49 protein-coding genes and 3 tRNA genes (2 of these 52 cut by a window edge) are annotated in these 57671 nt (G+C 57.8%); 16 read left to right on the forward strand and 36 right to left on the reverse strand.

The window, feature by feature from the left end; genetic code table 11:
* The 4 genes from H3V04_RS05915 to leuC form a co-directional block, all read right to left on the reverse strand.
* Positions 1 to 1071, reverse strand: the beginning of a protein-coding gene (locus H3V04_RS05915; RefSeq protein ID WP_198187555.1) for a CPBP family intramembrane glutamic endopeptidase. It extends 1593 nt beyond the left edge of the window; the window shows 1071 of its 2664 coding nt (coding positions 1-1071); the start codon lies at positions 1069 to 1071; its stop codon lies beyond the left edge, outside the window.
* A gap of 167 nt (positions 1072 to 1238) precedes the next feature.
* Positions 1239 to 2198, reverse strand: coding sequence for a CPBP family intramembrane glutamic endopeptidase (locus tag H3V04_RS05920; RefSeq protein WP_198178682.1), 960 nt, complete (start codon positions 2196 to 2198; stop codon positions 1239 to 1241).
* 114 nt (positions 2199 to 2312) lie between these two features.
* Positions 2313 to 2999 carry a 3-isopropylmalate dehydratase small subunit gene (leuD, locus tag H3V04_RS05925; protein ID WP_198178680.1) on the reverse strand — a complete coding sequence of 229 codons (687 nt, stop codon included), beginning with the start codon at positions 2997 to 2999 and terminating at the stop codon, positions 2313 to 2315.
* A 52-nt stretch (positions 3000 to 3051) separates the two neighbouring features.
* On the reverse strand, positions 3052 to 4455 hold the full coding sequence (gene leuC / locus H3V04_RS05930) for a 3-isopropylmalate dehydratase large subunit (RefSeq protein ID WP_154313208.1): 1404 nt from the start codon (positions 4453 to 4455) through the stop codon (positions 3052 to 3054).
* 151 nt (positions 4456 to 4606) lie between these two features.
* Here leuC and H3V04_RS05935 point away from each other — a divergent pair, with 151 nt between their 5' ends.
* Positions 4607 to 5395, forward strand: a complete 789-nt coding sequence (locus H3V04_RS05935) for an IclR family transcriptional regulator (RefSeq protein WP_269748688.1) — start codon at positions 4607 to 4609, stop codon at positions 5393 to 5395.
* Positions 5396 to 5405: 10 nt separating this feature from the next.
* Here H3V04_RS05935 and H3V04_RS05940 read toward each other — a convergent pair whose 3' ends face one another.
* Entirely contained in the window at positions 5406 to 6875 is a 1470-nt protein-coding gene (locus tag H3V04_RS05940) for a serine/threonine protein phosphatase (protein WP_198178675.1), read from the reverse strand.
* Between the two features lie 229 nt (positions 6876 to 7104).
* Between H3V04_RS05940 and H3V04_RS05945 the strand changes: the two genes are divergently transcribed.
* On the forward strand, positions 7105 to 8064 hold the full coding sequence (locus tag H3V04_RS05945) for a polyprenyl synthetase family protein (RefSeq protein WP_198187556.1): 960 nt from the start codon (positions 7105 to 7107) through the stop codon (positions 8062 to 8064).
* Positions 8065 to 8311: 247 nt separating this feature from the next.
* Here the strand turns inward: H3V04_RS05945 and H3V04_RS05950 are convergent, their stop codons facing one another.
* The 12 genes from H3V04_RS05950 to H3V04_RS06005 all read right to left on the reverse strand — a co-directional run bounded on the left by H3V04_RS05950 (position 8312) and on the right by H3V04_RS06005 (position 23182).
* Positions 8312 to 9805: a cytochrome ubiquinol oxidase subunit I gene (locus H3V04_RS05950; protein WP_198183659.1), complete on the reverse strand. Its 1494-nt coding sequence runs from the start codon at positions 9803 to 9805 to the stop codon at positions 8312 to 8314.
* A 261-nt stretch (positions 9806 to 10066) separates the two neighbouring features.
* Positions 10067 to 11878: a thiol reductant ABC exporter subunit CydC gene (gene cydC, locus H3V04_RS05955; RefSeq protein WP_198187557.1), complete on the reverse strand. Its 1812-nt coding sequence runs from the start codon at positions 11876 to 11878 to the stop codon at positions 10067 to 10069.
* A gap of 67 nt (positions 11879 to 11945) precedes the next feature.
* Positions 11946 to 13916, reverse strand: a complete 1971-nt coding sequence (locus tag H3V04_RS05960) for an ABC transporter ATP-binding protein/permease (protein ID WP_232342597.1) — start codon at positions 13914 to 13916, stop codon at positions 11946 to 11948.
* Positions 13917 to 13977: 61 nt separating this feature from the next.
* Positions 13978 to 15030, reverse strand: a complete 1053-nt coding sequence (cydB, locus tag H3V04_RS05965; protein ID WP_198187558.1) for a cytochrome d ubiquinol oxidase subunit II — start codon at positions 15028 to 15030, stop codon at positions 13978 to 13980.
* Positions 15027 to 15257: a hypothetical protein gene (locus tag H3V04_RS05970; protein ID WP_198178667.1), complete on the reverse strand. Its 231-nt coding sequence runs from the start codon at positions 15255 to 15257 to the stop codon at positions 15027 to 15029. The genes cydB and H3V04_RS05970 overlap by 4 nt, the downstream gene beginning before the upstream one ends.
* A gap of 54 nt (positions 15258 to 15311) precedes the next feature.
* Positions 15312 to 16487 (reverse strand): NAD(P)/FAD-dependent oxidoreductase, encoded by a 1176-nt coding sequence (locus H3V04_RS05975; protein ID WP_198187559.1) that lies wholly within the window; start codon positions 16485 to 16487, stop codon positions 15312 to 15314.
* A gap of 315 nt (positions 16488 to 16802) precedes the next feature.
* A tRNA-Gln gene (locus H3V04_RS05980) sits at positions 16803 to 16874 on the reverse strand.
* 41 nt (positions 16875 to 16915) lie between these two features.
* Positions 16916 to 16988 (reverse strand) — tRNA-Glu (locus H3V04_RS05985).
* A 68-nt stretch (positions 16989 to 17056) separates the two neighbouring features.
* Positions 17057 to 18583 (reverse strand): glutamate--tRNA ligase, encoded by a 1527-nt coding sequence (gltX, locus tag H3V04_RS05990; protein WP_198187560.1) that lies wholly within the window; start codon positions 18581 to 18583, stop codon positions 17057 to 17059.
* A 56-nt stretch (positions 18584 to 18639) separates the two neighbouring features.
* Positions 18640 to 19362: an anaerobic ribonucleoside-triphosphate reductase activating protein gene (gene nrdG, locus H3V04_RS05995; RefSeq protein WP_198187561.1), complete on the reverse strand. Its 723-nt coding sequence runs from the start codon at positions 19360 to 19362 to the stop codon at positions 18640 to 18642.
* Between the two features lie 69 nt (positions 19363 to 19431).
* On the reverse strand, positions 19432 to 21828 hold the full coding sequence (gene nrdD / locus H3V04_RS06000; protein WP_232342598.1) for an anaerobic ribonucleoside-triphosphate reductase: 2397 nt from the start codon (positions 21826 to 21828) through the stop codon (positions 19432 to 19434).
* Positions 21829 to 22177: 349 nt separating this feature from the next.
* The gene (locus H3V04_RS06005) at positions 22178 to 23182 is read right to left on the reverse strand and encodes a LacI family DNA-binding transcriptional regulator (protein WP_198178661.1); all 1005 of its coding nucleotides are present in this window, start codon (positions 23180 to 23182) and stop codon (positions 22178 to 22180) included.
* A gap of 314 nt (positions 23183 to 23496) precedes the next feature.
* Here H3V04_RS06005 and H3V04_RS06010 point away from each other — a divergent pair, with 314 nt between their 5' ends.
* The 3 genes from H3V04_RS06010 (at position 23497) to H3V04_RS06020 (ending at position 26617) form a co-directional block, all read left to right on the forward strand.
* The gene (locus H3V04_RS06010) at positions 23497 to 24600 is read left to right on the forward strand and encodes an ABC transporter substrate-binding protein (protein WP_232342600.1); all 1104 of its coding nucleotides are present in this window, start codon (positions 23497 to 23499) and stop codon (positions 24598 to 24600) included.
* Entirely contained in the window at positions 24597 to 25385 is a 789-nt protein-coding gene (locus H3V04_RS06015) for an ABC transporter permease (protein ID WP_198178657.1), read from the forward strand. The genes H3V04_RS06010 and H3V04_RS06015 overlap by 4 nt, the downstream gene beginning before the upstream one ends.
* A 179-nt stretch (positions 25386 to 25564) precedes the next feature.
* Positions 25565 to 26617: a DUF805 domain-containing protein gene (locus H3V04_RS06020; protein WP_198178655.1), complete on the forward strand. Its 1053-nt coding sequence runs from the start codon at positions 25565 to 25567 to the stop codon at positions 26615 to 26617.
* A gap of 50 nt (positions 26618 to 26667) precedes the next feature.
* Here H3V04_RS06020 and H3V04_RS06025 read toward each other — a convergent pair whose 3' ends face one another.
* Together H3V04_RS06025 and H3V04_RS06030 are read right to left on the reverse strand one after the other, a co-directional pair.
* Positions 26668 to 27528 (reverse strand): hypothetical protein, encoded by an 861-nt coding sequence (locus H3V04_RS06025; protein ID WP_198178653.1) that lies wholly within the window; start codon positions 27526 to 27528, stop codon positions 26668 to 26670.
* A gap of 81 nt (positions 27529 to 27609) precedes the next feature.
* Positions 27610 to 28266 carry a histidine phosphatase family protein gene (locus H3V04_RS06030; RefSeq protein WP_198178651.1) on the reverse strand — a complete coding sequence of 219 codons (657 nt, stop codon included), beginning with the start codon at positions 28264 to 28266 and terminating at the stop codon, positions 27610 to 27612.
* 214 nt (positions 28267 to 28480) lie between these two features.
* Between H3V04_RS06030 and H3V04_RS06035 the strand changes: the two genes are divergently transcribed.
* From H3V04_RS06035 to H3V04_RS06045, 3 genes are all read left to right on the forward strand, one after another.
* A complete protein-coding gene (locus tag H3V04_RS06035) occupies positions 28481 to 29818 on the forward strand; it encodes an MFS transporter (RefSeq protein WP_198178649.1) in 1338 nt (445 codons plus the stop codon).
* Positions 29819 to 29896: 78 nt separating this feature from the next.
* Positions 29897 to 30403, forward strand: a complete 507-nt coding sequence (locus tag H3V04_RS06040) for a GtrA family protein (RefSeq protein WP_198179455.1) — start codon at positions 29897 to 29899, stop codon at positions 30401 to 30403.
* Positions 30404 to 30511: 108 nt separating this feature from the next.
* Entirely contained in the window at positions 30512 to 30859 is a 348-nt protein-coding gene (locus H3V04_RS06045; RefSeq protein WP_045934997.1) for a phenylpyruvate tautomerase MIF-related protein, read from the forward strand.
* A gap of 118 nt (positions 30860 to 30977) precedes the next feature.
* Here H3V04_RS06045 and rplI read toward each other — a convergent pair whose 3' ends face one another.
* The 10 genes from rplI to H3V04_RS06095 form a co-directional block, all read right to left on the reverse strand.
* Positions 30978 to 31427, reverse strand: a complete 450-nt coding sequence (gene rplI, locus H3V04_RS06050; protein ID WP_029677659.1) for a 50S ribosomal protein L9 — start codon at positions 31425 to 31427, stop codon at positions 30978 to 30980.
* 14 nt (positions 31428 to 31441) lie between these two features.
* On the reverse strand, positions 31442 to 31690 hold the full coding sequence (rpsR, locus tag H3V04_RS06055; RefSeq protein WP_015021310.1) for a 30S ribosomal protein S18: 249 nt from the start codon (positions 31688 to 31690) through the stop codon (positions 31442 to 31444).
* A gap of 36 nt (positions 31691 to 31726) precedes the next feature.
* Complete coding sequence (locus H3V04_RS06060; protein WP_029677658.1) at positions 31727 to 32344, reverse strand: single-stranded DNA-binding protein; 618 nt, start codon at positions 32342 to 32344, stop codon at positions 31727 to 31729.
* Between the two features lie 88 nt (positions 32345 to 32432).
* Complete coding sequence (rpsF, locus tag H3V04_RS06065) at positions 32433 to 32729, reverse strand: 30S ribosomal protein S6 (protein ID WP_015021308.1); 297 nt, start codon at positions 32727 to 32729, stop codon at positions 32433 to 32435.
* A 139-nt stretch (positions 32730 to 32868) separates the two neighbouring features.
* Positions 32869 to 33900 (reverse strand): dTDP-glucose 4,6-dehydratase, encoded by a 1032-nt coding sequence (gene rfbB / locus H3V04_RS06070; protein ID WP_198183872.1) that lies wholly within the window; start codon positions 33898 to 33900, stop codon positions 32869 to 32871.
* 25 nt (positions 33901 to 33925) lie between these two features.
* The gene (locus H3V04_RS06075; protein WP_373564693.1) at positions 33926 to 34966 is read right to left on the reverse strand and encodes a phosphorylcholine transferase LicD; all 1041 of its coding nucleotides are present in this window, start codon (positions 34964 to 34966) and stop codon (positions 33926 to 33928) included.
* A 100-nt stretch (positions 34967 to 35066) separates the two neighbouring features.
* Complete coding sequence (locus H3V04_RS06080) at positions 35067 to 36197, reverse strand: NAD(P)-dependent oxidoreductase (RefSeq protein WP_198187564.1); 1131 nt, start codon at positions 36195 to 36197, stop codon at positions 35067 to 35069.
* Positions 36197 to 36955: a 2-C-methyl-D-erythritol 4-phosphate cytidylyltransferase gene (locus H3V04_RS06085; RefSeq protein ID WP_198187565.1), complete on the reverse strand. Its 759-nt coding sequence runs from the start codon at positions 36953 to 36955 to the stop codon at positions 36197 to 36199. Before H3V04_RS06085 ends, H3V04_RS06080 begins: the two co-directional genes overlap by 1 nt.
* A gap of 38 nt (positions 36956 to 36993) precedes the next feature.
* Positions 36994 to 38271, reverse strand: a complete 1278-nt coding sequence (locus H3V04_RS06090) for an ABC transporter ATP-binding protein (RefSeq protein ID WP_198183632.1) — start codon at positions 38269 to 38271, stop codon at positions 36994 to 36996.
* Complete coding sequence (locus H3V04_RS06095; protein ID WP_045934991.1) at positions 38271 to 39110, reverse strand: ABC transporter permease; 840 nt, start codon at positions 39108 to 39110, stop codon at positions 38271 to 38273. The genes H3V04_RS06090 and H3V04_RS06095 overlap by 1 nt, the downstream gene beginning before the upstream one ends.
* A 157-nt stretch (positions 39111 to 39267) precedes the next feature.
* Here H3V04_RS06095 and H3V04_RS06100 point away from each other — a divergent pair, with 157 nt between their 5' ends.
* Positions 39268 to 39861, forward strand: coding sequence for an acyltransferase family protein (locus H3V04_RS06100; protein ID WP_198183630.1), 594 nt, complete (start codon positions 39268 to 39270; stop codon positions 39859 to 39861).
* A 537-nt stretch (positions 39862 to 40398) separates the two neighbouring features.
* Here the strand turns inward: H3V04_RS06100 and H3V04_RS06105 are convergent.
* Genes H3V04_RS06105 through H3V04_RS06115 form a run of 3 tightly spaced genes read right to left on the reverse strand, consistent with a single transcriptional unit; the run spans position 40399 to position 45089 of the window.
* Positions 40399 to 42441, reverse strand: a complete 2043-nt coding sequence (locus tag H3V04_RS06105; RefSeq protein ID WP_198183627.1) for a DUF6020 family protein — start codon at positions 42439 to 42441, stop codon at positions 40399 to 40401.
* Positions 42442 to 42459: 18 nt separating this feature from the next.
* Positions 42460 to 43392: a glycosyltransferase family 2 protein gene (locus H3V04_RS06110; RefSeq protein ID WP_232342603.1), complete on the reverse strand. Its 933-nt coding sequence runs from the start codon at positions 43390 to 43392 to the stop codon at positions 42460 to 42462.
* Positions 43392 to 45089, reverse strand: a complete 1698-nt coding sequence (locus H3V04_RS06115) for a glycosyltransferase (RefSeq protein WP_198183623.1) — start codon at positions 45087 to 45089, stop codon at positions 43392 to 43394. The genes H3V04_RS06110 and H3V04_RS06115 overlap by 1 nt, the downstream gene beginning before the upstream one ends.
* Positions 45090 to 45207: 118 nt before the next feature.
* On the opposite strand from H3V04_RS06115, the gene H3V04_RS06120 reads away from it, so the two are divergent.
* Positions 45208 to 46185, forward strand: coding sequence for a glycosyltransferase family 2 protein (locus H3V04_RS06120; RefSeq protein WP_198183621.1), 978 nt, complete (start codon positions 45208 to 45210; stop codon positions 46183 to 46185).
* A gap of 38 nt (positions 46186 to 46223) precedes the next feature.
* Here H3V04_RS06120 and H3V04_RS06125 read toward each other — a convergent pair whose 3' ends face one another.
* Entirely contained in the window at positions 46224 to 46925 is a 702-nt protein-coding gene (locus tag H3V04_RS06125) for a metal-dependent transcriptional regulator (RefSeq protein ID WP_198183619.1), read from the reverse strand.
* A 176-nt stretch (positions 46926 to 47101) separates the two neighbouring features.
* Here H3V04_RS06125 and H3V04_RS06130 point away from each other — a divergent pair, with 176 nt between their 5' ends.
* The 3 genes from H3V04_RS06130 (at position 47102) to H3V04_RS06140 (ending at position 50522) form a co-directional block, all read left to right on the forward strand.
* A complete protein-coding gene (locus H3V04_RS06130; protein ID WP_232342605.1) occupies positions 47102 to 48544 on the forward strand; it encodes an Nramp family divalent metal transporter in 1443 nt (480 codons plus the stop codon).
* 321 nt (positions 48545 to 48865) lie between these two features.
* Positions 48866 to 50308, forward strand: coding sequence for a catalase (locus tag H3V04_RS06135; protein WP_198183617.1), 1443 nt, complete (start codon positions 48866 to 48868; stop codon positions 50306 to 50308).
* Positions 50309 to 50434: 126 nt separating this feature from the next.
* Positions 50435 to 50522 (forward strand) — tRNA-Ser (locus tag H3V04_RS06140).
* Positions 50523 to 51128: 606 nt separating this feature from the next.
* On the opposite strand, the gene H3V04_RS06145 is transcribed toward H3V04_RS06140, so the two are convergent.
* Positions 51129 to 52562, reverse strand: a complete 1434-nt coding sequence (locus H3V04_RS06145) for an MDR family MFS transporter (protein WP_198176891.1) — start codon at positions 52560 to 52562, stop codon at positions 51129 to 51131.
* Between the two features lie 63 nt (positions 52563 to 52625).
* Positions 52626 to 53075 (reverse strand): MarR family winged helix-turn-helix transcriptional regulator, encoded by a 450-nt coding sequence (locus tag H3V04_RS06150; protein WP_198183615.1) that lies wholly within the window; start codon positions 53073 to 53075, stop codon positions 52626 to 52628.
* 531 nt (positions 53076 to 53606) lie between these two features.
* On the opposite strand from H3V04_RS06150, the gene H3V04_RS06155 reads away from it, so the two are divergent.
* Positions 53607 to 54044, forward strand: coding sequence for a MarR family winged helix-turn-helix transcriptional regulator (locus H3V04_RS06155; RefSeq protein WP_198178630.1), 438 nt, complete (start codon positions 53607 to 53609; stop codon positions 54042 to 54044).
* The gene (locus H3V04_RS06160; RefSeq protein WP_198183613.1) at positions 54041 to 56314 is read left to right on the forward strand and encodes an ATP-binding cassette domain-containing protein; all 2274 of its coding nucleotides are present in this window, start codon (positions 54041 to 54043) and stop codon (positions 56312 to 56314) included. The genes H3V04_RS06155 and H3V04_RS06160 overlap by 4 nt, the downstream gene beginning before the upstream one ends.
* 26 nt (positions 56315 to 56340) lie before the next feature.
* Here the strand turns inward: H3V04_RS06160 and H3V04_RS06165 are convergent, their stop codons facing one another.
* A complete protein-coding gene (locus tag H3V04_RS06165; RefSeq protein WP_232342607.1) occupies positions 56341 to 57111 on the reverse strand; it encodes a GNAT family N-acetyltransferase in 771 nt (256 codons plus the stop codon).
* A gap of 353 nt (positions 57112 to 57464) precedes the next feature.
* Here H3V04_RS06165 and H3V04_RS06170 point away from each other — a divergent pair, with 353 nt between their 5' ends.
* Positions 57465 to 57671, forward strand: the 5' end (the start) of a protein-coding gene (locus H3V04_RS06170; RefSeq protein ID WP_198183609.1) for an isochorismatase family protein. The gene runs 414 nt beyond the window's last position; the window shows 207 of its 621 coding nt (coding positions 1-207); it begins with the start codon at positions 57465 to 57467; its stop codon lies off the right edge, out of view.

Consider the following 57671-nt stretch of genomic DNA (forward strand, 5'->3'; position numbering starts at 1 on the left):
ACCGGCGACTGCGGCAGGCTGAGCGACTACCCGTGGAGTCGAACAGACCCGACGCCCCTGATGATCGGCTCCGCTGGCCACGGATCGTGCAGCAGCACCGTTCTCCGCCGGAGCCGGGGAACCAGTGACCAGGGAATCCCAGTCCGCAACCGAACGACGGACAACGACCGGTCGGTCGGCGAATACCACGGGTGTCGCAGGCGCACCAGCAGAAGCTGCGGGCGCAGAGACCTCCGGATTCGGTTTCGCGGACATCGGATCCTCAGATCCGGAAGCCGAGGGCGCCCCGGCCGTAGTCATCGACTTGGGTTCGGCTGTTTCGACTGCGGAAGGAACGGGAGCGGAAGCTTTTGACGACTCCTGCTCGACCTTGGAAGGTATCGGGACAGCGGAGTCGACAGCATTGGCAGACGGTGCGGAAGCTGCAGGTTTGCCTGCACGGGTGCTTGTGGACGGCTTACGACGCTTGGGCATATTCCAGGAGAAGACCGGGCCTTTGTTCGTCTCGGGCTTGGTCCAGGACCAGACGACCTTGACTGCAGGCTTCTCAGGCTGTGCCGAAATCTCTGTGGCCGTCCCGGTGGCCTTGGAAGCCTCCAGCTCTCGGCGCACCACCACACGCCGCGGGGATGACTCTTGGCCGGAATCCTTTCCGCTTTGCCCGTCAACTGGCAGGTCTTCCGGGGGAAATGTGGGAACCTCCGGTTGACTGGCCATGGTGACCGAGTTCAAAAAATCATAGGACCCGGGAAGCACCGAGGGTCGTTCACCGACTGGCATGGCACCCTTGTGCCCTTTGCCACCAGCTCCGTCATCACCCAGAAGAGCAGTCTTCCTATGGGCTATCCGCCCCGGGTAGGCCAAGCCATCATCCACGGCCTCCCCCGGCAGGCTCAAGGGTGGCAGGCTGATGGACCCTTCCTCATAGTCCCAGTGGCGTGCGTAGTCCTTGCTGGCACTGTGGCTTGCAGTCATGAGGGCAATAGAGGAGCGAGACACCTTCAAGCGCCCCTGATCGCTTTGGGCATCGGCAGATTCACTGCCGCTGTCGCGATCCTCATCATCCCTCATCCGTCGATGATCCTTCCCCTTCATGCACTACCGTACGACCGTCAAGGGCGTCCAGCGACACGAACCTTTCCCCATGTTCATATCAACACTACATACCCGAGTCTAGCCCGACCCCGCCCTTCCCTCGACGGAATCCCGACAATGGGCCAGCGCCATCGACCGTCTGCTCAGGCCAGCCCCGGCACGAATTCGCTCAGGGCCATCAGCAGGCATGCCAGGCAGAAGAGCAGGAACCAAGGCGCCCTCCAGGAAGCGTATATCCCCTTGGGAGCGCGATTGCTCCGGCAGTAATCACGGAGAGTCCTTAGTTTGAACAGCAGTCCGACGACTCCGGTCAGCAGCACCAGGATCATCAGCAGACCCAGGCCGATGCGAACCACCTCGGGTGCCAGGGGCATGTACTTGGCCAGCAGACCCGAAGAGAAGGCATTGTTGAGCATGTGCACCAACAGGGACCAGACCAACCCGTACTCCATGGCCAGATAGCCCAGAACCAGGCCGGAAATGAAACCGAACAGACCCTGGACCAAGGAACCATGCATGAAGCCGAAAAGCAGAGAAGAGGTAATGATGGCGAACACTCGGCCAAAGCGGCGCAAGCCATTCATGATGACCCCTCGGAAGACCAGCTCCTCGGCAAAGGGCCCCAGAAGAATGCCATAGAAGAGCATGATCGGCGTTTCCATGCCGCCGTCGTCGGATGCGGTCGGCGGATGCAGACCAGTACCGGACAGAATGGCGCTCAGTCCAGAGTTGGCCGCACCGGCCACCAGCTGACTGAGGAAGAAGCAGGCCAGGGCGATGATCAACGCCAGCAGGCTGAATCGGCGCGCAGTGACCCAACGCACCTGGTCCTGGCCATGCCGTTCATGGCCTACGATGACCGGCCATTGACTGATCAAGGCAAACAGCAGGGCCAGCACCACGGAGATAACCACTGTCCAGTCACCTAAAGGACCGTTGTATTGCTCCTTGGAAGCATGCGGGAAAAGAGCAGGCAGCACCACCTTGCCTCCCAAAAGACCTGCCAATGTCTCAATGGCCACATAGATGAAAGCAAAAGCACTTAGGGCATTCACTGCCTGTCGAACGCCCCAGTTGTGCACATCGCCGCTGCTGTGCCTCATGATAATCGCCCCTCTTTGCTTGCCAACCGGTCACAGTCGACCAATGACTGTCACATTCCATGGTAGGCGAAGAAGGGGCGAATGACTTTCATATAAGGGCACACGGCCCGTCGGTCAGATGATGCCGCGGTCAGCCAGGGGCCCAGGCCAGTCGATTTGACCCTCCCTGGCTGAAGTGACCGGCTCTTCCGGCATGTGCCGGGCCGGCAGGGTGCGAGGCTTGAAGGGGAAACGCTCGGCCCGAATGCGCTCATAAGCACGAATGTCATCCTCATGCTGCAAGGTCAGATCAATATCGTCGTAGCCGTTCATGAGCCGCCATCGCACGTAATCGTCCACTTGGAAGGGCAGGGTCACATCCGCGCAGGTGACCGTGCGAGCGCCCAGGTCCACGGTCATCTCGGTGCCGGGGTCCTCCTCCAGGATCTTCCAGAGCAACTCCACTGATTCCTGGGGCATGATGGCGGCCAGGACCCCATTCTTGGCGGTATTCCCATAGAAGATGTCGGCGAAGCGGGGGGCGATGACCACGCGGAAGCCATAGTCCCGCAGAGCCCAGACCGCATGCTCGCGCGAGGAGCCGATGCCGAAGTCCGGTCCGGCCACCAGGATGCGGGCACCCGAATATTCGGGCCGGTTGAGTACGAAATTCGGATCCCTTCGCCAGGCGTAGAAGAGCGCATCCTCGAAGCCTGTCTTCTTCACCCGCTTCAGGAATACGGCGGGGATGATTTGGTCAGTGTCTACGTTGGAGCGGTGCAAGGGCACCCCGACCCCGGTTACAACGGAAAGTGGCTCCATGATGACCTCCTGCCTGCTGGATGGCGATGATGATGACGAATGATTGATGGGCTTACAGATCGGCAGGGGAGCAGATGGTTCCCTTGATGGCCGTCGCAGCAGCCACCTCTGGCGAGGCCAGATGCGTCCTGCCGCCCTTGCCCTGACGACCCTGGAAGTTGCGGTTGGATGTGGAGATGGAACGCTCTCCCGGCACCAGCTGGTCGGGGTTCATTCCCAGGCACATGGAGCAGCCGGCGTTGCGCCATTCGGCTCCGAAGTCCTCGAAGATGCGGTCCAGCCCCTCCTTTTCGGCCTGAATGCGAACGCGCGAAGAAGCCGGAACCACCAGGACGCGATGCAGGTTCTTGGCCTTGTGATGCCCCTTCATGATGGCCGCTGCCGCGCGCAGATCCTCGATGCGCCCATTGGTGCAGGAGCCGATGAACACAGTGTCCACGGCGATGTCGCGGATGGGCATCCCCGGCTTCAGACCCATATAGTCGATGGCCTCCTGGGCTGCCTGGCGCTTGGCCGGATCGGCGATCTTTTCGGGCACAGGCACATCAGCAGCTATGGGCAGGCCCTGTCCGGGATTGGTGCCCCAGGTCACGTAGGGGGTCAGCTGGTCGGCATCCAGGATGACCTCCTTGTCGAAGACTGCATCCGGATCGGTGGGGAGGGTCCGCCAGTAGTCCAGGGCCTGATCCCACATGGCCCCCTTGGGGGCATGCGGCCGGCCCTCCAGGTAGGCGAAGGTGGTCTCGTCCGGCGCAATCATCCCGGCCCTGGCCCCTGCCTCGATGGACATGTTGCAGATGGTCATGCGTGCGTCCATGGACATCCGCCGAATGGCCTCGCCCCGGTACTCCAGAACGTGCCCTTGGCCGCCGCCCGTGCCGATTTTGGCGATGACAGCCAGGATGACGTCCTTGGCGCCTACGCCCGGCTTGAGCTGCCCGCGGACGGTGATGGCCATGGTCTTGAAAGGCTTCAGGCTCAGAGTCTGGGTGGCCAGGACATGCTCCACCTCGGAGGTGCCGATGCCGAAAGCCAGGGCCCCGAAGGCCCCGTGGGTCGAGGTATGCGAATCGCCGCAGACGATGGTCATGCCGGGCTGGGTCAGCCCCAAGACGGGTGCAAAAGCATGCACGATGCCCTGGTCGGCATTCCCCAATGGAAGCAGACGGACGCCGAACTCACGGCAGTTGCGCTCCAGGGTGGAGATCTGCAGGGCCGAAACCTTGTCGGCGATGGGCCGATCGATGTCGATGGTGGGGGTGTTGTGATCCTCGGTGGCGATGACCTGGTCCACGTGACGAATCTTCCGGCCTGCCAGGCGCAGACCCTCGAAAGCCTGTGGACTGGTCACCTCGTGCATGAGCTGCAGATCGATGTAGATCAGATCGGGCTCGCCGCCTTGGCCCTTTCTGACCAAATGATCGGTCCAGACCTTTTCCGCCATTGTGCGTCCCATATCGCCTCCTGAAAGCCTACGACCGGCCAGGGCGCCAACCTCATCGGCACCCCGCCGGCCTCTTACCACCGAGTATGGAACTGCCCAACCGTTATGAACTTTTGCATTTCATATACTGAGATGGCATAATTCAACCATGGACACACCTTCTATGAACGACGACGACAGATATCCCTCCGTAAACGATCCAAACATGCATCAGGAGGAGATTCATTCGGGCGTCGGCGTTCTGGACAAGACGGTGCGAATTCTGGACACCCTGGAGACCGGACCCATGACCCTGGGCCAGCTGGTCAACGCCACCGGGTTGGCCCGACCCACAGCCCACCGGTTGGCCATCGCCTTGGAGCGCCACCGCTTCGTGCTGCGGGACGCGCATGGCCGCTTCGTCCTGGGTTCCCGCTTCGCCGAACTGGCCGCCGCCGCCGGCGAGGATCGACTGCTGACCGCCTCGGGGCCCATCCTGCATACACTGCTCAACCGTTCGGGCGAGTCGGCCCAGATTTTCCGCCGCCAGGGCGAGGTCCGGGTCTGCATCGCCGCGGTGGAACGCGCCTCGGGCCTGCGTGACTCCATCCCCGTAGGCGCTCTGCTGTCCATGGAGGCCGGGTCAGCGGCACAGATTCTGCTGGCCTGGGAGGAACCTGAGCGCCTCCATCAGGGTCTGCGACACGCCAAGTTCAATGCAGCGACCCTGGCTACGGTCCGCAAGCGCGGCTGGGCCGAGTCCATCAACGAGCGGGAAGAGGGTGTCTGTTCCATCTCGGCCCCCATCCGCAACGGATCCGGGCAGGTCATGGCCGCCATATCCATCTCCGGACCGGTCAACCGCATGTCCACCACGCCGGGAAGGCGCTACGCCCCCCTGGTCATGGCCGCCGGCAAATACCTGACCGAAGCCCTGCTACGAGCCTCTTCTCCCGCCCGTCGTAGGGCCTGAGCGGGAATTCCTAACCCCTTGGTCCTGATCGCCGCTTGGTGGAACCCCAGGAGGCGATCAGCCCTGCCAGGGCCGTCAGGCCGCCCGCCAGAAATCCGGGCCGACGCAAGAGGTTGACAGCGTCCCCGGTAGAGGTGGGCACATGGCTCATGGCGAAGGTGTAGACCTTATGGGATCCCGGCCGCCCCACCAATTGCCCGAACTCCAGGAGCTGGGTACGCGGATGATGCGGATGGCGGATGTCGAACTCGAAGAGCCGTGCCGCCCGCTTGCTGGGCACCGGACCGTAGGAGCCGAATCCGCACGTGGGCGTGGCCCCCAACGTCAGATCCCCGCTGCGTCCGACGAAGCCATTGCGATGGTCATGCCCTGCGAAGAGGGCGAAGTAGCCCCGGTTCCGGGTCAGCAGATCATACTCGCCGCTGTCCTCGTCAGGACAGGAGACGCCCTCGCCCAGGTATGAGCCCGGGCAGGTGCGCGATTCGTCCAGGATGTAGCAACGGGAGTCGAAGCTTCGATAGCCCTGGACCGCATAGGCTGTGGTGGCTGGCACCGGCTTGAGCAGATCATAGAACTGGGGGATGGGCATGTGCTGGAAGATTATGGACCGGTTGCCCAGAAGGTCGGGAGCAGCCGCCAGAAAGTCCAGGGCCTGGTCCGAAGGTGAACCGTAGCCGCCTGCTCGGGCATAGTCACCAGAGTCCAGAAGGACCAGTCCCATGACCACCCCGTTTCCGTCGCAATCCGCCACAGGCAGGGCGAAAGTACCCGGGGCGCAGACAAAGGCCGTCTGGGAGGGCAGGGCCGACCCGATCAGCGCATGGACCCGATCAGGATGGGCGACCGTAGCCTCCGGGTTCAGACAGCCAGGCACCTCCCGATAGATGGCATCCATCTGATCGGTATCCAGACCGCACTGAAAATCGTGGTTGCCATAGGTGGCGACGAAGGGAATCCCGCGTTCGACCAACGGGCCGGTGATCAGACCAACGGTTCTGCGGACCAGATCCTCGGTGTGCTTGATGTTCTGCTGACGTACACGCTCGGCATCCCTGCGGTCCGGTTCCCGACGGTCCGCGGCTGCTTGATCCTCCCGGGGCTTGGAGGATCGTTTCAGAGAGGCTCCCCCAAGTCCCAGTGCGCCGCCCATGCTCAGACCAGCCGAATAGATGCCGTCCAGAGGGGTGCTCCAACGTCTCTTACGGAAGGTGTGCTCGTATGCCGTGTCGTAACCGGCCACCTGGTTGCCCGAGAAGACCACCAGATCGGGCTTTGCCGCATCGCAAGCCGCGCCTATCAGCCTGATTGTGTCCGGAGAGACCTTGGGGCCCTCCTGGACGTCGGCCAGCTGCAGAAGTCTGAACTTGCCCGAGTAATGGAACTGAAGTCGCCCCAGCCGGGCCGAAACGGACAGCGGTCGATCGTGCTCTCCCTCGCCGCCTTGTGGGGAGACCTGATCCGCTTGGTAATGCTGACTCATACACCTAGCCTACTTCACCCGGCTTCGCTCCCAGGCCGATCTATGCAGCCCCCTTACGAATCGGGTTCAGGCCTCGGCGTCACAGCAGCAGGCTGGCACGTTGGATGTTAGCTTGACCACAGTGATTGCGACGACAGCCAGGACCGGGCCGACAATCTTCAGGGCTGGCCCCGGTCTTGGTATATTGGATACGTTGCGGTTCTTAACGAGATAGAGGGAGCGTACCTCCATGGCAGAAGGACAAGAGCTCCTGTTGCGCAAGGATCTTGAGCGGGTCGTTGACCGCCTGCACCAGGAACGTACCCATGTGGCCCCCTATCAGGAGGATTACCGTCGACTGCTGGACAACCACGGCAAGATGATTCGCGCCGCCATGGTGGTCCTCTTTGCCCGGTCCGGATCAGGGACCGGAGGGCAGCTGAACGACACCGTCATCACCGGCGCCGCCGCCATCGAGATGCTTCATCTGGCTACCTTGGTCCACGACGACGTTCTGGACAACGCCCCCATCCGCCGCAACAAGCCCACGGTCCACACCATGCGGGGCAACAAGGCCGCCATCTATCTGGGAGACCTGATCCTCTCCCGCTACATGGAGATCATGGCCTCCATCGCCCCTGACACAGCCTTTATCCGTGAGCAGGCCGGTACGGTCTGCGAGATTGTCGGCGGCGAGCTCTACCAAGAGTCCGACCGTCACCACACCCACATCACCATCGACGATTACAACCGAGCCATCTCGGGAAAAACCGCAGCCCTCTTCCGCCTGGCCTGCCTGACCGGGATCCGCCTTGATGGCCAGCCAACTGACCCGGCCTTGGAACGGACCGCCAGAGACTTCGGCGGCAATCTTGGCATGGCCTTCCAGATCATCGACGACATCAACGATTTCGATCTGAATCGTGACACAGGCAAGCCCAAGCTGGAGGACATTCGCGACGGAATCTACACTCTGCCGGTTCTACTGGGATTCCAGGAGGATGAGAACTTCAGAACTTTGGTCCAACAGGATGATCCCGACCTGGTGGTCGACTACCTCAGAGCCCACCCCCAGTTGATGGAGAGCAGTCGGCGAATCGCCAAGGACTATCTGCAACGAGCTGCGGGCGGTCTCGACGATTCCCCCATGTCTGAGGGCGTACGCAACTTGCTGCAGCGAATTGTGGCCAGGCTGTCCGCCCAGGTCTGAACGAATCGACGCGTCGGAACCAGCGCAACTTAACGAAAGCGAGTGATGCCAGCCTGGTATCAGCCACGAACCGAACATCCGTCACATCTGCCACTTCATGCTCGTCATTACTCTCTGTTCTTAAACCTCACCGCCGCTGGCTGCCTATGATGGCAAAACTAAGACAGCAAATCCCCCGTTCCGAACCATGCGGTCCGAAGCGGGGGATTTACCGAAGGGGAAGGAAGGGTTTGAAATCAGTCGACCATCAGGCCAAGGCTACCCTAGCCGGTGCGCCATGAACCTTGGCAGGCTGCGGCCCGTTGCCGTCATCCGGCTTGTAGAAGGGTCCTTGGTGCAGGGTCCTCCTGGTGTAGAAGACCATGACTCCGCCCAGGACCAGGAAGAGCAGGAAGTAGACAATGCAAGTGAAGAGCAGGTTCGGCACTGTACTGGTGGGTGAAACTCCATCGGCGATGGTCTGGAAACCATAGACCAGCCACGGATAGCGCCCAAGCTCAGTCACCAGCCAGCCGCTGGTCGTCGCAGCGAAGGGGGCGAAGGTGAAGATGCCCATGATCCAGAGCTTCCAACGTGTCGTGAAGAGCGTATTCTTCTTCTTGCGTGTGAACCAGAGCACCAATGCCGATATCAGGGCAAAGGCAAACCCGATCCCGACCATCAGGCGGAAGACCCAGAACAGGGTGGTGACTGGCACGTAGTAGTTCATGTCCTTGCCGTACTTGGCATCGTACTTCTCGTGCAGCTCCTTGTTGACGGTGTTCATGCCCTTGACAGCGCCGGTTTTCTTGCCGTAAGCCAGCTGCGACATGGCGCCGGGAATCTCGACGGAGCCCTCAAGCTTATGGTCCTTCTCATTGATCAGAGCCACGGCGTTCCAAGGGGCGGGATCGCCGGTATCCTCGTAGATGCCCTCGGTGGCGGCCAGCTTCATAGGCTGATCAGTCACGATGTACTTGCCCTGCAAATCACCGTAGGTGATCACGCAGATGGAGCCGATAAGCCCAAGCAGAGCAGCCAGACGGATGGACTTGGTGAACAGGTTGACCTTGGCCTGCTTCTCGGAGTCGGCCTCGACAGCGGCCACGGCCTTGTCCTTGTTCCCCATATGCATCCTCAGCAGGCTGAAAGCACTGCAGCCCATGACCACGAAGGCACCTGTGCAGACGGCGGCGAAGAAGACGTGGGGGAACTCGATCCACAGCTGAGGATTGGACATAACGTCGCCAAAGCTGCGCAGTCGCACATGGCCGGTGGCCTGGTTGATCTCGAAGCCGACCGGATGCTGCATGAAGCTGTTGGCAGCCAGAATCCAGATTGCCGACATGGAGGAACCCAGGAAGGTCAGCCAGATGAAGACCGCATGCACGGCCGGCTTGAACCTATTCCAGGTGAACATCCACACGCCGATGAAAGTTGATTCCAGGAAGAATGCCAGCAGGGCCTCGATGGCCAGGGGGGCGCCGAAGATGTCACCCATGAACCTGGAGTAATTGGACCAGTTCATGCCGAACTGGAACTCCTGGATGATGCCGGTGACCACGCCGACCGCGAAGGAGAGCAGGAAGATCTTGGACCAGAACATGGTCATCTTCTTGTAGACATCCTTCTTGGTCACCACATAGGTGGTCTCCATGATGGCGACCGCCAGGGCCAGACCGATGGTCATAGGGACATAGAAGAAGTGGAATATCGTCGTCATGGCGAACTGGAATCTAGACAATCCCAATACAGTGAACATCGTTCCTCCCAATCTCTGCAGGGTTCGTCGGGCGCGGGTACACGGGTCGAATCCGGACGGATTCAGATATGACCAGGCTTGTGCCCACAAGAACCTTTCAGCTCTCCCCGACTTCGCGGCCCGGTCGCTTCCACGGGCTCCGGTTTCCTTACCGTCCAGTCCATGAACCGACGGTGCACGGTGACCGGCCGGGAAGCCATCCGCCAGGATCGGCGACCCGACAACCGTGCAAAATTCATTGCTCGGGAAACAGCCTGATGGTCATTCAACAGGGTTCCGTCCATCTGAATCTGACTGCTTCTTTAAGTATATCCCTTGACCGGCACCCTTGTCCACGTCAGAGACGTCCATGCGATAAAGTTCACGGAAACGGGCGTTTTCATGGTACAGGTCAACAGGCCGACCCTGCATGGCTATATGACCATCCTGCATGAAAATGACCTGATCGGCCTCCTCCAGCCCCTGCAGGTGGTGGGTCACCCAAAGAAGGGTGCGATCCTGGCTGACCTTGAAGATCATGGCCATGAGCCGCCGCTCGGTTATGGGATCCAGACCGATGGTGGGTTCGTCCAGAAGGATGATCGGAGTGCGCTTGAGCACGATCCTGGCCAGGGCCAGACGCTGACGCTGTCCGCCTGAGAGACGGCCGCCGGCCTCATCCACCGGCGTGTCGATTCCCTGGGGCATGTCATCCACCACCTGATCCAGCTGTACAGCCTTCAAGGCCTGGCGAACCTGATCGTCATCGGCCTGGGGAGCGCCCAGTCGCACGTTGGAGGCGATGGTGGTGTTGAAGAGGAAGGCCTGCTGGTTCAGATAGCCAAAGAGTTGGGGACGCTGATCCTGTAAGGCATCGACCGGTATTCCATTGATCAGGATGCGGCCACTGGTAGGACGCAGGTCGCCCAGGAGCAGCTGAAGGACCGTCGTCTTGCCCTCGCCGCTGGGACCGAGCAGGGCCACCCGCTGCCCGCCTTCGATTCGCAGGCTGAAGTCGTCCAGCAGCAGGGGGTCATCGGGGCCGTAGGAGAAGCTGACATGGTCGAAGACGATTGACTTGATCGGCCCCTCCAACCTGGTCTGTGCACTCGGTTCGATTCGCCGGGACTCGACGCGCTCGGTCAGACCGTTCAGATGGTCCAGCGAGTCCGTGTAGAGGGGGACCTCAGCCACAGCCTGGGAGACCACGATGAAGCAATCGACCAGGGGGAAAACCGCCAGGACCACGGCTGCCGCAAAGTCAGCAATGGAGGTGGAGCTGGTCATACGCAAATCCGCCCCAACAATCAGAGCCACCACCATGAGGGCGAAAATCATCTGGATGCCGCAGTTGCGCCAGCGTTCGAAGCGCTTCTGCTCTCTACGGCCGGAGGCAATGTCGTTGAAATCACCGGAGGCTGTATCGACGAAACGCCGCCGACGGCGGGTGATCACCCAATCCCCCAGGCCCATGTAGCTCTCTGTCACTGCGGTGTACTGGTCCTGCCGCCGTGCCTTCTCCATGTCGTAACGCCCGTCTGAATAAGCCAGCGAGACCAGCGGGACCAGAATCAGAATCAGGGCGAAAAGCAGGAAGAGCAGGAGCGAGGTCAGCCAGGAGAAGACACCCACGGCGATGGTGACCACCACCCACATCATGTAGGCCACGACCGTGGGGAAGATGGTGCGCAGGTAGAAGTTCTCCAAATGGTCCAGGTCGTCCGAGAGCATGCCCAGGACCGTGCCTGTACGCTCATGCTCGTTCAGGAAGGCCGCATCCTGCGAGAGGGTGCGGTAGAGCTGAACACGCAACTTGGAAACCACTCGGAGCACCCAGTCATGGCTCTTGATGCGCTCCAGGTACTTGAATGTGGGCCGTCCAATACCGAAAGCCCTGGTCAGGACCACCGGCACATAAACGGCGAAGATGTTGAAGGGGTGGCGGGCCGACCTACTGATCAGGAAGCCCGAGGTGAACATCAGCCCGGCCGCGCATACGAAGGTGATGGTCCCCAGGAAGAAGATAAGAGTAAGCAGACCCTTGTCCTGACGCAGATAGGGCCAGAACCAATGGTCGCGGTGCCAGATATGCATATAGCCCGACAGTCCGCGGCCGCGGCGGGAGGCTTTGGACGATCCCGTGCCGTCTCTTCCGGCGGTTTCAGTCCTGCTGGTAGTCGGCAATCTGGTTCCCTCCCATCTCATCAATCAGCGCATCCAAGGGTCCACCCTGACCAATCAGCTCGTGCGGATCGCCCTGGGCCACAATTCGTCCATGCTCCAGCATGATCACCCAATCCATGTTGGCCAGCCAGTGCAGCCGGTGGGTGGCCAGGACGACCAGGTGCCCGTCCATGATTGGCAGCAGGGTCTGCTTCAGGTCGTATTCGGTCTCGATGTCCAGGTGAGCGGTGGGCTCGTCAAAGAACAGAATCTCGCGCGAAGGGTCCAGGATGCCCCTGGCCAGGGCGATTCGTTGGGCCTGACCCCCGCTGATGCCGCGGTTGCCCTCTCCGATTTGGGTGGCCAGACCGTCGGGCAACGTTTTCAGCCAGTCGGTCAGTCCAGCTCGGTCAGCGGCACGGGCCACTTGGGCATCGTCTGCCTCCTGGTTGTAAAAGCGGATGTTGTCGGACACAGTGCCATGGAAGATGAAGGGGTTCTGCGGAATGTAGCTGATGTGCCGCTGCCAGGCAGCCACGTTGCAGTGCTCCAGCTGATGACCATCCAGGTCGATGGTGCCTGCCTTGGGCTGGTCAAAACCTGCCAGCAGATCCATCAACGTGGACTTGCCGGCTCCGGAACGACCGACAATGGCCACCTTGGAAAAACCGTGCAGGTTGAAATCCAGACCACTCAGAGCCAGAGGCTGCTCCTCCGTAGTACCGTCGGACCCACTGATCTGTGAATCTACAGCAGCACCAACTACAGTCCGTTGCGACGTTTTGGAACCGGACTCAGCCGAAACAGATTTCTCATTGCCGTCATGAGCCTCGGATGCCTTGGACTTGCGGCTCTTCTTGCTGGTCTTTTGGCTCTCGGACTTGGCCATGGCATCCATCTGCGCCCCGGCTGAAGCATTGCTCTCCACCGGCTTGGGGCCAGGATAGGCGAAGTCGATTCCTTCCAGGCGCAGGTGACTGTCTTCCTTCCACCCGGACCAGTCCAGTTCCTCCAAGCGCTTGGGCTCTGGCTGGGCCAGCATGTCCGCGATGTCATCGAGGGCGTTCTTGCCGTTCAGCGTGGCGTGGAAATCATCGCCGAACTGGCGGATGGGCATGAAGTACTCAGGAGCAAGAATCAGGGCCAAGAGGGCTGGAAAGAGCTCCACCTTGGCATTGATCAGGTTGTTGCCCAAAAAGACGGCCATGATGGCGATGGCCAAGGTGGCGAAGAAGTCCAAAGCAAAGGTGGAGGTCATGGCCACCCTGATAACGCTCATGGTCCTCTTGCGGAAGCGGTCCGAGACCGAATAGATCTCGTCCTCGTATTCCTTGTCAATGCCCAGCATCTTTAAGGTCGGCAGGCCCAGGACCGTATCCATGAACCTGGTGTTGAGCTTACGGAACTGAGCGTACTGCCGACTGGAGCGATCCCTAGCTGCCAGACCCAGAATGACCATGAAGAAGATGAGCAGGGGCAACATGAGCAGGAGGATGAGCCCGGAACCTGCATCCTGGGTCCAGACCACCACCAGGACAATCAGGGGAATGAAGATGAGGTCCATCATCTTTGGCAGGACCGTCAGCACGTAGGTGCGTACCTGATCAAGTCCATCCACCAACATGGTGACGGCAGAGCCCGTGCCACGCCGAGCCAGAGCCGAGGGCCCCAATGAGAAGACCTTGTCCTGAATACTGGGCCGCAGCTCAGCCACGATGGCATCGGCACGATCGGTGGCAATACGATCCTTGGCCACGTCGCAGAGCTGCCGGCAGGTGTAGGCGGCCAGAAAGATCAGCACCGGCACCACCAGCACCCCGAGGTGCTTAAGGCGCCAGATGCGCACCAGGGCCAGGGTCAACCCATAGGCCTGAACCACCACGCCTATTCCCTGGACCAGGGACAGTGCAGCCAGCAGGCCCAAGGTGGACCGGACTCCGTCGAAACGGAAGAGATTTTTGTCAATCAATGCATTATCCTCCGGATGCGCTCCGGTCCTGTCAGCACTGCCCCCCTGCCTCCTTTGATTTTCAGACGGTCTCAGCCACGGTGACCGAAGGGGCCACAGGCGAGGTCAGGTGGGCACCATCGGTGTCCAGCCGCTTGCGCTGGATGAAGTAGCTCCAGATGAAGTAGGCCAGCATGATGGGCAGGAAGATGCAAAGCACCACGGTCATGATCTTCACGGTCAGCGGTGATGCCGATGCATCCTGAATCAGCAGGTTGTGTGCCGGATCATCAGCGATCATCACCCGCGGGAAGAGTCCGTTGAAGATAAAGGCGATGATAGCCATCAGGGTGATGCCCGAGCAGGTGAAGGCGTAGCCGCCGCGCTTCTTGAAGACGGCAACGTGGCCTCCGATGACCGATGCCAGGATGATGACGGTGATCAGCCAGGTGGACAGTGGACGTGCCTTGTAGAAGTCGGTGTTGAAGATGGCCAGGAGCACGAAGACGATCAGGGCCGGATAGGCGATCCAGTAGGCCTTCTCGCTGACATTGAGCATTCGACGGGAATCCATGACACCCATCTTCAGGCTCAGGAAGTGCAGGCCATGAACGAAGCTGAAGAAGACGACAGCAATGCCGCCGACCACGGACAGCCAGTTGAACACGTCGAAGAACCCGGGCCAGGCATCGCCGTTCTTATCCATGGGGATGCCCTGGATCAGGCTGGTCAGCATCATGCCCAGGAAGAATGGCGCAAAGAGGGAACCGATGAAGTTGGCCCACTGCCAGACACCGCGCTCACGGCTGGTCAGCGCGTGGGAGGCGAACTCGAATGAGACGCCACGCAGAATCAGGGAAACCAGTACCAGGAAGAGCAGGAGGTAATACCCCGAGAAGAGGGAGGCGTACCAGAGCGGGAAAGCGGCGAACATAGCGCCGCCGGCAGTGATCAGCCAGACCTCGTTGCCATCCCAGTGGGGGCCGATGGCCCTCATGAAAGTGGCGCGCTCATCACCGTCGCGGGCCACGAACCTGGTAGCCATGCCAACGCCGAAGTCGAAGCCTTCAAGCAGAAGGAAGCCCGCGAAAAGCAGGCCGATGACAAAGAACCACAAACCTTGTAGAAAACTCATGCTAATGCCACTCTCCTCTCGCTCCTGCCGATCCGCGAACGGGCACGGGGGCCTCCACCATCCCGGCGGAGGCCGCAGTCAGCCATGGTTTCCGCCGGAATGAGGAGGAGCAGGAGGTAGTCAATGATGTCGATGAACGCAGGGCCGATGGCCACCGTCGCCCAGAACGATCCGATCCGAGGTTGAAAGGGGACGAACATGTGCCGCATCCTCATGGCCTGAATCATGTTCGTCCTCCTCTCCCTCGTCGTCTAGCCCCTTGCGTCCCTTGAGACGCTGGTTCAGTTGCTCTCCAACATGGTACGCACGTCGGCCAATTCCAGGACCGACCGCTCGTTTACGATCCACTTCAGGACCGAGACCGCCTTGCCCTTGAGCTTCAGCGTGCCCATACGGTCGATTTCGGCAACCCCGGCATGAGGACCGAGAGAGCACACGGTCCCTAGGCTTCGGAAGGTGAACCGCTGGGGCTCCTGCCCCCGCATTCTGGCGAGGACATTCGCGGCCGCGGTATCAGCCTGGGCCATCGAAATCTGCGCAGTGGTCGGGTAGAGCCGACCCGATTGGGGGTCGGGAACGGCACTGACATCACCCACCAGGAACTCCTCTGGATGCTGCTCGACCGACAGGTCATCCCTGACCACTACACGGTTACGCTTCTGATTATACCCGGAATCGGCAATAACGTGGCTACCACGCACACCCGTTGTCCAAATGATCGTATGGGCCTTGAACTCCTGATCATTGGAGACCACGGCATCCTGCCTGACCTCGGTAATGGGGGTGGAGGTGTGGAAGTTGACTCCGCGCTTGCGCAGGTAATCCACAGCCCAGTCGACCAGGTCCTTGCTGAACATGGGCAGGATCTTGGGCGAGGCCTCAATGCAATCCACCTTGACCTGATCCATGGGGAAGCCCAGGCGCTTCGAGAGCTGAGGCAGACGGTAGACCAGTTCGCCCAGGTACTCGATGCTGGTGAAGCCAGCGCCGCAGACAACGATGCTCAGATCCAAGGGATCATGGCTGGTCTTGTAGCGGGCCAGCGTCTCTTCCAGCTTCTTACGTGCCGCCAAGGCGGTGTCCACGTCGACGAGCGGCCATCCATACTCATCGGCACCCTTGATGCCGAAGGTTTCGGACTCGAAGCCAAGGGCGTTGATCAGGTAATCATAGGACAGAGGATCGTGATGCTCCAGGCTGACCCGGCGGTTGTCCTGATCGATGCCGACCACCTTGTCGACAATCAGCTCCACCGAATCGGGCAGGGACTTGCGCAGATCGAAGACCACGTCCGCCGGCTCCTTGGTTCCCGCCGCCACCTGGTGCAGCTGAGTGGACTCATAGTGGTACTCGTTCTTATTGACAAGGACTATATGGGCATCAGTCTTTGCATGAGCCAGCTTCTTGACCACGCGAAGACCCGCGTAACCAGCTCCCAACACCATGATTGTCGTCATAATCACACACCTTTACCGAAAAAATCGTACAATGATTCATATACCGGGTGATGTTGCCCGATCAACCGATGATTAGGTTCATCACTCAAGCTTCTATGCTCAACGTATCAGATTCCATCATCGGAAACTCTGACATAACAGTCTGCCGGGCCTCCTCTTTTTGTTTGCTTGCTCACACCGTGAACAACTCTCGTGGACACCTCCGTCCGCCGCTTTGCAGGACAGAAGCATTCCTGTAATCCATGGTAATGCGTAAACAAGAAGAGCGGAACACCGTGTCGGCATTCCGCTCCTTGAGACCTTACGTCCCTACCGCTGGGGTACCTGGACTCGAACCAAGAATGGATGAACCAGAATCACCTGTGTTGCCAATTACACCATACCCCAATTGGCTGTGCGACAACCGCTTGGACAGTTGCCACATGTCGTACCCCCGACCGGATTTGGACCGGTGTTGGCGCCGTGAGAGGGCGTAGTCCTAGACCGCTAGACGACGGGGGCTTCACTTTTCGCCGCGTACGAACCCGGTTCAGCAGGTCAGTAGCACAACAAAAAAGAAATATACCCGCTTAGAGGTTTTGGCGCAAGTTGGCCATCCTTCGGAGTGTTGTACCCTTGCCCAGAATCTCCAGGGACTCGAACAGGGGCGGCGAGACGCGCCTTCCCGAGACCGCCACCCTGACCGGACCGAAGGCCAGTCGGGGCTTATAGCCTCCCTCATCCACCAGCGCCTGAGTGAGCAGGTCGTGCAGGTGATCGGTCTTCCAGTCCTGGTCTGACACATCCTGCAGGGCGGCAATAGCCAGGTCCAGGACCTGCCCGGCCGAGTCCTTGAGCTGTTTGCGGGCGTCCGGCTCGGGTTCCAGGTACTCATCCTGGCTGAGCAGACTCCCCACCATGCCGGAGACCTCGCCCAACAGACGCACACGAGGCTGGACCAGGGGGGCGGCAGCGCTCAGAATCCGCTGCTCCCTATCACTCAGGTCCTGCCAGCGCTCGGCACTCACCAGCCCGTCACGCTTGAGGTAGGGCAGGGAGCGATTCAGGAAGTCCTGTGGCTCCAGCATGCGGATGTGCTCGGCGTTGATGGCCACGGCCTTGTCGATATCGAAGTGGGCGGGATTGGCCTTGACATCGCGGATGTCGAAGTGCTCAACCATCTCATCCATGGAGAAGACATCCCGATCCGGGCCGATGGACCAGCCCAACAGGGCCAGATAGTTGAGCAGGCCCTCGGGGATAAAGCCGTGCTCCCGGTGCAGAAAGAGGTTGGACTCCGGGTCACGTTTGGACAGCTTCTTCTTGCCCTGGCCCATGACGTAGGGCAGGTGCCCGAACAGGGGCATGGCCCGGGCTATGCCCAGCTTCATCAGGTACCGGTATAGGACGATCTGCCGGGGGGTGGAGCTGAGCAGATCCTCACCGCGCAGGACCACGTTGATGCGCATCAGGGCGTCATCCACCGGGTTGGTCAGAGTGTAAAGGGGATCGCCGTTGGGGCGCACGATCACATAGTCGGGCACGGACCCGGCCTTGAACTCGATATGCCCGCGAATCAGGTCGTCAAAGGCGATGTCCTCGTCGGGCATGCGGATGCGCAGGGCTGGACGGCGGCCCTGATCACGGAAGGCCTGACGCTGTTCGTCACTCAGGTCGCGGTCGTAGCCGTCATAGCCGAAAGCGGCAGGACGGCCGGCGGCCAGGTTGCGCTCCTTGATCTCCTCAGCGGTGGAGTAGGACTCGTAGGCGTAGCCGACATCCAGCAGCTGCCGGGCCACATCGCGGTAGATATCGCCGCGCTCGGACTGCCGGTAGGGGCCGTCAGGGCCGCCGACCTCCACACCCTCATCCCAGTCCAGCCCCAGCCACTTGAGGGCCTCCAGAATCTGCTGGTAGCTCTCCTCGCTGTCGCGCTGGGCATCGGTGTCCTCGATGCGGAAGACGAAGGTACCATGCGAGTGCCGGGCCTGGGCCCAGTTGAAGAGTGCGGTTCGGACCATGCCCACATGCGGGGTGCCGGTCGGCGAAGGGCAGAAGCGGACCCTCAGGTTCTTGGGCAGGTCGGGTTTGGCGTCGTGATCATGCTCATCAGTCATGGTTCCCATTGTGCCCCGGCAAGGCGACGTAGACCAATTCAGAGCTGGAGCTGGTATCAGCCCCGCTGCTGCTCCTGCTGCCGGTCCTTGCTGTAGGTCTCCGGAATGAACCTGGTCTGGTCGTGCAGTTTGGACCAGATGACCACCCGGCCCTGCTCCAGGGAACGCGGCACGTCGATGATCCGCTGGTTGTCCGAGCCCCGGAACTGGAGCAGGCTGTTCTTCCGATTCTCCAAGTAGCGTCCATCCACCAGCACGTCAAGGTAGGAGATCAGCTGGGCCTTGTCCGGGGTCTCCCCCGGCCGGTTCAGCTCCTCCCAGGTGTAGCCGGTCCAGCACCAGATGTCCTTCTCATGACCAAACTCGCGCCGGATTCGCTCTGAAAGGCCGAGCAGCATGGGGGTGTTGAGCAGAGGCTCCCCGCCCAGGTAGGTGATGCCCTGCACGTAGGACAGCGACAGGTCCTTGATGATCTGGTCCTCAAGCTCCCGGGTATAGGGATGCCCGGCGCCGAAGTCCCAGATAGAAGCGTTGTAGCACCCCTGGCAGCGGAAGGGGCAGCCACTGACGTAGAGGGAGCAGCGGATCCCCTCGCCGTCGGTCATGACCAGACGCTTGTAGTCCGCCACGATTCCCCGACTGAGCCGGCGACCGTCCCACTGGCCGGCCTTGGGATTGTTGGTCAGCGCAGAGGGAACCCCCGGACCACGCCCCTGCTCATGAGCAGCGAAGTCACGGTGGCCACCCGTCTTCCTCATGGATTCCTGTTTGTCCGTCATCTGGTCCTCCTCATGACAATGGCGGGCCGCAAACTACCCGGCCCGCCATTAACTGCGTCTTGTCAGAGCCTATTCGACCTTGTCATCGAACCACTCCTTGGTGGATCCGTCCTTGAGGACCACGTGGCCGGTCTCACCCTCCATGTGCTTGACACGGTGGGCGATCTCCTCGTGCCTGCCGTGGACCATAGGCCGCTGGACGGGGTTGCCCAGGTAACCGCAGGTGCGCTTGGTCACGTTGCACTTATCAGGATCGTCGTTGCCGCACTCGGGGCACTTGAAGCCCTCCTCGGTGGGCTCGAAGTCACCCTCGTAGCCGCAGACGAAGCAGTGATCGATGGGGGTGTTGGTGCCCAGGTAACCGATGCCGATGTCATAGGCGTAGTCCCATACAGCCTCCAGGGCCTTGGGGTTCTGCTGCATGGAGGGGAACTCGCAGTAGTTGATGAATCCGCCCGAGGCCAGGTAGGGGAAGTCCCGCTCGTAGCTGAGCTTCTCCATGGGCGTGGGCCGTAGCCAGACGGGGTAGTGGAAGCTGTTGGTGTAGAAGTCGTGGTCGGTCACGCCGTCGACTACGCCGAACTTCTCCTTGTCCATCCGGGCGAAGCGGTCAGTCAAGGACTCGGCCGGGGTGGAGTAGACCGAGTAGTGGTATCCCTCGGCCTTCTCCCACTGCTTGCAGAGCTGATTCATCCGACGCACGATGCTCAGGGCGAATTCCTTGCCCTCCGGATCCCAGGAGTGATCCTTCATCCAGTCCTTGCCGTAGAAGACGCTGGTGGCCTCGTAGAGGCCGATATAACCCAGCGAAACGGTGGCGCGGCTGTTGCGGAAGAGGGTGTCTACACTGTCGGTCGGCTTCAGCCTGCCGAAGGCGCCGTACTGGTAGAGGGTGGGAGCATTGATGGGCGTGGCCTGCTTGCAGCGCATGATGCGGAACTGCAGGGCGTGGTGGGCCACCTCCATGCGCTGGTCGAATATCTTCCAGAAGCGATCCTTGTCGCCGCGGGACTCAAGAGCGATGCGGGGGATGTTGACGGTGACGACACCCAGGTTCATGCGGCCGTCCTCCTCGTCCTCGCCCGTCTCGGGGTTGGTCCAGGCCTGCAGGAAGGAACGGCAGCCCATGGGGGCCTTGAAGGAGCCGGTGATCTTGATCAGGTTCTCGTAGAAGACCACGTCAGGGTACATACGCTTGGTCGAGCACTCCAGGGCCAGCTGCTTCATGTCGTAGTTGGGATCGCCCTCGTCCGCGTTCAGACCGTGCTTGATGGTGAAGACCAGCTTGGGGAAGATGGCGGTGTGGCGGTCCTTGCCCAGCCCGCGGATACGAATCAGGAAGATGGCGCGCTGGATCTCCCGGGCGAACCAGGAGGTGCCCAGCCCGAAGCCCACGGTGACAAAGGGGGTCTGGCCGTTGGAGACACGGTTGGAGTTGATCTGGTACTCCATGGTCTGCATGGCATCGTAAATGTTCTTGCGGGTCAGGATCTTGGCATAGACCTGGCGCAGCCGAACAATCTGCGGAGCGTCCAGGTCGAAGGGGGCGTCCTCGCCGATAGGGGCACGATCGTCCAGGTGGAGCCAGTCAGCCTCCCGAGCCTTGAGGCCGCGGACGACATCCTTGGCCACGTCGATGGGCTCTTCGTCCGGCAGGACGGCCTCGGCCATGGAATAGTTCTTCTTGTAGTCCAGACGCGCGTACCTGTCCAGCATCTCGTCGCAACGGTTGACCGTCTGGCCGCCGTACTGAGAGCCGGCGATGTCCTTGATGATCTGGGTGATCTGCGTGGCGGCCGTACCGATGGACTTGGGCGAGTCCATCATGGCGTTGCCCAGCTCGAAACCATGGGCCAGCATGTCGCCGAAATCAGGCAGTGAGCAGTTGGTCTCGGCCGTAAAGGGCGAGTAGTCCGCGTCGTGGAAGTGGATGTCGCCCTTCATATGGGCGTTGGAGACATCCTTGGGCAGCATGGCGAAGGCCGAGGCCTTGGAGACCGCGCCGGCCAGCAGGTCGCGCTGAGTGGCGTAGACGTTGGCGTCCTTGTTGGCGTTCTCCCGCACCAGGGTCTCGTCCTTGCTGGTCAGACGATGGACGGCCTCGTTGACATCCGTGGCCTTGGCCCGCTGAATGTCACGGTCGAGGCGGTAGGAGGTATAGGAGCGAGCGATTTCGTAGAGGTGGGCATTGACCAGCGCGTGCTCGACCAGGGTCTGGATGTCCTCGATCTTGACCGGGTTGGTGTAGCGATCGGTGATCTCGGACTGAACGGTCAGAGCCATGCCCCGGATCTGCTGACGATCCTCAGGACTGACCTCGTGCTTGACGTCCTTGAAGGCAGCTTCGATGGCGTTCATGATGTTGACGGGATCAAAATCGACGATCCGGCCGTCGCGCTTCTCGACCAGAATGCCGTCGACAGCATCGCGATCCGAAATGCCACGCTCCTTCACGCTATCGGTCATGACCTCAGTATCCATCGTCACTCCTCATATGGTCTTCTAATAACTGTTCATGTGCTCTTGCTTTGGCGTTCCCGAATTCCATGCCGGGAACGGCGAATCACATGGATGTCATTCTTGATGACAAGATTCACTCTATCACGTCGTGACCACCATATGTAGTGCCTGAGGATGATTTGTTTCCTACATTTAGTTATTCCCGTGTTTTGTGAGCTGAGTCACAAATAGCGGGGTATGGACAAGGGCGGCAAATGGCCGAAAGGCCATTGAAAATCATTTACAGGGACAACACAGCCGCCCGACACGCACATATTTTGTCGAGACCCGACCCCTGCATCAAGCAGGAACAGACCTAAGCCAGCAAACCCCTTGGCACGAAGAGGGTTTGGGTGCGCAGACGGCGATCCACGCCCATGCCCTCCGGAGCCTGCCGCCCCGGCTCAATCATGGACAGGAGCATGTCAACGCCCTGGCGGCCCATGCGATCCACCTGTTGGGAGATGACCGACACCTGAGGACTGATCAGCTGAAAGACCTCCAGGTCGTCGAAGGAGACCAGGGGCACGCGTGAACGCAGATCGCCCTCCCACTCCATGGCGACGGCCTTGATGGCATCGGCCGAGTAGCCGAAGATGACGGCATCCACCCCCTGACCGAGCAGGTGGCGCATGGTCGAGGCCGCGCTGGGACGGTCCTCGAACCCCTGGCGGACCACCAACCCCGTCAACCCCTGACGGGCATCCACGCCGTCCAGGAAAGCCTGTTCGCGCTCGCGGAAGGTGTAGGAGCGGCTCTCTGGGCCCGGAACGAAGGCCACTCGTCTGCTTCCCCTGGCTGCCAGAGCATCCAGGGCCGCCTCCATGCCAGGCACAGGGTCGGAATCCACCAGAGGGACACCGGGCAGGGTCCGGTCCGGACGATCCACGAAGACCACGGGGAATTCCCTTGCCAGCATGGTGCGCAGCATGGGCGAGGTCGGACCGTCAGGGACAACCAAAACGCCGTCCATATGACGAGAAAGAAGGATGCGGTAATAGTCCTCCTGCCTGCGGGCCTGGCAAGAGGACACGCCGATCAGGGGCGCATAGCCTGCCGAGTAGAGCTGGTCCTGAACCGCGTAGACCAGCTCGGAGAAGTAGGGGTTGCGGATGTCGGGGACCAGCAGACCTACGGCATGCGAGCGCGAGGATCGCATGGAACGGGCCCGGCTGTCCGGGATGTAGCCCAGCTCCATGGCCGCCCTGCGGACCCTGTCCTTGGTGGGCGGGGAGATGCGCCCCTTGTCGTTGAGCGCCTGGGAGACCGTGGATACGGACATGCCCGCCTGCTTGGCCACATCACTGATGGTCACCGACATGGGAACCCTCCGTCGTACCCTACCGAAATCGGATGTCTTGCTCCGGACGAGACCGACAGCGGTCGGCCCGCACAGACCTCTCGTGAGTTTCCAGTATAAGGGCAAATGATGCAACCTTTCATCACGGCGAGGCAGGACCGTCTGGGTTGGACTAGAGTGGTCTTGTTCGCGCGGCTGGTGGCAGCAGCCGTGGCACACATCGCAGAATTCCATCGGTCAAGACCGTATCGGATCGTCGCGCGGGCTCCTCACCTTCCCGTAACGGCCCCGATGCGGATGGGCACCAGGGGTGCCGGAGAGGCAAGGTGACAGTGATGAGCATGTCGGAGAAAAGCGGCTTCAGGAGGATTCCCGGCCACAGACTGATCGTACGGGCGCTCGCTCTGACAGCGGCACTCTGTATGGCAGCCACGAGCGCAGCCTGCGGGGCCAAGGGGGCAGGGAACAAGGCCGATGACGGCTCCAAGCTCTCCTTCATGCTGGATTGGACGCCCAACACCAATCATGTGGGCATCTACGTGGCCCGTCACCTGGGCTACTTCGACAAGGCCGGCCTGAAGCTGACCATCCTGCCCACGGCCCAGGCGGGAGCCGAGACCTCCGTTCAGAACGGGGTCGCCGACGTAGGCTTCTCCAAGTTGAGCAACCTGGCCACCTTCAACTCCCAGGGATCCGACCTGCGGCAGGTCTTCAACATAGGCCAGCATTCCGTGGCACGCTGGTGCTCGCTGGCCTCGCGCACCGACATCCAGACCCCAAAGGACTTCGACGGCAAGACCTTCGTCAGCTTCGGCTCGGCCGAACAGACGGCCGTGGTCAAGCAGATGATCCGCTATGCGGGCGGCAAGGGCGACTTCAAGCGGGTGACCAGCGGCACCAACACCTTCGCCACTTTGACCAGCGGCAAGGGCGACTTTGCTGGCTTCTACGCCAATTGGGAGGGCGTGGAGAGCGAGCTCAAGGGCCCGGCACTGCACTGCTTCACCCAGGCCGACTGGGGAGTGCCCGGCAACCCCGACCAGCTGGGCTTCGTGGTCAAGAATTCCTGGCTGCAGCAGGCCGGCCACCGTCGCGCCCTGACGGCATTCGTCAAGGCCTGCCTGAAGGGATACGACTACGCCCTGAATCATCCCGACCAGGCGGCGGACATCCTGGTCAAGGAGACCAAGGGATCGGCCATCGACCCGACCCTGGCCAAGCGCTCCATGGAGAGCATCGTCAAGGAGGGGTACTGGGTCGACAGTCCAGAGCAAAAGAGCATCACCGGACTGATCAACGTCAAGGATGCCCAGGACTATCTGGACTTCCAGTTCAAGACGGGCACATACCGGGACGCCAAGAAGGGAGACCCCAACAAGGCCCCTCAGGCCAAGGACCTGTGGACCGATCGCTACGTTCGGGAAGCAGCCGGTCGATGAGGGTGCGGAAGCAGAGCGGAACCCGGGCGCTGCCTCCGACCATCACCCTGCTGGCGCTCCTGATTATCTGGGAGCTGGCTGCCCGTCTGGGCGGAGTCAGTGAACAGGTTCTGCCGGCGCCCAGCCGAATCCTGGATGCCACAGTGCAATCCCGGGAGGACCTGCTGCCCGCCACCGCCATCACCGCCCTTGAGGGCCTTCTGGGCTTCCTCCTGGCCTCGGTCCTGGGAATAGTGATCGGCCTGGCCCTCTACAGCTGGCGCACCCTGCACGACGCCCTCTACCCCCTGATCGCCGGCGCACAGATGATCCCGCTGATCACCATCGCCCCCCTGTTCGTGATTTGGTTCGGATTCGAACCCCTGGGCAAGGTGGTCATCGTGGCCGTCTTTGCCCTCTTCCCTATAGTGGTCCAGACCTACCGGGGGCTCAAATCCGTGCCCGGCTTCTACCAGGATGTAGCGCTGAACTGCGGGGCAACCCGAACCTGGACACTCTGGCACGTCAAGCTGCGAGTGGCCGCCGGGCAGATCTTTGGCGGTCTGCGCATCAGCGCGGCCTATGTCTTCGCCACCGCGGCCACCTCGGAGTATCTGGGCGCCAGGAACGGCCTGGGCATATGGCTGCAGTCGGCCTTCAACTCCTTTAGAACCCCGCTGATCTTCTCGGCCACCCTGGTCATCATCCTGCTGACCGCACTCCTGCTGGGCCTGATCACCCTGACCGAGCGGCTGCTGCTGGGCGATGCCGGCGATGATCATATGGTCAATCCGGACGACGAGTGAAGAGTCCTGCAACAGCAATCACCTACCGAATTTGACAGAATGGCTCAAGTAAGTGTGACGGGTCCCCCATACCCTGCACAAGCCGTGACTAGCAAGCAGAAGAATTGGCCTGCCATAATAGGGATATACGGCAAAGTCAGATTCAGGATTATCAACAGAAGATAAGAGGGACGATATCCATGAGCCATCCAGATGATACGAACAACGGGAACCAGATCCCCGATGACCAGGGTTCGGCTGATCAGGGTTCGGCCAACGACTGGTCCCCGAAGGACCCCGGTGACGGAACCGGCTCAGGAACCACAGCCTACCTGAATCAGCCTCAACCAGGGCAATCCGGCTATGCACAGCCGGCTTCGGACCAGAGCGACATTTACCATCCAACAAGCGAAGCCCAAAGCCCTGCCGGCGATTACCACCGGGAACAGCCATACCAAGGGCAGCCATACGGTCAACAGCCACAGGGTCAACAGCCAGGCTACAGCCAGCAACAGCCCTATGGTCAACAGCCCAATGAACAGCAGTACTACGGACAGCAGCAGGCGCCTTACAGTCAGGGTCCGAATCCCGGCCAGTCCAACGGCCAGCCCAACGGTACAACCCCGCCGTCTGGCTATGCATCGGACAACTCTTATCAACCGCCTGAAGGTTGGTCGCAGGCAGGCTACCAATCGGGATATCAGGCAGGCTACCAGCCCGGGCCCCAAGTCCCACAGTATCCGGCCTACCCCTATGCGGATGCCGGATTCAACGGTGAGCCACCACTGAACGCACCCTGGTACGGCATTGACTTCGTAAACGCCTGCAAGCGTTTCTTCGTCAAATACTCCGTCTTCTCCGGGAGGGCCTCCCGTGGGGAATTCTGGTGGGCTTTTCTGATGATCTTCCTCATCAACCTTGCAATCTCGATCGTCAGCTCAGGATCCACCTTTGTAGGACGGATCCTGTCCCTCCTGGTCACCATAGGACTTTTCATACCCAATCTGGCCGTGAGCATACGACGCCTTCATGACACCAATATGTCCGGCTTCTGGATACTCCTGCCCTTCGTAAGCGAACTGGTGGGCAGTATCCCTGTGATCTTCGCCATCGTGGCTATTGCAGACGGACATCCAGGATCCTCGCTCTCCCTGCTCGGCTTGGGCGCATTGATCATGCTCGCCGGAACCGTCGCCGGAATCATTCTGCTGGCCAGGCCCAGCGATCCACGAGGAGCACGCTTCGACCGCTGAGCCCAATCTGCCTTTCGCCTTGACTGATGCAAGGCGAAAGGCAGAAGGTCTTAAAGCTCCACAGGAGGCTTGTTGGGGTCCTCGGGCACATGGGCGAACTTGGCCTGCAGGGCTTCGCGGCTCTTGCGTTCGTCATCCTCCTTGGCCTTGCGCTTGGCTTCCTCGGGGTCCCAGAGCACCTCCTGACGATGGTGGTCCCATTCAGCACCCACCAGAGGAGCCAGCAGGTCGGCGAAAGCCTCAGGATCATCCAGTAATCCCAAGGCATGAATGACATCCGCGTCAGACAGGAAGGCCTGGGGAATGCCCAGCCGTTCGTTGAGCTCATTGACATAGACCAGAATTGGCGCGGCGGCCGCAACATGGTCAGAGTCGGCGCCTGCGCGTTGAAGCAGATCTCTGCAAATCTCCAGACTCGTAGCCAGAGCCTGGGCCACTCCCTCCTTGCCCCGAGAGGATTCGGGGGATTTGTTCTGACCATCCAGAGACTGCTCGGCCTTGGCCACGCCGGCAGCCACATCCTGCTGCCGAGCCTGGTCCCAGCCGCTTCCCAGGGTTTCGGCCAAATCCGCAAGCGTCTTGGACTGGTCGTCCTGCGCCTGTGCAGCCGCCTCGATGGCATCGTTGGCCGCCATGAGTGCGTCCACCAAATCCTGGGGACGGCCAGGGATGTCCTCAGCACCCTCATAGACGTATTCAGCGTCGGGGATGGTCACATCCTCGCCCGTCATCAGTTGCGCCAGCACCATGCTGATGCGCACCTGCAGGTCCTCCGCATATTTGGCATCGTTGGCCATATGCTCGGCATTCGTCAAGGGCCAAAGGTCTACCAGCCTGGCCCCTTGTTCAGCTGCCTCGGCCACGGCGGGCCGTCCGGCTATCGCCTTCGCGCTTGCCTGTACATCCACCATGATCATCACGCTCCTTCATCGGGTTCTCGGACAGTCATCCACGACAGTATCCTCAGTCATCCTAGGCCGTGCAAGCGGTCTTTACACGCCTGCCGCCGGGTCCGCGTAGGTGATTCCCAGCACTTTGCCGGTTTCACAATCCAAGGTAATGGAGGTCACCGAGGCCAGGGCGGTGGCCCGGAGGAGCATATTGTGCTCGGGGTGGCCGGTCTCCAACAGATGACGATACGACCAGATGGGCGACTCATGCGAGACGGCCAGGACCTGCGCATCAGGATGGCTGCGAACCACCTGCCGGACGAAATCCCCCACTCGCCGGGCGATCTGCCGATAGGACTCCCCCCAGCTGGGACGGCGCAGGTCCAGGATCAGCCGCAGGTTGGAGGGTCGCCAGAGGGCCCCCTGCCCGTGACCGATGCGCTTGCCGCGGAATTCGTTACCGGCCTCGATCAGACGACGATCGTAAATAGGCTCCAATGGTTTCAAGCCATGATGGACACGAGCGGGGTTGATCCGCTCAAGCAGGATGGCCGTGGTCTCCCGGGTTCTGTCCAGCGGAGAGGAGTAAACGGCTTCCAGATCGCGCATGCCGGGAGCCTCGGCCATAAAGCGGGCCGTGGCCTCGACCATGGCCTTGCCTCTGTCGGACAGATGGAATCCAGGCAATCGCTCATAGAGAATATGATCGGGATTATCAACCTGGCCATGACGGACGAAATGAATGGTCGTCGCAGGCACGACCCACCTCCCAAACTCCCCGACGGGCCCCTTAAGTGACCATGGCGGAGGGTAGAATTATCAGTATCCGAATGGCACCCATCGGGCGCCGATATGGTTACCACTGTAGCAGTTCCCCCAGCAGCCCCACATCCCTTCATGCCCCTGGAAGGTCCGGCGGAAAAACATGCTTCGGGACTGTGAAAACATCCACGGAAAGCGAGACGAACAGCCCATGCCACGGCAATTGAAGGCGGCTCTGGTCGAAGCCGGTCACAGGGTCTTCGGAGGATACTCGGCGCTCCTGCGGCTGCCACACACGGCACGGTTCGCCGTGGGGTCGGTCATTGCCTCCATGCCCTTCCCCATGGTGGGCATGACCATCACCATCTCGGTGCAGCACTACTACGGCAGCTATTCCCTGGCCGGCGCCCTGACCGCCATCCAGGCCGTGGCCCTGGCCCTGATAAGCCCCATGCTGGGCAAGTTGGTCGACAAGTTCGGCCAGAGGCAGGTCTCCATCCCCACGGTTCTGGTCTGGATTGTGGCCGCCACGGTCCTGATTACGGCCATCACCGCCCACGCTCCCACCTGGGTGCTCTACCTGGTCACCCCCTTCATGGCGGCCATTCCCCCCTGGGGAGCCATGAGCCGTAGCCGGTGGACGCATCTGCTGCGCGGTGACCACCGAGCCACCAACCAGGCCCTGTCCCTGTCAGGGGTCTTCGACGAGGCCATGTGGGTGATCGGCAACCCACTGGCTTCCATCCTTGCGGTCATCTCTGGAGTGTTGGCCTTCTCCTTCACCGGAATCTGCGTGGTGGTGGGAGCCTTGATGTTCCTCTCCTGCCGAGAGACCGAGCCGCCCTCGCAGACGGACATGGCCCGCGCCCAGGGCATCACCCGCAAAGAGTACCGGGAGCGTCAGGCTCAGCAGGTGGCACGTCTGCGGGACCAGGAGGGCCGGAACGGCCGTAGCGGCGCCTTCTGGAGTGCCGGCATGATTGCCGTCTGCGCCACCTGGTTCGGCCTGGGAGCCTTCCAGAGCGCGGCGTCCATTTCCATCATCGCCTTCGCCACCGAGCAAGGGATGAAACAGATGACCGGGTTCGTCTTCGCCTGCTTCTCCTTCAGCTCCCTGGTCGGCGCCCTGCTCTACGGGGCCAAGAACTGGACCATTCCACTCTGGAAGCGCTTCTACTTCTGCCTTCTGGTGGTCAACCTGGGCATCGGAACCTTTATGTTCGCCAGGAATCTGTGGACCATCATGGTCATCTACCTGATCATCGGCGTCTGCCAGGCACCCACCTGGATCAACGGCAACCAGCTCATGCTCCACCTGGTGCCGCCCATCCGCTTCACCGAAGGCATGGCTTGGCTGAGCGCCATGAATTCAATCGGGTCCTCGGCCGGTTCGGCTGTGGCCGGTCAGTTCATCGACCGCTACGGATCCCAGGGCGGATTCGGGGTGGTCACTACTCTGGCTCTGGCTTCGCTGGCCATCGCCTTTGTAGGCTTCCGTCAGATCCGCAACAGCACCGAGGAGCCCATTCTGACCGAGCTGTCCGCCTAAGACCGTAACGTAAGGCTTTTGCGCACAAGCGGCTCCCGGTACCCCGACAGCGCAGGAGGAATGGTTGAATGGGCTACCGTGCGTAGATTAATCGGACAGCTGCTCAAGTTCGGCATCGTGGGCATCATCGCCTTCCTGATCGACATCGGCATCATGAACCTGCTGATCATGGGGCCGCACCTGAACAATGTCCTGGCAGGAGCCATCTCCTTCCTGATCTCCCTGGTTTTCAACTATCTGGCCAGCATGCGTTACGTCTTCAAGCATCGGGAGGACATGGCCCGGTGGATGGAGATGGCGGTCTTCCTGGTTTCCTCGGTCATCGGCCTGGGAATCAACGAGGTGATCCTATGGATGGGCACCGCCATGCTGCCCCCGGATGCCATCACCACCATGCACGCCCGCTACCTGCTCTACGCCAACATCGCCAAGATCACAGCCACCGTGGTGGTGGCCATCTGGAACTTCCTGATCCGCAAGTGGCTGCTGGACGCACCAGCCCCCGGCAAGCCGGTCAACCCGCATTCGGTTGCCCACCGTTTGGGTGCCTGGTCCCTAAGTCATCGCCCCTTCGGCTGGCGCTGAACCAGCCCGTCCAGTCGAGGCTACTATGGGACGGGAATAGTCAGCCATCCGCCGGGCGTACCGAATCATCCTGATCGGTCATGCCGGATGGACCGGAAAGGAAGCACCATGCCCGTTATCCACACTCACGTAAGCACACCCCTTACTGCCGAACAGCGCGAGCGGATCAAGACCGCCTACGGCAAGGCCATCACCGCTGTCCCTGGCAAGTCCGAAGGCTGGCTCATGTGTCCCTTCGAGTCGGACATGCCCATCTACTTCGGTGGTGATGACAGCAAGCCCGCAGCCTATGTGGAAGTCAACGTCTTCGGCAGCGACGTCCCCAAGTCCGCCTGGGAAAGCCTGACCAAGACCATCATGGACACGCTGGAATCTGAACTGTCCATCCCTAAGGACCGCACCTATATTCGCTACACGGCCACTACTGACTGGGGTTGGAACGGCGGAAACTTCTAAGCGAGCAATCCCCAAGGACACAAAGGAGGCCTTCCCGCGCATATATTCGCTGCGGGAAGGCCTCCTGCTTAAGCCCAGATCCTTATTTCAAAGAATCCTCATGGAATAGGTCGTATTGCTACTCGGCGACGACCTTGACCGTGAAAGCGGCCGAGATCTCGGGGTGCAGGGCTACGGTGGCCGGGAACTCGCCAGTGGTCTTGATGGTCTCCACGGAGATGGCGCGGGGATCCACGTCAGCCAGGGGGCGAAGGGCCTGGGCGATGGCATCGCTGGAGATGCCACCGAAGAGTTTGCCCGAATCGGACACCTTGGCTGCGATCTCGACGGTCTGCCCATCAATGGCGGTCTTGGCGGCCACGGCATCCTCACGGGTGGCCATGGACTTGGCCCGACGGGCCCGCTGCAGGGACTCGATCTGCGCAGCTGCGCCCTTGGACCAGGCGAAAGCCAGTCCCTGGGGAATCAGGAAGTTGCGCGCATAGCCGGGCTTGACTGCGACGACGTCGCCCTTGTGACCCAGATCGGTCACGGTATCGGTCAGAATAACCTTGGTTTCCTTTGCCATAATCCTGACCTCCCTCAGCGACCGTTGGTGGCGTAGGGCAGCAGGGCCATCTCACGGGCGTTCTTGATCGCCTTGGAGATCTCGCGCTGCTCCTGGACGGTGACGCCGGTGATGCGGCGGGAACGGATCTTGCCGCGGTCAGAGATGAACTTGCGCAGCAGAGCCACGTCCTTGTAATCAATGGTATGAATCTTGGCAGCCCTCAGAGGATTCGGCTTCTTCTTGAAGGGCTTGACCGGCGGTTGCGGCCTTTTACGTGACATTGGTACTCCTTAAATGAATGATGACGCTATGAAACTTCAGAATTCGGGTTCGTCCCCGGAACCACCGAACTCACCGGTGGACCCGAAGGATCCGAAGGAATCGCCGGACCCGGTCGATGACCAGGGATCCTGAGCAGGGGCCTGCTGGCTCTGCGCTGGCTGCTGACGACCCATGGGGGCTGATGCCGCGCCGGCGCCGCCCTGGTAGGAAGCCCCGCCCTGGTATCCGCCGTTGTTGGAGCCGGCGAAACCACCACGGGACCCTCCGCCACCAGTGTTGGCATTCCTGGTGACCTGGGCGGTGTTCCGTGTCAGTGCGGGTCCAATCTCGTCCAGACGCAGCTCCACGACCGTGCGGTTGTTGCCCTCACGATCCTGATAGGAGCGCTGCACCAGACGACCCTGAGCGATAACCCTCATGCCCTTGGTCAGGCTGGCCTGAATGTTGGAGGCCATGGGACTGTAAGTGGAATCCCAGGCCGAGCAACGCATGAAGAGCGAATCGCCGTCCTCCCACTGCCCCGAGTTCCTGTTGAACTGCCTGGGCGTGGACGCGATGGTCAGGTTGGCCACCGTACCTCCGTTGGAGGTCGTACGCACCTCCGGATCCGCAGTGAGATTACCCACCACGGTGATGTATGTATCTCCCGCCATGTCACGACCTTTCCTCGGAATGAGGACTTGGGAATGGGCCTGCTGGGGCGAATGTCAGCCGACGCTTCGATGTCCTTTTACTGTTTGCTTACTTGTCATCCTTGCGAAGAATCTTGGTGCGGATGACGGACTCGTTCAGGTTGAGCACACGATCGAGCTCAGCGCTGGCGGAAGGCTCGCAGGTGTACTCGACCACCACGTAGTTGCCTTCCTTATGCTTGTCGATCTCGTAGGCCAGCTTGCGACGGCCCCAGACATCGATGTTGTCGACGGAGCCGCCTTCCTTGGTGACCACCTCGAGATACTGGTCGGTCAGCTTCTTCAGCGAGCGCTCATCCATGGCCGGATCGGCAATGAACATCAATTCATACTTATGCGCAGACATCACCCACCTCCTTTGGACTTACAGGTCACGGACCTTCCGTGACAGGAGGGTGTATTGCACGCCAATCGTGGCTGAACGATCCTCTGGCCACGACGGGAACCCGACTAGTTTACATCCAAGGGTGGTACAGCCACAAATATCAGTGTCCCTGCTCCCGATAGCGAGCCTCGACTGCCTGCTTATCACCTGCCCACCACTTGCGGTGACGACGATACCAATCGATCGTCTCTGCCAGACCCTGCTCGAAGTCCCGGTGCAGAGGCCGCCAACCGAGGTCCCGTCGTATCTTTCCGGCATCGATGGCATATCTACGATCTCCTCCAGGCCGATCTGCCACCAAGTCGAATTCATCGGGTCCGCGCCCCATGAGGCGCAGGATCATCCTGAGCACCTCCATGTTGCTCAACTCGCCATCCGCGCCGATGAGGTAGGTTGATCCAGGCGCTCCATGAACCAGGATGCTCCAGATGGCCCGGCAGTCATCCTCCACGTGGATCCAATCCCGGACCGCACGTCCTTGGCCATAGATTCGTGGACGAATTCCGGACAGGATGTTGGTGATCTGCCGAGGAATGAATTTTTCAATGTGCTGATAGGGACCGTAGTTGTTGGAGCAATTGGAGATGGTCACGCGGGTCCCATAGGTGCGCCACCAGGCTCGCGCTAAATGGTCCGCCCCTGCCTTGGTGGCCGAATACGGACTCGAGGGCCGGTAAGAGCTGGCCTCGGTGAAACGGCGCGGATCATCGAAGCCGAGATCGCCGAAAACCTCATCAGTGGACACCTGATGGAAGCGAAGGCCATGGCGACGGGCCGCCTCCAGCAGAACATAGGTGCCATAGAGATTGGTCCTGATGAAGGGCGCTGGATTCTGGATGGAGTTGTCGTTGTGCGACTCAGCCGCAAAATGGACGATGGCATCGACATGAAACCGGCGAATGGCCTGTTCCACAGATTCCGCGTCGCAGATATCGGCATGGACCATATCGATCCGATCGGGAATAAGGCCATGGAGGTTATCGATCTTGGCTGCATAGGTGAGCAGATCGTAAACCACGATGTGCGTGTCGGGATGGTGGGCCAGCACATAACGCACAAAATTCGTGCCGATGAACCCGGCTCCCCCCGTCACCATCAGGCATGAGGGCCCCGATGACTCATGGCCTTCCATGCTGCCCGAACGAAGCCCGAAAGCCTCACTTCCGTTCTTCATCGCCAGGAGTCCGTTCCTCATCTTCTGACAGCATTCTACGCATGGCTCGTACCGATTCCGGCGAGGCAATGTACTCATCTGCGACATGCTCATGGGAATGCATGTCGCGCGGCAGAGCCATGTAATCGCCATAGGCCTTACTCAGGTACTCACGATAGTTGCTGGGCACTGGAACGGAGATCCCGCGGAAGGGCAGAGTCGTCGAACCGGTCCAGTCACCGGTCAAGTAGGGACCGGATTGGCGCACCTCGTCAATGTTTTCAATGCCTCTGATCAATCCTGTAGCGCCATCAGCCGTGGGCAGGATGGATATGCGAGTCGCCAGTTCTTCCAGGTGTGCCTGCAGGTCGGATTCCAAGGCGGGGATCAGAGGATCTGCGCCGGAAATATAAATATCCCGGCTCCAGGAGGAACTCTGGTATTGTTTGCGGATTCCCTGGGCAAACTGTATACGTTCCTGCGTGCAGACCTGCCATGCATCTTCCGGATCGCCAGATACCCAATCCAGGGGGAAAAGATCAACAAAACAGGGGTTGGCCTCATCTATAGACCGGAATCTGATCTGCTTGCAAGGCACGTACCAGTCCCAGACGACCGTGACACGGAAACGTCCATCCTCGTGCACGGCTTTTTCCAACCTGCTCAACTGTTCGCGAGTGATGTAGACGTCAATATCGTCATCCCAGGGGATGAAATCCTGCTGACGGAAGGCGCCCAGCACTGTGCCGCCGGTACCCCAATAGGATATCTCATGATCCCGGCAAAACTGATCAAAGAGTTCGAACAGCCTTGCCTCCGCATCCTGGAAGAGCGCATGGATGCCTTCGGCCTTGGGCAACCCTCTAAAGAATCTGAGTTGTGCCTGCTCAGTCGTCTCATGATCTCCCCGGAACAATTGCCAGTACATGACGCTATTCGAATCATGGACGTATTCCAAGGTTTCATTTAGCGCACGGCATTGCTTCTCCAGGCGATCGAGACTCTCCTGAGCCTTATCCAGGGCCTTCCGTTGATCATCAATCACCTGAAGGAGTTGGGCGTATCTGGCATCATCCTGCGCCCGGAAGCCTCGCAAAGACCGTGAGGAGATGGGCAGGCGCCCCTTGATGCCGGCGATCAGACGGCTATTCATTGTCCATGCCTTTCCCTGCGACATTGCCGGTCTGCCATGTTGACGGCCGCATGCCAAAATACCGGCCGGTGCGTTCCAGTCCTTGCGCCAGTCCGACCTCTGCCTCAAATCCCAGAGCCCGTATTTTGGAAGTATCAAGAATATTGTCCTCCGGAGGAGAGAAGCGCGCAAGCTCATCCTGATCAGGCTGTTCATACCGCACCAGACCGCCCGGACGTCCAAAAAGCTGGGTCAATTTCTGGGCCACCCCGGCAATGGTGACTTCCTCCCCGCCATTGGCGATGTTGTATGTCGAATCCTGGCCGCGCAAAAGAAGCAGCATGATGCCATAAACCGCGTCTTTGATATAGCAGTAGCTACGTCGCTGCAGACCCGTGCTGTGCATTTCGATGTCCCTGCCCTCTTGAAGCATCCGCAGAAAAAGCGTAATGATCTTGGGATCGTCCAGCCGGTCACCCGGGCCATACAGGTAGGCCATACGTGCCACAGTCACAGGAAGGCCCAGCTGCAGACGTGCCCCTGCGCAAAGGTTTTCAGCGGCTAGCTTGCTGATTGGGTAGCAGTTGCGGACCACTGCCGGGTCAAAGCTTCCCCTGTCCCCCTCCTTGAGGATCTCCTCCTGGCTATGACCTCCATAGGCTTCGACGCTGGACAGATAAACCACTCGGAAGGGCTTGGTGTCCAGATCCGCCAGATATTGCAGAATCTGCTCAGTCCCAACCACGTTGGTCATCATGGTCCCCATGGGATCGGATTGGTAGGCCACCGGGTCGGCATTGCTGGCGGCGTGGATGCAATACTCTATCAGACCTTCATTTTGCAGCGAGAGGGGGGCGCGAAGATCCTGTTCCACGACCTGCAGCCATGAGTCCTCCCAGTCGTCGCCCAAAACATCTCGCAGACGTTTCCGACTCCTGACCACAGCAAGAACATCGATATGCAGGCCATGGCGACGACGCAAAGCAGCTATCAGATGCAGAATGAAGGAACCCACAAAGCCTGTTCCGCCGGTAATCAGTATCCTGCAGCCATCCAGCTCCCGCCACAAGTCCGGATGGGCGTCGGCCAGACCATTCACATCCTGTTGCAGAATGTCTGCATCGACTCGTCCTCTCCCTGTCATCAGGACATTCCCTTGGCATCGAGATAGGCCTCGAAGAGCGCCACATCCTCGGGACTGGTGAGCTTGAAGTTGGAATTGTCACCGGCTACCGCATGAACCACATGACCAGTCTCGATCAGCAGCGTGCAGGTAGCTACCGAATCATGAATACCCATATCATCAGCCTGGCGATGGATTAGTGAAAGATCGCGCAAACGCAGGCTCTGTGGGGTCTGGGTGCGCATGACGTGAGAACGCTCAACCACCCTGCTGCTGGACTCGCCGTCATCGGTATGAAGCAAAGCCTCGGTTGCCGGCACTACAGTGACGGCATTGCCGTATTTCTCCACACCTGCGATGTTGGCGTTGATCACTTCTTCAGTCAGCAAGGGGCGAACACCGTCATGGATCAGAATGATGTCCTCAGGCGAATACTGTTTCTCAAGATAACGCAGACCGCAACGAATGGATTCGAAACCGCTGGCACCTCCAGGTAAAACAGCTCGGACCTTGGTCAGCCCACAATCTTTGACATACTGCTCAACGATTCCTGTCCACTCGGGCAGGGATACGACAATGATGTCCTTGACGGCCACTGCTCGTTGAAAAGCCTCCAGGGTATAGACCAGTACCGGCTTGTTCCGAACTACCAGAAACTGCTTGGGCACCGGTCCGCGCATACGGGCGCCAACCCCACCGGCCAATACCAGGGCGACGACCCTGACGGTGGGCTCATCCGGGGAATCCATACTCCTCTTTCCCCAACTCTCGTGACTCATATTCCGATTCTATCGAAAGTGCTGCGGGTATAGACAGGTCAGAGTGATTCCTCGCCCAAAAGACTGATCTGCAGCCCACGGTCGCTCAACAAGGCGTACTCCCTGTTTCGCTTGTCTCTGATGGCAAAGACACAGGAGTTCTCGTCATTGGTGAAGGCAATCATTTTGGTGGGGGCATTTTTGTCCGCTTGCGCGGCATCCCGCACTCGCAGGGATACGACGAGACGAAATTCGCCATTGTTGAAAATGTTCAAGGGCACCGAACAATGCACCACCTGATGCCCACAGGCTTTTAGACGGATGGCATCGGAACCTGTGTCATAGGCTATGCCGCCGCGTCGAGTGTCGTGCATGGCGATGGCCATATAGAGATTGTCATACTCAGCGCAGTCGTATTCCACGTCAAAACGGAAAGTATCCGAGCTCTTGCAGACCGAGGATGATATCGGATAGGCGCGCAGGAGGGGTACCTGGGCGCTGAGACCGGTCGGATATTCGTCCCCTTGCTTCTTGCCATCGGATTGCTTGTCGGGGGCCTTGAGATTCTCCAAGGTGTACCGGTTGGCGACATCATCCTTGTCGCCATTAATCACCACATGGCCGTCCTTGATCAGAATCGCCCGGTCGCAGTACTTCTTCACGGCACCCATGTCATGGGTGACGAGGATGACCGTCTTGTTGGGATCCTTCTTGACCTCGGTGAAGTAATCATCGCACTTGCGTTGGAAGGCCTCATCGCCGACAGCCAGTACCTCGTCCAGGATCAGTATGTCGCCTTGGGCCTTGATGGCCACGGAAAAAGCCAGGCGCACCTGCATGCCGCTGGAGTAGTTCTTCAGCTTCTGATCCATGAACTCGCCCAGTTCAGCGAAGTCCACGATGTCATCGTACATGGCATCGACCTCGCTGCGGGTGAATCCCAGTAGGGCTCCGTTCAAGTAGACGTTCTCACGGCCTGTCAGCTCCGGGTTGAAGCCGACGCCCAATTCGATAAAAGGCACCAGCTTGCCCGTATAGGAGATGCGACCGCGTTCAGGATAGTAGATGCCCGAAATCAGCTTGAGCAGGGTTGATTTGCCGCTACCGTTGCGTCCAACGATGCCGAAAAAGTCACCCCGATGCACCTGGAAGGACACATCCTGCAGCACCTGCTGCTCCTTGTATCCCTTGATTCCTCGTGTCCAGTTGATAAAGGCCTGCTTGAGTCCTGTGGCTTGTTCGGTAGGCAGACGAAAGACCTTATCCACATGCTCCACAGACAGGACCACGGGCCGATCGTCTTTTTTCTGACGGATTGGTTCCCCAGCCTTGCTCATCACATCACCTCGGCGAATTTGTGATTGTACTTGCGGAATACGCATACACCCAGCACCACCATGATCACAGTGAGCAGGATAGGGATCATGGTCACGAAGGGATTGCTGATCTGATTCCATACCGTGGGGGTGGTTTCCGGAGCGATGAATGAATGCCGGATATCCTGGATGGACTGCGCTATAGGGTTGAGCAGAAGCAGCTTGGCAACGACGGGACCCCACCAATGATGGATTCCCGATACCGCCGTCAGAGGATAGATGACAGGGATGGAATAGAAAATCACCTGCTGCAACACATCCCAGATATGCGAGACGTCACGGAAGTAGACGTACATGGTAGCCATGATCAGCGTGAAGCCCAAGGCCAGAATATACAGCTGGAATACGCTGATGGGCAGCAACAGGACTCTCCAAGTGAAATGCACCCGGCAGAAGATGGCAAAGATGAGAACCACGATCAGGTTGATACCGTAGCTGATCAGCGCCCCCATGGTAGCAGATACAACCACGATGTAATTGGGGAAATGCACCTTACGCAGGAGGTCGCCACGATCCACAATGGAACGCAGGCCTATGGAAGTTGACTCGTTGAAGAACTGCCAGGAGCTTATGCCCAAAAGCAACACGACGGGATAGGTCGGCGTGCCATCGGTCATCCTGAGGAATTTGGCGAAAACCAGATACATAACCACGAAGAGCATCAGCGGCTGCAGAACGGACCAGGCAACCCCAAGGAAGGATCCCTGATACCTGAGCTTGAAATCGGTCTTGACAAGCTCACGCAGGATAACCAATGAATAGTGGTATCGCTGGCGTAATCTATCTACGATGCTTCTCACAAGCGTACAGACTACCAAACAGCCGTGAAAGATATCCTTCCATCTCTGCATTCTCACAAATAACAACGGGTTGTTGATACTTTACAGCCACTGCTTCAGGTAGGCCCAGGCATTGTCCTTTGACGTATTCATGTCATCTCGATGGGAGATCAGAGTGATGTCTCAACCGGAGAAGGCAACAGGCCAATCAGCTCGCAGCCTCAATATCGAACTCCTACGCATATTGGCAATGCTGATGGTCGTCTATTGTCATATGATCATCCACGTTGATTTCACTAACGGGGTCTCGCGCATCGTATTGCCCATGTACCCAGGCTGGAAATCTGCGATCAGCTTCACTATTGTGCAATACGGCCAGGTTGGCGTTTCAATCTTCTTTATGATCTCAGGATACTTCCTCGTTAAGAAACAGTTTTCGTGGAGACGAATTTTCTCGACCTGGTTCCAGATGTTTCTCTATGCAGTTTTATGCTTAGTGATTGCAATTGTTGCCAAGCAATTCCGACCTCTGCCGTTCGGCACCAACGAGCTGCTATCTGGTTCCCAGACCCTGGATACAGTCCTCTGGAGTTTGTGCCCATTTTTGTACAACAGCTACTGGTTCATAGATGCGTACATTCTCATGCTGCTTCTTAGCCTATTTATCAATACTGTATATGCGCACATGTCCCAGAAGCAGATTCTTGCGCTGATCGCTCTTCTTATGTTCATCGGTACCTGGCCCTTATTTTTCGGCAGAGCAAATCATTGAAACAACATAGCATATGCCATTCTCGGATATATCATCGGCGCTTGTATCCGGACCTACCACGATTCATTGCAGGGCATATCAAATGGTGCGCTGGCCATCTGCACAGTCTGATGCACAGCACTCATGCTGGGGTTCAATCATTCTGTCTTGTCAGAATCCTACTGGGCACAGAGACTGACATGGACGGCACAAATCCATCAAGGCCTGCAAATACTGCCTATATGCATTGCTTTTTGCCTTTTCGTGGCAGTTTGTCGGCTACCACAGCTCCACCTCCCACACATATGGAGCAATTTCCTACTGCAGGTATCAGCAGGGACCTTCGGCGTCTACCTCCTGCATGAGAACACATTCGGTTTCCGATTCATCTGGGGCACTGTCGCTTCGTGGCTACCAAGCATATCCAGCAAGACTGGTTTCGTTTTAACTTATATAGTTACTGGACTACTCATCTTTGCATTTCTTGACATAATTGCTATGCTGATCGACCGATGGCTTATCTATCCGTTGCGTAATCTCATCATTAGTAAAGTTGAGCTATTCCAATGAACGACTAGATAAGCTAAATTCAGCGTGCTTCGCAGGGGTCGTTTGGCTACATTTTCCCTTGTTGCTATTGACTATGACGAACGGTATAGCGATTGTCAATACAAAACAGAAAAGAAAGCTAAGTGTATACCGAACCTGGTGAGTGGGTACAAACAATAGGCTGCACCAATTGACAAAGGTCGGAATCAAATAATATAGGTTTCTATAACGCTTAACCGCTACCGTAAGTCCAAGTGCAAGCAAAGGTACCCAAAGCACATACAAAGCCTCGGCGCCCAGGAAAGAGAACGGCGGAATTTTATTCAGTGCATTCTTCAAGGGGACCGCAATCTTTTCCTGAGTGTAACTAGGTTTGCATTCAGGATAACCTCTAAATATTTTTAATCCTCCTGCTTCCCACCAGCCGCAACGCACAGGTCCAGTGCGGTAGTACGTTTCACCATAGAAGAACGGTTCCAACAAGTATGGCGCTGCAGTAATATAATCCTTTGGATAACGGAAAAATAGTCGAATCCATGTCTTAACAAATTTTAATCTGTCTTTTGAGCTCGAGTCAACCTTATATCCATAATGCTTAGCATTATCAGCCGAGCTGGCCTTCCAATTTGGTTTTATACGGTCAATATCCAGAACTTTGTCTATTGCCTTCAGATCCGACTTGGTTAATTCATCTCGATGCAATATTGCCACTTTTGACAGCTGTTGTATAGGAACAGAAAGTGCCTCCTGAGGCCCTCCAGGTGCTATATCAAGTGCAGGAAGAACAGCCACTGGCACAAGTACAATCACCAAAGCAGCTGGAATCAACACAGAAATCAATAAAGCAACAATCCGCTTTCTAAGGAAAATCAACAACAAGAGAAGCGATAAGGTCGTAATGTATATGCTGGTTTTTTTCGTGAGTCCGGAAAGCACACCAAGAATGATGAGACACGTCACCAGTTTCCAACCAACAGCGCAGCCCTTATTACACCGGTATATAACTTCGAAAAAGGCCACCATCCATAGCAGAAAGATTGGAACCCATGTGGAGTCTTTCAGTACGGTACTTGTATTCATAGGAAAGACCGGCAACGCTGCTGCTAAGCACCAGCATGCACTAATATAGGGGTCAGTAAAACTCGTCCGCTTCCTGACCCAAATTAACGATGCCACAATAGAAAATGCAGCAACACAACTTTGTAATATTATGAGAATTTGAAATCCTAGGATCTCATTTCCAAGCAAAAGTCCTAGTTTATCAAATATTGCGTATAGGTACCCATCTACAAATGGATGGTGATCTTGCCCTACGAATCCTGGCAACTCGACCATCGTCATAGGATCCCAGACATGGCCGGTACGGAATTGAACTAACTGCAATACAGTATCGATATCAATAATCGCAGGTCCTTGAATTATCAGCATGGGCATCCAGCAAAGGACCATAGCCATAGTCGCCAAAGCCGTATGACCAAATGAGCCATCAAAAAGCTGTGCCCATTTTTCCAAGATACCATGACGCTTCAGAGAAGAATCGGTCTTTGTGTTCGTGCGACCATACTCATTAATGTTGGTTGTTTTCTCCATCAACCAGCAGATTCCTACAGTGAGCGCGAGACTAATTATCGATAATTGAATAATAAATACTGCCCAAAAGATTGGCTCATGCCACCTCGGGACCCCACCCACATAATTTGGGTAGCTGTCGATAGACGCATTAGAATTTTTCATCAAGCGAGGTATAACGATTGAAAGTGCCATAAAGAAAGCAACAATCGCTGAAATTACTCGACTCGGCGTTCTAGCATCTTCAAATTTAGGATAAAGCCTGTAGAATAATACTCCAACTCCCAAAGCAAGGATTGCAGAACCCACCGGACCGACCTGAGCAATGGAATCCAAACCCTTGTCTGCCAAGTTGGAGAAATTATCAAATACTCCAGAATCTAGGTTTCTGAATAATAAAGATTGGGCACCAAGGATCCCGACGAGCGCTGACAGAAAATAGCGCGATTTGTCTACAGATGATTGCTTTTTTCTTTTAGCCATTCAGCACCTCACAACCACTTATAGTTGCGGATAATCGATTGATGGGTTAAATCTCATAGCTTCAATCATCTTGCAGTACATCTGCCGACGCAGTTTCTTATCGACTCCACCGGACCGCATGGCATACCAAACCTGGGCGCAAAAAAGCAGATAATGAGCCAGGCTCTTATGATGCAATCTATAGGATCCCTGATTGCGGATGCCGTAGGCGAACTTCCAGGCATTCTTCTCGTTTATCATCGAGAAATTAACCCCCTTATTCTCACCCATATCGTGCACAACTACGCTATCGAGAACCTGGACTCCGGGACAGTCTCCGGAAATTCGAAGAGTGTACTCGGCATCGTCAAACCAGATGAAGTACTCCTTGTATGGCAGACCATATGCTTCCATGACCCAGCGTGGAATGAGTACAGACACGAAAGATGCCTGATTAATCAGCACCAGATCCCTGAGCCCCATGGCCCGCAACCTGCCCCAATCCCAGGTAGGCACAGGATTGTTCATTTCTGAAATGGTTCCGTCGATGTACTTGATCAGAGAGCAGGCAAAGGGAATATCAGGACTCAGGGCCTTGGTGGCTTGCTCATAACCTCCGATCAATTTTTCCAAGGCATCCGGCTTAGGATATCCGTCATCATCAAAGATCCACACGTAGTCAACGCCCATTCGGTAGCCCTCGCGCATGCCAGCAGAGAAGCCGCCGGCTCCGCCGACATTCTTGGGCAGGGTCACAATGCGAAGCTCCACCTTCCCTTCCAAGGGGAATACGCCCTTATATTCATGCAGGTAATCCGCAGTCCCATCAGTCGAAGCGTTGTCGACGATGATCAGAGCCTCGGGCAGAAAGGTCTGAGACTCCAGGGAGGCCAGAACCTTCTTCAGCTTTTCCAGACGGTTGAAGGTGACAACGACAGCGGCCACATTCCTCCGGTTATCTACAGCATTCATCACTGCGCCCATTCTCCCAACATCCGGGTGAAGAAGGAGTCGGCCGATTCCTTCCTTGAAAACTCTTGAAGCCGTTCCAGCTCCACGGTCCACAACCGCCTGCGATCCTCTTCATGACCATCCATCCTCAGCAAGGAACGGACCGATTGGCGGACCAGCCCCAGCGATTCTCGAGGCAGCAGCCCCTGGGCAGGAACCAGCGTCGATTGGGAACCGACATCAGCGCTCAACACCGGCATGCCCCGACTGATAGCCTCGATGGTCGTAAGAGTGATGCCCTCATTGATCGAGGTAATCAACAGAGCGTCCGCCCAATCATATGTTGCAGAAACCGGCTGAGAGACATCACGACGTTCCACTACATGACCCAAGCCATATTTCGCAAGGAGTTTGCGTACCTCCAAGTCCATATCGCCGCTGCCATGCATGATAAAGCGAAAACGACCCGGGAAACGACGCTCCATCTCCTTGGCGACATTGATAAATGCCTCCGGGCGCTTCTGCCTGGTCATCCTTCCTACAAAGGCGACATGGAACACATCCTGCTGTACCCGGTCCTTGTACTGTGGATTCATCTGATTGGCAGTCAGACCAACCAAGGGCGCCATAACCACCTTTTTTGCCGCTATGCCATGACGATTTACCAGCCAATCCTGCAGTTGGGGTGAAATGACATGGTGTAGATCGATGTAAGGGTCACGGCTCACGCTCTGGTTGGGATAGCCACCACGGTCGTGGTATTCAAGAATGTGCAGGGAGTCGATAATGAACGTATGCGGGTAATATCGCTTGATCCACCAGAGCCGGTCGTACATCCACTGATTGTGATGAATCATGACACCACGAATGTTGTACTGCTCAAATAGAGCCCTGAGCAGGGGCACGTCGCCGATGCCCTCCTGCGCAGGAAAGGTCAGATTGATGACGAGGGCATCATCCAAGTCCTTGCTGACAATCCATGGCTGATGACTGTCATTGTTGGTGATGACGATGGGCAATAGCCCCGCTTTTCGAGCCAGAGCGACTGTTTCCATGGCCCAACGCTCGGCTCCCCCGGGCTGCAGCCAATGCATGGCAATAATGACAGCTTTGGAAGCCGAAGAGTCCGGTTGCTCAGGTTCGATTGAACTGCCTGGATGATGCACAGCCCCACGAGCGAACAGGTCGCTGGTCGAATCGGGACGATAAGTCTCAATAGCCTGGTATCCCGCTTTCTCGCGCTTACGCCTGAGCAATTCACGTACTTGATCGAACAGAAGTGGAAAATGCAGCTCACAGTAGTTATAAATTTGGTTGCGCATAGGTAACCGAGAAGACAGACTCCTGGCCTTAACCGTCATGTCAGTGGCATCATCTGGTGTTAATAACACATAGCGTTCATTCCAGTCGACCAGCTGATGATGCAGGTCGAAATAGTGAGGCGTAAAAGCAGTCTTAGATTTAGATACAGACCGGGCTTTGAATTCGATCACAGGTTTAAGTCCGGCACCCTTGGTTAGAGAACCATTGAGAGTCGAGGTATCCGTCAAGCGGGGATACTGCCAGTCTTCACCCATATAGATCTTGTAGAGCAGTTCTCGACCAGGCTGCATCAACGAATGATAGTTGACAGTTGAAATAACCAATCGGCGTTGCCGTTCGCTCAAGCCACCAAGTTGCTTCCAGGCATCAGATCCAGTTTCAAATAGCTGCTGCATGAGGTCTATGCTAACCTGAGCGCGGTACGTGAATTGGGCATATCTCTGCTATTGCCCACAAATTTCATAATCCTATATCGACCTCAATCTGAGAATCCCTATATGTATAGTGTTAATCATGAAGCCTGCCTTGGAAGAAGCCACCATTGCCGTTCTCCTGCCCTGCTATAACGAGGAGCAGACGATAGGAAAAGTCGTTGACGATTTCCATAAAGCACTCCCAACGGCGACCATTTACGTTTATGACAATAACTCTACAGATAAAACAGCTTCCATAGCACAATCCAAGGGTGCAGTAGTCCGACCGGAACCGCGCCAAGGTAAGGGCAACGTCATACGAGCTATGTTCGAAGATATTGATGCCGACGTATATGTCATGGCCGATGGCGACGACACCTATCCAGCGGAAAGTGCTCCCGCCATGGTCGACAAAATCCTCGAGGGCTATGACATGGTGATAGGCGACAGACTGAGCTCCACCTACTTCCAAGAAAACAAAAGACCCTTCCACAACGTCGGTAACAGATTGGTTCGCTCGGCAATCAACGGCATCTTCCATGCGCAAATCAAGGATATTATGACGGGATACCGAGCTTTTTCGTTTACCTATGTTAAATGCTACCCGATCCTGTCCCATGGATTCGAAGTGGAAACAGAAATGACCATACACAGCCTGGACAGGAATCTACGGCTGTACGAAATGCCCGTTCAGTACCGCGATCGCCCTAAGGGCTCCCACAGCAAACTCAACACTGTGGGCGATGGGATTCGCGTACTTTCCACCATTTTTAGAATGATCAGGGAGTACAAACCTCTACCCTTCTTTGGAGGATGCGGACTGCTGATAGACCTGGTCGGTTTCGGTTTTCTCTTGTCGGTAATGATTGAGTTCTGGCACACCGGATCGGTCCCGCGTATTCCTACCCTTATCGGATCAGTCTTGTTGATCCTTGTCGGTCTGTTATCCATCATCGCCGGTATCGTTCTCGATGTTCTAGCGAAAAACGACAGAAGAGCCTACATTCATACTTCAAACTTATTTGCGTATCTTCACCGCCATCAGCGAGAGCACGAGACCAACCGCAGTGAACACTAATGCGATTCAATACGACAAATCGCCGAATAGCTTTCTGATCAGATAAAACTGACCTGAATCAGTGCCGCCTGTTCTTTAGACAGCACAAGAATGTCGCCCGAATCCGAGCCGGATCTGGATTGCATTTCCGTCGGGCTTACGGCTAATTCATCATCAGTCTGCTTACTTTTCACCCGCACCAGACTGCCAGGTCCTATGTGGTAACTGCTGAGTACACGAAGTATTTGTGAATCCTCGTCGCTGACTCGTTGCACCCTTACCGTCGTCCCTGCAGATACTTCCGAAAGAGGCCTTATGGTTGTAGGTATTGGCGGAAGGTCCCCCTCGGGTGAGGGTATGGCATCTCCATGCGGATCAGCTGTGGGGTGCCCCAGATACTCGTCGATGCGATCCACCATCTTGTCGGAGACGGCGTGCTCAAGGCTGTCCGCCTCCTCATGCACCTCATCCCAACCGTAACCGAGGACCTGCACCAGGAAGGTCTCCAGCAGCCTGTGGCGCCGGACCATGGTCACCGCGTAGCGACGACCGGTTTCAGTCAGCTCGACCTTGCCGTAAGGCCTGTGGGTGACCAGACCGGCATCGACCAGACGGCCCAGTGCACCCGAGACCGTCGACTGTTTCATACCCGTCCTGTCGGCCACCGCAGTGGGCTGGACAGGGCCCTTGTCCCATTCCTGAAGATCCCAGATGACCTTGAGATAATCCTGGGCGCTGGAGGACAGTTCGGCAATTCCCATGTTCCACAGTCTATAGCACAGCTCCACGGCACGACCCGCGAGCAACCCCTGCAGGCATATTTTGAGATTGTCGCAGATCACCTCTGGTATTCTTCATCGAGCGCCACTAGACTTCGAAGGGTCGAAGTCTATAGCCAGCCCCACGACCGCCACGGTCCAGAATCAAGGAAGGTGACATGCCGAACACTCAGACCCGACCCACCCCAGGGTCCACCAGTCCAGCCGGATCCGAAGTCAGGACTCCGCCGTCCAGTCGGCAGCACCAATCCCATCCCATCATTGAGACGGCCAATGGGCGCTCCCTGGAGGAGATCAACGCCACGGTCTCCGTACCCAACTCAACCTCCTCCTTCTGGAAGAACCTGGCAGCCTTCTCCGGCCCGGGCGCTCTGGTGGCAGTCGGTTACATGGACCCGGGCAACTGGATCACCTCCATCGGCGGCGGCGCCCAGTATGGCTACCTGCTCATGAGCGTCATCCTCATCTCCAGCCTGATCGCCATGATGCTGCAGTACATGTCGGCCAAGCTGGGAATCGTGACCGGTCTGGACCTCGCCCAGGCTACACGCCAGCACACCAGCCGCCGGCTCAGCTTCGCCCTCTGGATCTGCACGGAGCTGGCTGTGATGGCCACCGACATCGCCGAGGTGATCGGCGGAGCGATCGCCCTGAAGCTGCTCTTCGGCATTCCACTGATCCTGGGCGTGACGCTGACCGTGCTGGACGTGCTCATCCTCCTGCTGCTGACCAAGATCGGCTTCCGACGCATCGAGGCCATCGTGGCCACCCTGATTCTGGTCATCATGGCGGTATTCCTCTACGAGGTCTTCCTTGCCAGGCCCGACATGCCCGCGGTCTTCCGCGGCTTCATCCCTGACAAGGCCATCCTGGGCAACGGCCAGCTGACCATGGCTCTGGGCATCGTGGGCGCCACGGTCATGCCTCATAACCTCTATCTGCACTCATCCATCGTCCAGACCCGCGACTTCGACCGGAGCGACGACCGTCAGGTTGCCAACGCTGTCCGCTTCGCCACCTGGGATTCCAACATCCAGCTGTCCGCCGCCTTCGTGGTCAACTGCCTGCTGCTGATGCTGGGTGCGGCCATGTTCTTCGGACACGGCGAAGGGCTGGATACCTTCACCGCCCTCTACAACGCCCTTGGCGACAAGACCATCGCCGGTCCGGTCGCCTCCGGTCTGCTCTCCACCCTCTTCGCCGTAGCCCTGCTGGCCTCGGGCCAGAACTCGACCATCACCGGCACTCTGACTGGACAGATCGTCATGGAGGGCTTCATCCGCATGAGGATTCCTCTCTGGCTGCGCAGGCTGGTCACCCGTGTGATCTCCATCATCCCCGTGCTGATCTGCACCATCGCCTTCGGCGGCAAGGAGTCCGCCCTGGATAGTCTGCTGGTCTACTCCCAGGTCTTCCTGTGCGTGGCCCTGCCCATATCCATGATCCCCCTGGTCTGGTTCACCTCCTCCAAGAAGATCATGGGCAAGTACGCCAACCCTCGATGGATGGCCTTCCTGGCCTGGATTGTGGTGGCGGTCCTGACGGGGCTCAACCTCCAGCTGGTCATCCAGGATGTGGGAGAACTTATACAGCTGCTCTGAGCACAGGTGCTCTGATGAGAGCCGCCGCCATTTGCCGATTGAATAAGGCAGTGCCGGCGGCTCTCTTGTAATTCCGCCCGCAACAGACACGTCACTCTTCGTCGTCATGAGCATCTTGCTCGATTAGTGACATATCTGACTCTCGCTCAGCGCGCATATCCACCAACTCAATCCCCAGTCAGATACGGTGGAGAATAGCAGGATTTTATCAAGAGTCCTGCCATCAGCGACCGGACAGTCGACCAGGAGCTGGGTCGCAGACCTGGCTCGCATGGGACCGTCAATCGCGAAAATCATAGGTGTCAGAGGAATCGAGCAGACATGAACGACAAACTTACTACCAACGAAGGGCAGCCCTGGGCAGACAACAACCATAGCCAGACAGCGGGCACCCGGGGGCCCATCCTCATGCAGGACTACCAGCTCCTCGAAAAGCTGGCCCACTTCAACCGCGAGCGCATACCAGAGCGCGTAGTCCACGCCAAGGGAGCCGGAGCCAAGGGAACCTTCACCTTGACCAAGGACATGAGCGCCTACACCAAGGCCGACGTATTCAACGGAGCAGGCAAGACGACGCCCGTCCTGCTGCGCTTCTCCCAGGTGGCCGGCGAATCCGGCTATCCCGACACCCTGCGCGACGTGCGTGGCTTCGCCCTGCGCTTCTACACGCAGGAAGGCAACTACGACGTGGTGGGCAACAACACCCCCGTATTCTTCGTCAACGACCCCCTGAAGTTCCCCGACTTCATCCACTCGCAGAAGCGGGACCCGGCCACACACCTGCGCAGCCAGGAGATGCAGTGGGACTTCTGGTCCCACTCCCCCGAGTCTGTCCACCAGGTGACTTATCTGATGGGCGACAGGGGCAACCCGGCCAGCTACCGGAACATGAACGGCTACGGAAGCCACACCTTCAAGTGGGTCAATGCGAAGGGTGAACAGTTCTGGGTCAAGTACCACTTCCTGAGCGAGCAGGGCGTGAAGAACATGACCGACGAGACTGCTGCCAAGGTCGCCTCCGAGGACACGGACTTCCTCCTGCATGATCTTTACGATGCCATCGACAGGGGCGACTACCCCAAGTGGAAGGTCTGCGTGCAGATCCTGCCTTACCAGGAGGGACTGGACTACAAGGACGATATCTTCGACGTGACCAAGGTTGTCTCCAAGAAGGACTATCCGCGCATTGAGATAGGCGAGTTCGTGCTGGATACCAACCCGACCAACTACTTTGATGATGTGGAGGAAGCCGCCTTCTCCCCCGCCAACTTCGTTCCAGGCATCGAGCCCTCGCCCGACAAGCTGCTGCAGGGCCGCCTGTTCGGGTACAAGGATGCTGAGCGCTACCGTCTGGGCGCCAACTACGAACAGCTGCCCATCAACCGCCCGGTCAGCGAGGTCCACAACTACGAGCGGGACGGTTTCATGTCCCAGGGTCAGGATGGATCGGTCAACTACGAGCCCAACAGCAAGGGCGGCCCCGTGGAAGACAACGATGCCAAAATGCACAGCGATGCCGTCCAAGGGCAGACCGAATACTCCCGCCCCTATGACAAGGACTACTATTCCGCAGCCGGCCGTCTCTACAGGCTGATGAGCCCGGAAGAGAAGGACCGCCTGATCCAGACCATCAAGAACACCCTGGGATCCGTCGATGACCAGGAGATCCAGGTTCTCGAGACCAGGCAGTTCTACCAGGCTGACCCCGACTACGGCCAGCGCGTGGCCGAAGCTCTTGGCCTTTCCATGGATCAGATCAAGTAACACAGGAACAGGGCGGGAATTGTCGGCGACACGTCTGGACTGGCCTGCAATCCCCGCCCTGTGTTACTATTTCCTAGTTGCCTTGATCAGGGTCACGTAGGCTACGGCCCCGTTCATTGCAGCCTTGGAGGATTCGCCTAGTGGTCTATGGCGCACGCTTGGAAAGCGTGTTGGGTTCACGCCCTCACGAGTTCGAATCTCGTATCCTCCGCCAGCAGAGTCTTGGACAGTGACCCAAGACTCTTTTTGTATGCGCAATTTCGGCATCACCATCCTTTTCGCTGTCTATCCTGTTCCTTTCCACTTTGTCTGGTCTTAGCAGGTCGTTTACTATAGCGAGCTAGGCGGTCTTGTTACGATAAGGCGCCTGATCACCTAAGTACTTGGCAAGACAGGGATGTCTGGAGACGACAAGACGCTGCGAGCAGAGCGAGACAAAGAAAGTTCAAGGCCATGCCGTTGAAGACTTACGGCAAATGCGAGAGAGGATACGCTCAGCCCCGTCACCAGCTACAAGTTGGCACACATAGATCTTTGCGACGGGTGATCTTACTTAAGCGAATCACCGGTCGCTTCCTGGACAGGCTGATAGGCGCCTCTTCTGGTCTGAGCGCTGAGTGCATCCACAGCAGACTGAAGGTTATACGATCTGCAAATGTAATGATCGGCATCATATCAATTTCCATTTCGTACATCTAAATAAGCGTCATACCTTTTTAAGTATCAAATTATGACCGATGCCTGTATCCCTGCTCGTTGGCATCATGAGCCAATCGATGTCAGCAACGGTCCCTGCTTTGAAAGCGAAAAGACACCTTTCTTACTCAGTCGCAGTTCTATTCGGTTTAAGGAAGAAAGAGCTGCATAGACCGATTAGGGCTACGAGCATAAGGAAGATGAAGGCCCATTGGTAGCCCTGGTCGAGTGCCTGGGCTGACGTGGCTCCGCTGAGACTGCCGCGCTGAGTGCCGATGGTCACAATCATCATGGCTACGGCCGTACCCAGTGAACCGCCGACCTGGCGGACAGTCGAGGCAGCCGCGTTGCCATGGGCCGTGAGTTCTGTAGGCAGTGCGTTGATGCCCTCGGTGAAAGTAGTCATCATGACCAGCGCCACTCCTGCCAAGCGCAGAGCATAACAGGAGGCGATCACGATAAGACTGGTAGTGGTGCCGAACCATATCATCGGCAAGGTTCCGGTCAGCAGCACCGCGTATCCCAAAAGGGCGATTCTCCTCGCCCCGATTCTTTGGTAGATCAGACCAGAAAGTGGGTTGAATACGCCCATGACAATGGCTCCCGGCAGCATGACCAGACCAGAGGTGAGCGCGCTTGACCCGCGCGTATTCTGCAAGTACAGGGGAAGCACCAGCTCCACCCCGACCATGGCAATGTTGCTCAGGGTGCTCAGCAGACTGGTCAGGTTGAAGGTGGCATTCATGAAAACACGCAAATTCACCAGCGGAGACTTCAGATGCAGCTGACGCCGACAGAACAGGATTACTACCAGCACACCAGCCAGTAGCAATCCCAGGTCAAGCACTGACGCACCGCCCGCGTCCCCAATGGCCGACAGGGCGTACAGAATGAGCCCGAAGCCCAGGCAGGAATAAACTACGGAAGGCACGTCCAGCCGAGTTCTCACCTGGTGGTTGACCGTATAGACCAGGAAGAACGAGGCCACCAGAATCGCGGCGCTCAAGACAGCAAGCAGCACAAACAAGGCCCTCCAGGACCAGTGCTCCAAAACAAACCCCGAGAGCGTGGGGCCAACCGTCGGACCCAAGGCCACCACCAGGCCCACCATGCCCAGGGCCACACCGCGCCTATCCGGCGGGAAAAGCAGCAGCACCACATTCTGAATGAAAGGCATCAGCGATCCGGCGGCTATGGCCTGGATGATTCTGCCCGCCAACAGCAGCGGGAAATGCCCTTCGGAAAAGACACAGACCAGGGAGCCAGTCAGGAAAATAGCCATCATGGCCATGAAGGTGTGCTTGGACCGGAAGTTGGAAAACACCCAAGCCGATACGGGTATCATCAGCCCCACCACCAGCAGATAGGAGGTGCTCAGCCACTGAGCAGTGGATTGGGACACATGGAATTCCGCCATAATGGTGGGCAGAGCATTGTTAAGGAAGGTCTCCGCCATCAAGGCCAGGAAAGCCCCTGCCAAAAGCGTGCCCATCATCGCGGTGCGACTTCCCTCAGCCCCGCCTTGGCTGCCTTCCCTCTTGCGGCCATCCTTATTCATACCGCATCCTCTCCGTCCTTCACCGGCTCGGGCCGAAGCCTGCGTGATCCAACTAAAAGCAGATCAGGATTCCATGTTTCTAATGATTCGTTCCAGGTAGCCGACCAGCTGTTTACTCTCCTGCTCATCGAACCCTTTCAAGGCAAGCTTGCCCGTGGTCTCTAATACATGCCGGATCTCGACCTGGTGGGCGTCAAGCTCGCTCCGCGCCTGCCCGGTGAGCTTAAGAACCATCTGACGTCGGTCATCACTCTGCGGCTTTGCCGTCAGCCATCCTGCCTTGACCAGCCGTTTGACAACTCCCCGAACCGTAGGATGGCTCAAACGGAACCTGTCGCCCACCGTCTTCTGCGTCACCTCCAGGCCCTCATGCTCATACAGGTAATAGACCATGACAAATTGGGGACCAGTCAGATTGGGAAAGATGCTCCGCACACACTCATTCATGTGCTTTTCCAGCAGGGTGTTGGCTATTTTGACCAGTCCCTCTGGCCGCTTCTCCGAGAGCTCCAAAAGATACCGCCTCCCTAAAATGTAGCATGCTACATTATTGACAAAGAAGGCCCAGCTGTCAAATCAAAGAAATACAGAAACCCATCCAACAACTTCCGTAATACGAGGGGAGGGGGGCTCGAGCAAAAGAAGAGCCTTAGCTCAGCCTTTCCGACCGGTGGGCATGCTGGTTTACCTAGCATTTAGGCCTCAGTATCGTCGTTCTGCATAGCCGATTGGCTAAGCAATACTGATAGGATGATAAGTTGACACTCCATCCCACCGCCGCTGTCAACAAATCATGAGCCTTTAGTCCAACAGACCTCCTTTACCTTGGAGCGACCAACAGAGAAAATTGCTAAACCGCATCAAGGGATCCACCAGGCAGACACACGCCTACTCTCATGCAAGAAGCTCTTTCAACAACACAAGGCCAATATTGAACCTCCTGAGACGTGGCTTCATCAGTCAATACAGTCAGATAAGAACGAATTCAGAGAAAAGCAAGCTATCCGGGCAATAAATAGTTTCCGATATAATATAGTTTCTATAATGAAATCAAATAATCCGTCCTCCCTCTACGATGCTCTCATGTATCTGCAGTGCGAATTCGTAGCAGAGCGCAACAGGGTCAACCCGGGGAACATCACCTGGCAACAGTTCGACATCCTCACCGTTCTGCGCACAGGAGCGTCCACGCCCTCACAGATTGGTCAGCGACTCGGCATAACCCGATCCAAGGTCTCCAAGAACCTCAGCACTCTGCGCGATCTCGGATACATCAGGCAGGTGCCTGACGCCCACGACCGGCGAGAGCTGGAGACCAATCTGACCCAGGATGGCCGGGACATGCTTGACATCATCGATCAACAGCATAAAACCCTTGAGGAAGATGCCCGACAGGTCTGGTCCAAAGACGAACAGGAAGAGTTCGCTACTCTTGCCAACAGGCTTATCAACAAGCTACGCCAGGAGCGAGTCGCCCAATGAGGACCGAGTGCATTCTTATTGATCGGGCCTCCACGCACAACCTCAAGCAAGTCTCGCTGGCCATACCAAAGCGGGCCATCACCGTGGTCACCGGCCTGTCGGGTTCAGGAAAGTCGTCTCTTGTGTTTTCCACGCTGGCAGCCGAATCACAGCGCATGATCAATCGCAGCTACAGCTCCTACATTCAGCAGCTCCTGCCCAAGTATGAGCCTGCGGAAGTCGCCCGAATCGACAACCTGCCCTTCTCCATTGTCGTAACCCAAAAGCAGCTCTCGGGCAATGCTCGCTCAACCGTAGGCACCTATACTGATATCTACACTGCCCTGCGCCTGCTGTTCTCCCGTATGGCCCAGCCCTTCATCGGGTACTCCATGACATATTCCTTCAACAATCCTGCGGGGATGTGCCCGATCTGCCAGGGACTCGGAACTGTGCGCACTCTGGTGCTTGATCGCCTGCTCAACATGGATCTCTCGCTGAACCAGGGAGCCATCTACTTTCCCACCTTCCAGCCAGGCGGCTGGAGGCTGACCAGGTATACGGATTCAGGTTATTTTGACAACGACCTGCCCCTACAGGAGTGGGACAGAGATGACCTCGACTTCCTGCTCTACGGCAAGAGGCAAAAACCGGCACACCCTGGCCCCAACTGGCACAAGACAGCCATGTATGAGGGATTGGTGCCCAGGATCACCAAGACCTTCATCAACCAGAGCAACGACAAGTACCAGCATGAGCTGGAGGAGGTTACGCGAATCACCCAGTGCCCCGACTGCCAGGGGGCCAGAGTCAACGCCAAGGTGCGCTCAGCCAGGATCCGCGGACTGAACATAGCTGACTGCTCCGCCATGAGCGTGGCAGACCTCCAGGAATGGCTTGGAAAGATTCATGACGATCAGACTGAGACCATTCTGCAGGACTTGAAACGCAAGATAGCCAATCTGATAACGGTGGGTCTGGGCTACTTGAGTTTGGAGCGTGGCACCTCCACACTTTCCGGAGGAGAGGGACAGCGTCTGAAAATCGCCAACTGCCTGAACAGCCCCTTGAATGACGTCCTATACATCTTCGATGAGCCAAGCGTTGGCTTGCACCCCCATGACCTGACTGGGATCAAGAAAATCTTTGAGGGCTTGCGAGACAAGGGCAATACGGTAGTGATCGTGGATCATGACCCCGAGCTCATCGCCATTGCGGACCATATCGTCGATATGGGGCCAGGGGCAGGCAGTGAAGGCGGACGGATCGTCTTTGAAGGGAACTATCAGTCTCTGCTGAGAAGCGGCACAGCAACTGGCAGAGCCCTGGGAGATCCAGGCGTGGTAAATGAACCATCGGTGCCTTCGCATGGCTTCTATACAATAGACAAGGTCACTGCCCACAACGTCAGAGAAGCCCACGCCAAGATACCCCGGCAAATGCTGACTGTGGTGACCGGGGTGGCCGGCTCAGGTAAGAGCACCATTATTAAGGAAGGCTTCATGGCTCAACATGAGGCCTTACTCCTGGATCAGAAACCAATCAAGACCAGCGGACGCTCCAACCTGTTGACCTACTTGGGTGTCTTCGACCCGCTGCGTAAGGCCTTTGCCAAGGCCACAGGCGAGTCCCCCTCGCTCTTCTCATTCAACGCTGCCGGAGCCTGTCCGGTCTGCAAGGGCAAGGGGGTCGTCACCCTGGATATTGCCTACATGGGCGACACCAGCACTATCTGCGAAAGCTGCCATGGAACCAGGTATTCAACGCAGACCTTGTCTGCCAGATACCGTGGTCTCAGCATCGCCCAGGTGCTGAAACTGACTGCCAGCGAGGCTATGCACCAATATCGTGAAGTGCTGGGGCCAGCTATGAAGGCCCTGGAGGATGTGGGTCTGTCTTACCTATCCGTTGGGCAGGCTCTTGATACGCTCTCGGGCGGTGAGCTGCAACGCCTCAAGCTGGCCAGACTACTCAAGGAGGGAATTCATGAGACCCTGATTTTGGATGAGCCTACCAGCGGCCTGCATGAATCCAATATCCTGCAGCAGATTGCGCTCCTACATAAACTCATCACCAACAAAGGACTCACTATCATCGTCATAGAACATAACCTGCGCTTCATCGGCCAGGCCGACTGGGTGATCGATATGGGCCCAGGAGCCGGAAGCGCGGGCGGCAAGGTGTTGTTCGAAGGGGCTCCGCTGGCACTGATGCACCGCAATGACACTCCCACAGCCCGAGCCTTGAATGCCTATTTCGGCTTTATCAAGGATGCCGCGGTGCAACCATAAGCGGCTGCATTCGGATCAGCGCTAGCTCAGCAATCTTGCAGACGGCGCCTTTGCATGCCATCCTGATCGAAATTGTCATCATCCAGCCAGGTCTCCAACCGCTCTTTCACTGCCGGCCATTCACTATCCAATATGGAAAACCAATCCGTGTCCCGAGTGCGGCCCTTGTAGACCATATCGTTTCTGAACCGGCCTTCAGCCTTGAATCCCAGCCTCAGCGCAGCCGCCCGGGAGGGCGCATTGAGGCTGTCGCACTTCCACTCGTATCGGCGATAGCCCAAGTCCTCGAAGACATGCCGAGCCATCAGATACTGGGCTTCGGTAGCCTGCCTGCTTCTCTGCAACTCCCGGGTGTAGATAACGTGGCCCATCTCGACGCTTCCCATATCCGCCCGAATGCGCATCAAGGCATACATGCCCAACAGGTCCGACGAATCATGAAGCTGCACATGCTTGCGTATATCCGCGTCCTTCAGGCCTGCAGACCGACCGACACCAAACTCGGGTGCAGACGGCTTGCGGAGAATAGCAAAGAAGAGAGGATCCCGACTGTCAGTCATGGATGCGAACCCTGAGTCGAATGCTGGCCTGTCAGGGAAAAGATCGTGAGTGCTATAGGTCATGATGGATTCGTCGCAATCCGGACCGAAAATCCGCTCATAGAAAGCATCACCTTGGTTGTCGTTTAAGGGCACTACCAGAACGGTCCTGCCAGTCAAGTTGACAGGCTCCGGCATCATGGCCCCGGCAAACGAAATCACGTCCCCTATAGGTTGCCCAAACTCATTGACTCCCATACCCGCGTCTCCTCCCTCGGAACGATGCTCGCTCCGTCATCGTACGGAAGGAGGCAGCCCTGGCAACACCTGCTATAACCCCGTACAATCCTGGCAATTAGGATACCAGGCAAACACCCCCCAAAAGTCCGTATGAAACCGCCTCACGCAATCACACGTGTACTCTCCCTTTCCACCTCCTTTGTCATCCTGTCCACAGGATGCTGATTTGCCACAATATTTGTCCACATGCAACAAAATGGAAGGACTGACGCTTCTGCGAGAATTAGACTGATACCTAAGAGGAATGCTCGAGGAACATCAACTGGTATTTTCTCTGCCTAACGTCAGCATCGACCAAGGGAGTAATCACCATGTCCAAGGCTTTGATCGTCGTGGATGTTCAACCGACTTTCTGCGAAGGAGGTGAGCTGGGAGTCGAGGGAGGCAACGCTACAGCCAGTAAAATCGCCGACTATGTCCACGGCCATGCTGGCGACTACGCCTACATGGCCACCACCCAGGATTGGCATATCGAACCCGGATCCCATTGGTCCGATCACCCGGATTTTGTGGACACC

Source organism: Bifidobacterium sp. M0353 (genome assembly GCF_016100645.1).
Taxonomy (GTDB): Bacteria; Actinomycetota; Actinomycetes; order Actinomycetales; family Bifidobacteriaceae; genus Bombiscardovia; species Bombiscardovia choladohabitans.

Bases quoted from the DNA above. Each gene is read 5' to 3' on its own strand.
- H3V04_RS05920 (WP_198178682.1), bottom strand. From the start codon at position 2,198: ATGAGGCACAGCAGCGGCGATGTGCACAACTGGGGCGTTCGACAGGCA.
- leuD (WP_198178680.1), bottom strand. From the start codon at position 2,999: ATGGAGCCACTTTCCGTTGTAACCGGGGTCGGGGTGCCCTTGCACCGC.
- leuC (WP_154313208.1), bottom strand. From the start codon at position 4,455: ATGGGACGCACAATGGCGGAAAAGGTCTGGACCGATCATTTGGTCAGA.
- H3V04_RS05935 (WP_269748688.1), top strand. From the start codon at position 4,607: ATGAACGACGACGACAGATATCCCTCCGTAAACGATCCAAACATGCAT.
- H3V04_RS05940 (WP_198178675.1), bottom strand. From the start codon at position 6,875: ATGAGTCAGCATTACCAAGCGGATCAGGTCTCCCCACAAGGCGGCGAG.
- H3V04_RS05945 (WP_198187556.1), top strand. From the start codon at position 7,105: ATGGCAGAAGGACAAGAGCTCCTGTTGCGCAAGGATCTTGAGCGGGTC.
- H3V04_RS05950 (WP_198183659.1), bottom strand. From the start codon at position 9,805: ATGTTCACTGTATTGGGATTGTCTAGATTCCAGTTCGCCATGACGACG.
- cydC (WP_198187557.1), bottom strand. From the start codon at position 11,878: ATGCATATCTGGCACCGCGACCATTGGTTCTGGCCCTATCTGCGTCAG.
- cydB (WP_198187558.1), bottom strand. From the start codon at position 15,030: ATGAGTTTTCTACAAGGTTTGTGGTTCTTTGTCATCGGCCTGCTTTTC.
- H3V04_RS05970 (WP_198178667.1), bottom strand. From the start codon at position 15,257: ATGATTCAGGCCATGAGGATGCGGCACATGTTCGTCCCCTTTCAACCT.
- H3V04_RS05975 (WP_198187559.1), bottom strand. From the start codon at position 16,487: ATGACGACAATCATGGTGTTGGGAGCTGGTTACGCGGGTCTTCGCGTG.
- gltX (WP_198187560.1), bottom strand. From the start codon at position 18,583: ATGACTGATGAGCATGATCACGACGCCAAACCCGACCTGCCCAAGAAC.
- nrdG (WP_198187561.1), bottom strand. From the start codon at position 19,362: ATGACGGACAAACAGGAATCCATGAGGAAGACGGGTGGCCACCGTGAC.
- nrdD (WP_232342598.1), bottom strand. From the start codon at position 21,828: ATGACCGATAGCGTGAAGGAGCGTGGCATTTCGGATCGCGATGCTGTC.
- H3V04_RS06005 (WP_198178661.1), bottom strand. From the start codon at position 23,182: ATGTCGGTGACCATCAGTGATGTGGCCAAGCAGGCGGGCATGTCCGTA.
- H3V04_RS06010 (WP_232342600.1), top strand. From the start codon at position 23,497: ATGAGCATGTCGGAGAAAAGCGGCTTCAGGAGGATTCCCGGCCACAGA.
- H3V04_RS06015 (WP_198178657.1), top strand. From the start codon at position 24,597: ATGAGGGTGCGGAAGCAGAGCGGAACCCGGGCGCTGCCTCCGACCATC.
- H3V04_RS06020 (WP_198178655.1), top strand. From the start codon at position 25,565: ATGAGCCATCCAGATGATACGAACAACGGGAACCAGATCCCCGATGAC.
- H3V04_RS06025 (WP_198178653.1), bottom strand. From the start codon at position 27,528: ATGGTGGATGTACAGGCAAGCGCGAAGGCGATAGCCGGACGGCCCGCC.
- H3V04_RS06035 (WP_198178649.1), top strand. From the start codon at position 28,481: ATGCCACGGCAATTGAAGGCGGCTCTGGTCGAAGCCGGTCACAGGGTC.
- H3V04_RS06045 (WP_045934997.1), top strand. From the start codon at position 30,512: ATGCCCGTTATCCACACTCACGTAAGCACACCCCTTACTGCCGAACAG.
- rplI (WP_029677659.1), bottom strand. From the start codon at position 31,427: ATGGCAAAGGAAACCAAGGTTATTCTGACCGATACCGTGACCGATCTG.
- rpsR (WP_015021310.1), bottom strand. From the start codon at position 31,690: ATGTCACGTAAAAGGCCGCAACCGCCGGTCAAGCCCTTCAAGAAGAAG.
- H3V04_RS06060 (WP_029677658.1), bottom strand. From the start codon at position 32,344: ATGGCGGGAGATACATACATCACCGTGGTGGGTAATCTCACTGCGGAT.
- rpsF (WP_015021308.1), bottom strand. From the start codon at position 32,729: ATGTCTGCGCATAAGTATGAATTGATGTTCATTGCCGATCCGGCCATG.
- rfbB (WP_198183872.1), bottom strand. From the start codon at position 33,900: ATGGAAGGCCATGAGTCATCGGGGCCCTCATGCCTGATGGTGACGGGG.
- H3V04_RS06080 (WP_198187564.1), bottom strand. From the start codon at position 36,197: ATGACAGGGAGAGGACGAGTCGATGCAGACATTCTGCAACAGGATGTG.
- H3V04_RS06085 (WP_198187565.1), bottom strand. From the start codon at position 36,955: ATGAGTCACGAGAGTTGGGGAAAGAGGAGTATGGATTCCCCGGATGAG.
- H3V04_RS06090 (WP_198183632.1), bottom strand. From the start codon at position 38,271: ATGAGCAAGGCTGGGGAACCAATCCGTCAGAAAAAAGACGATCGGCCC.
- H3V04_RS06100 (WP_198183630.1), top strand. From the start codon at position 39,268: ATGTCTCAACCGGAGAAGGCAACAGGCCAATCAGCTCGCAGCCTCAAT.
- H3V04_RS06105 (WP_198183627.1), bottom strand. From the start codon at position 42,441: ATGGCTAAAAGAAAAAAGCAATCATCTGTAGACAAATCGCGCTATTTT.
- H3V04_RS06110 (WP_232342603.1), bottom strand. From the start codon at position 43,392: ATGAATGCTGTAGATAACCGGAGGAATGTGGCCGCTGTCGTTGTCACC.
- H3V04_RS06115 (WP_198183623.1), bottom strand. From the start codon at position 45,089: ATGCAGCAGCTATTTGAAACTGGATCTGATGCCTGGAAGCAACTTGGT.
- H3V04_RS06120 (WP_198183621.1), top strand. From the start codon at position 45,208: ATGAAGCCTGCCTTGGAAGAAGCCACCATTGCCGTTCTCCTGCCCTGC.
- H3V04_RS06125 (WP_198183619.1), bottom strand. From the start codon at position 46,925: ATGGGAATTGCCGAACTGTCCTCCAGCGCCCAGGATTATCTCAAGGTC.
- H3V04_RS06130 (WP_232342605.1), top strand. From the start codon at position 47,102: ATGCCGAACACTCAGACCCGACCCACCCCAGGGTCCACCAGTCCAGCC.
- H3V04_RS06135 (WP_198183617.1), top strand. From the start codon at position 48,866: ATGAACGACAAACTTACTACCAACGAAGGGCAGCCCTGGGCAGACAAC.
- H3V04_RS06145 (WP_198176891.1), bottom strand. From the start codon at position 52,562: ATGAATAAGGATGGCCGCAAGAGGGAAGGCAGCCAAGGCGGGGCTGAG.
- H3V04_RS06155 (WP_198178630.1), top strand. From the start codon at position 53,607: ATGAAATCAAATAATCCGTCCTCCCTCTACGATGCTCTCATGTATCTG.
- H3V04_RS06160 (WP_198183613.1), top strand. From the start codon at position 54,041: ATGAGGACCGAGTGCATTCTTATTGATCGGGCCTCCACGCACAACCTC.
- H3V04_RS06165 (WP_232342607.1), bottom strand. From the start codon at position 57,111: ATGGGAGTCAATGAGTTTGGGCAACCTATAGGGGACGTGATTTCGTTT.